Source organism: Desulfurococcus sp., from assembly GCF_038881575.1.
In the GTDB taxonomy this organism is placed as follows: Archaea; Thermoproteota; Thermoprotei_A; order Sulfolobales; family Desulfurococcaceae; genus Desulfurococcus.
Genome location: NZ_JAVZPN010000002.1, coordinates 1 through 44,670, shown reverse-complemented (window position 1 = coordinate 44,670; position 44,670 = coordinate 1). Strand labels below are relative to the sequence as shown.

41 protein-coding genes, 3 tRNA genes, 2 rRNA genes and 1 pseudogene are annotated in these 44,670 nt (G+C 47.5%); 27 read left to right on the top strand and 20 right to left on the bottom strand.

The window, feature by feature from the left end:
- The 3 genes and pseudogenes from QXV08_RS01940 to QXV08_RS01930 all read left to right on the top strand — a co-directional run.
- Positions 1–520 (top strand): annotated as a pseudogene (locus tag QXV08_RS01940) (V-type ATP synthase subunit A); the annotation flags it as partial.
- Positions 521–522: 2 nt separating this feature from the next.
- On the top strand, positions 523–1,926 hold the full coding sequence (locus tag QXV08_RS01935; RefSeq protein ID WP_342821382.1) for a V-type ATP synthase subunit B: 1,404 nt from the start codon (positions 523–525) through the stop codon (positions 1,924–1,926).
- A 94-nt stretch (positions 1,927–2,020) separates the two neighbouring features.
- A complete protein-coding gene (locus QXV08_RS01930; RefSeq protein ID WP_342786701.1) occupies positions 2,021–2,710 on the top strand; it encodes a diphthine--ammonia ligase in 690 nt (229 codons plus the stop codon).
- Here QXV08_RS01930 and QXV08_RS01925 read toward each other — a convergent pair.
- The 3 genes from QXV08_RS01925 to QXV08_RS01915 form a co-directional block, all read right to left on the bottom strand.
- Positions 2,702–2,950: a hypothetical protein gene (locus QXV08_RS01925; protein ID WP_342786702.1), complete on the bottom strand. Its 249-nt coding sequence runs from the start codon at positions 2,948–2,950 to the stop codon at positions 2,702–2,704. The genes QXV08_RS01930 and QXV08_RS01925 overlap by 9 nt on opposite strands.
- A 123-nt stretch (positions 2,951–3,073) precedes the next feature.
- Positions 3,074–4,513, bottom strand: a complete 1,440-nt coding sequence (proS, locus tag QXV08_RS01920) for a proline--tRNA ligase (protein WP_342786703.1) — start codon at positions 4,511–4,513, stop codon at positions 3,074–3,076.
- Positions 4,503–6,017, bottom strand: a complete 1,515-nt coding sequence (locus QXV08_RS01915) for an aminopeptidase (RefSeq protein ID WP_342786704.1) — start codon at positions 6,015–6,017, stop codon at positions 4,503–4,505. Before QXV08_RS01915 ends, proS begins: the two co-directional genes overlap by 11 nt.
- Positions 6,018–6,099: 82 nt before the next feature.
- On the opposite strand from QXV08_RS01915, the gene QXV08_RS01910 reads away from it, so the two are divergent.
- Positions 6,100–6,567, top strand: coding sequence for a hypothetical protein (locus tag QXV08_RS01910; RefSeq protein WP_342786705.1), 468 nt, complete (start codon positions 6,100–6,102; stop codon positions 6,565–6,567).
- Here QXV08_RS01910 and xerA read toward each other — a convergent pair.
- Positions 6,564–7,568 carry a site-specific tyrosine recombinase/integron integrase gene (xerA, locus tag QXV08_RS01905; protein WP_342786706.1) on the bottom strand — a complete coding sequence of 335 codons (1,005 nt, stop codon included), beginning with the start codon at positions 7,566–7,568 and terminating at the stop codon, positions 6,564–6,566. The two genes, QXV08_RS01910 and xerA, sit on opposite strands and share 4 nt — an antisense overlap.
- A 204-nt stretch (positions 7,569–7,772) precedes the next feature.
- On the opposite strand from xerA, the gene QXV08_RS01900 reads away from it, so the two are divergent.
- Positions 7,773–8,750, top strand: a complete 978-nt coding sequence (locus QXV08_RS01900; RefSeq protein WP_342786707.1) for a DHHA1 domain-containing protein — start codon at positions 7,773–7,775, stop codon at positions 8,748–8,750.
- On the opposite strand, the gene QXV08_RS01895 is transcribed toward QXV08_RS01900, so the two are convergent.
- Positions 8,739–9,530: a DUF2258 domain-containing protein gene (locus QXV08_RS01895; RefSeq protein WP_342786708.1), complete on the bottom strand. Its 792-nt coding sequence runs from the start codon at positions 9,528–9,530 to the stop codon at positions 8,739–8,741. The genes QXV08_RS01900 and QXV08_RS01895 overlap by 12 nt on opposite strands.
- A 105-nt stretch (positions 9,531–9,635) precedes the next feature.
- Here QXV08_RS01895 and QXV08_RS01890 point away from each other — a divergent pair, with 105 nt between their 5' ends.
- A complete protein-coding gene (locus QXV08_RS01890) occupies positions 9,636–9,875 on the top strand; it encodes a hypothetical protein (protein ID WP_342786709.1) in 240 nt (79 codons plus the stop codon).
- Positions 9,876–9,878: 3 nt separating this feature from the next.
- On the top strand, positions 9,879–10,352 hold the full coding sequence (locus QXV08_RS01885; RefSeq protein WP_342786710.1) for a hypothetical protein: 474 nt from the start codon (positions 9,879–9,881) through the stop codon (positions 10,350–10,352).
- 18 nt (positions 10,353–10,370) lie between these two features.
- Here the strand turns inward: QXV08_RS01885 and QXV08_RS01880 are convergent, their stop codons facing one another.
- A complete protein-coding gene (locus QXV08_RS01880) occupies positions 10,371–11,012 on the bottom strand; it encodes a hypothetical protein (protein WP_342786711.1) in 642 nt (213 codons plus the stop codon).
- Positions 11,013–11,097: 85 nt separating this feature from the next.
- Between QXV08_RS01880 and QXV08_RS01875 the strand changes: the two genes are divergently transcribed.
- Both QXV08_RS01875 and QXV08_RS01870 read left to right on the top strand, forming a co-directional pair.
- Positions 11,098–12,078 carry an SIS domain-containing protein gene (locus tag QXV08_RS01875; protein WP_342786713.1) on the top strand — a complete coding sequence of 327 codons (981 nt, stop codon included), beginning with the start codon at positions 11,098–11,100 and terminating at the stop codon, positions 12,076–12,078.
- 40 nt (positions 12,079–12,118) lie between these two features.
- Positions 12,119–12,193: transfer RNA gene (locus tag QXV08_RS01870), tRNA-Pro, on the top strand.
- On the opposite strand, the gene QXV08_RS01865 is transcribed toward QXV08_RS01870, so the two are convergent.
- From QXV08_RS01865 to QXV08_RS01840, 6 genes are all read right to left on the bottom strand, one after another.
- The gene (locus QXV08_RS01865; RefSeq protein WP_342786712.1) at positions 12,175–13,056 is read right to left on the bottom strand and encodes a phosphatase PAP2 family protein; all 882 of its coding nucleotides are present in this window, start codon (positions 13,054–13,056) and stop codon (positions 12,175–12,177) included. The genes QXV08_RS01870 and QXV08_RS01865 overlap by 19 nt on opposite strands.
- A gap of 103 nt (positions 13,057–13,159) precedes the next feature.
- Complete coding sequence (locus QXV08_RS01860; protein WP_342786714.1) at positions 13,160–14,083, bottom strand: geranylgeranylglycerol-phosphate geranylgeranyltransferase; 924 nt, start codon at positions 14,081–14,083, stop codon at positions 13,160–13,162.
- A gap of 70 nt (positions 14,084–14,153) precedes the next feature.
- Positions 14,154–17,250 (bottom strand): 23S ribosomal RNA (locus QXV08_RS01855).
- Positions 17,251–17,449: 199 nt separating this feature from the next.
- A 16S ribosomal RNA gene (locus QXV08_RS01850) occupies positions 17,450–19,128 on the bottom strand.
- The 16S and 23S rRNA genes sit together here, the layout of an rRNA operon.
- 347 nt (positions 19,129–19,475) lie before the next feature.
- A complete protein-coding gene (locus tag QXV08_RS01845) occupies positions 19,476–20,123 on the bottom strand; it encodes an HAD family hydrolase (RefSeq protein ID WP_342821381.1) in 648 nt (215 codons plus the stop codon).
- The gene (locus tag QXV08_RS01840) at positions 20,116–20,853 is read right to left on the bottom strand and encodes a phosphoglycolate phosphatase (protein ID WP_342786612.1); all 738 of its coding nucleotides are present in this window, start codon (positions 20,851–20,853) and stop codon (positions 20,116–20,118) included. The genes QXV08_RS01845 and QXV08_RS01840 overlap by 8 nt, the downstream gene beginning before the upstream one ends.
- 158 nt (positions 20,854–21,011) lie before the next feature.
- On the opposite strand from QXV08_RS01840, the gene QXV08_RS01835 reads away from it, so the two are divergent.
- From QXV08_RS01835 to QXV08_RS01795, 9 genes are read left to right on the top strand one after another with little or no spacing between them, the layout of a single operon-like run.
- Positions 21,012–22,103, top strand: a complete 1,092-nt coding sequence (locus QXV08_RS01835) for an FAD-dependent oxidoreductase (protein ID WP_342786613.1) — start codon at positions 21,012–21,014, stop codon at positions 22,101–22,103.
- A 5-nt stretch (positions 22,104–22,108) separates the two neighbouring features.
- Positions 22,109–22,600 carry a 4Fe-4S dicluster domain-containing protein gene (locus tag QXV08_RS01830; protein ID WP_342786614.1) on the top strand — a complete coding sequence of 164 codons (492 nt, stop codon included), beginning with the start codon at positions 22,109–22,111 and terminating at the stop codon, positions 22,598–22,600.
- A gap of 16 nt (positions 22,601–22,616) precedes the next feature.
- On the top strand, positions 22,617–24,128 hold the full coding sequence (locus QXV08_RS01825; RefSeq protein ID WP_342786635.1) for a complex I subunit 5 family protein: 1,512 nt from the start codon (positions 22,617–22,619) through the stop codon (positions 24,126–24,128).
- A 2-nt stretch (positions 24,129–24,130) separates the two neighbouring features.
- A complete protein-coding gene (locus QXV08_RS01820; RefSeq protein WP_342786636.1) occupies positions 24,131–25,639 on the top strand; it encodes a complex I subunit 5 family protein in 1,509 nt (502 codons plus the stop codon).
- Positions 25,636–25,917 carry a hypothetical protein gene (locus QXV08_RS01815; RefSeq protein WP_342786615.1) on the top strand — a complete coding sequence of 94 codons (282 nt, stop codon included), beginning with the start codon at positions 25,636–25,638 and terminating at the stop codon, positions 25,915–25,917. The genes QXV08_RS01820 and QXV08_RS01815 overlap by 4 nt, the downstream gene beginning before the upstream one ends.
- A 6-nt stretch (positions 25,918–25,923) precedes the next feature.
- Positions 25,924–26,799, top strand: coding sequence for an NADH-quinone oxidoreductase subunit H (locus tag QXV08_RS01810; protein ID WP_342786616.1), 876 nt, complete (start codon positions 25,924–25,926; stop codon positions 26,797–26,799).
- Complete coding sequence (locus QXV08_RS01805; protein WP_342786617.1) at positions 26,799–28,436, top strand: NADH-quinone oxidoreductase subunit C; 1,638 nt, start codon at positions 26,799–26,801, stop codon at positions 28,434–28,436. The genes QXV08_RS01810 and QXV08_RS01805 overlap by 1 nt, the downstream gene beginning before the upstream one ends.
- Positions 28,433–28,948 carry a 4Fe-4S dicluster domain-containing protein gene (locus tag QXV08_RS01800; protein WP_342786618.1) on the top strand — a complete coding sequence of 172 codons (516 nt, stop codon included), beginning with the start codon at positions 28,433–28,435 and terminating at the stop codon, positions 28,946–28,948. Before QXV08_RS01805 ends, QXV08_RS01800 begins: the two co-directional genes overlap by 4 nt.
- The gene (locus QXV08_RS01795) at positions 28,941–29,411 is read left to right on the top strand and encodes an NADH:ubiquinone oxidoreductase (protein WP_342786619.1); all 471 of its coding nucleotides are present in this window, start codon (positions 28,941–28,943) and stop codon (positions 29,409–29,411) included. The genes QXV08_RS01800 and QXV08_RS01795 overlap by 8 nt, the downstream gene beginning before the upstream one ends.
- Positions 29,412–29,683: 272 nt before the next feature.
- On the opposite strand, the gene QXV08_RS01790 is transcribed toward QXV08_RS01795, so the two are convergent.
- From QXV08_RS01790 to QXV08_RS01780, 3 genes are all read right to left on the bottom strand, one after another.
- Positions 29,684–29,908, bottom strand: coding sequence for a hypothetical protein (locus QXV08_RS01790; protein ID WP_342786620.1), 225 nt, complete (start codon positions 29,906–29,908; stop codon positions 29,684–29,686).
- A 31-nt stretch (positions 29,909–29,939) separates the two neighbouring features.
- Positions 29,940–30,039 (bottom strand) — tRNA-His (locus QXV08_RS01785).
- A 189-nt stretch (positions 30,040–30,228) separates the two neighbouring features.
- A tRNA-Val gene (locus tag QXV08_RS01780) sits at positions 30,229–30,303 on the bottom strand.
- Between the two features lie 74 nt (positions 30,304–30,377).
- Between QXV08_RS01780 and QXV08_RS01775 the strand changes: the two genes are divergently transcribed.
- The 5 genes from QXV08_RS01775 to QXV08_RS01755 are packed head-to-tail and all read left to right on the top strand — an operon-like array spanning position 30,378 to position 34,649.
- Positions 30,378–31,274, top strand: a complete 897-nt coding sequence (locus tag QXV08_RS01775; RefSeq protein ID WP_342786621.1) for a class II glutamine amidotransferase — start codon at positions 30,378–30,380, stop codon at positions 31,272–31,274.
- A 29-nt stretch (positions 31,275–31,303) separates the two neighbouring features.
- Positions 31,304–32,437, top strand: coding sequence for an ATP-NAD kinase family protein (locus QXV08_RS01770; RefSeq protein WP_342786622.1), 1,134 nt, complete (start codon positions 31,304–31,306; stop codon positions 32,435–32,437).
- Between the two features lie 51 nt (positions 32,438–32,488).
- Positions 32,489–33,415, top strand: a complete 927-nt coding sequence (locus QXV08_RS01765; protein ID WP_342786623.1) for a metallophosphoesterase family protein — start codon at positions 32,489–32,491, stop codon at positions 33,413–33,415.
- A 57-nt stretch (positions 33,416–33,472) separates the two neighbouring features.
- Positions 33,473–33,796 carry a hypothetical protein gene (locus tag QXV08_RS01760; RefSeq protein WP_342786624.1) on the top strand — a complete coding sequence of 108 codons (324 nt, stop codon included), beginning with the start codon at positions 33,473–33,475 and terminating at the stop codon, positions 33,794–33,796.
- Positions 33,797–33,809: 13 nt separating this feature from the next.
- Positions 33,810–34,649, top strand: coding sequence for a hypothetical protein (locus QXV08_RS01755; RefSeq protein ID WP_342786625.1), 840 nt, complete (start codon positions 33,810–33,812; stop codon positions 34,647–34,649).
- A gap of 13 nt (positions 34,650–34,662) precedes the next feature.
- Here the strand turns inward: QXV08_RS01755 and QXV08_RS01750 are convergent, their stop codons facing one another.
- On the bottom strand, positions 34,663–35,013 hold the full coding sequence (locus QXV08_RS01750) for a hypothetical protein (protein ID WP_342786626.1): 351 nt from the start codon (positions 35,011–35,013) through the stop codon (positions 34,663–34,665).
- 231 nt (positions 35,014–35,244) lie between these two features.
- Between QXV08_RS01750 and thsA the strand changes: the two genes are divergently transcribed.
- The 4 genes from thsA (at position 35,245) to QXV08_RS01730 (ending at position 40,646) form a co-directional block, all read left to right on the top strand.
- On the top strand, positions 35,245–36,894 hold the full coding sequence (gene thsA, locus QXV08_RS01745) for a thermosome subunit alpha (RefSeq protein WP_342786627.1): 1,650 nt from the start codon (positions 35,245–35,247) through the stop codon (positions 36,892–36,894).
- 310 nt (positions 36,895–37,204) lie between these two features.
- Positions 37,205–37,525: a DNA-directed RNA polymerase subunit K gene (locus tag QXV08_RS01740; protein WP_342786628.1), complete on the top strand. Its 321-nt coding sequence runs from the start codon at positions 37,205–37,207 to the stop codon at positions 37,523–37,525.
- On the top strand, positions 37,422–38,579 hold the full coding sequence (locus QXV08_RS01735; protein WP_342786629.1) for a site-2 protease family protein: 1,158 nt from the start codon (positions 37,422–37,424) through the stop codon (positions 38,577–38,579). Before QXV08_RS01740 ends, QXV08_RS01735 begins: the two co-directional genes overlap by 104 nt.
- Positions 38,580–38,609: 30 nt before the next feature.
- A complete protein-coding gene (locus tag QXV08_RS01730) occupies positions 38,610–40,646 on the top strand; it encodes a DNA topoisomerase I (protein WP_342786630.1) in 2,037 nt (678 codons plus the stop codon).
- Positions 40,647–40,746: 100 nt separating this feature from the next.
- Here the strand turns inward: QXV08_RS01730 and ppa are convergent, their stop codons facing one another.
- From ppa to sucC, 4 genes are all read right to left on the bottom strand, one after another.
- Complete coding sequence (ppa, locus tag QXV08_RS01725; RefSeq protein WP_342786631.1) at positions 40,747–41,274, bottom strand: inorganic diphosphatase; 528 nt, start codon at positions 41,272–41,274, stop codon at positions 40,747–40,749.
- Between the two features lie 80 nt (positions 41,275–41,354).
- Positions 41,355–41,768, bottom strand: a complete 414-nt coding sequence (locus tag QXV08_RS01720; RefSeq protein WP_342786632.1) for a hypothetical protein — start codon at positions 41,766–41,768, stop codon at positions 41,355–41,357.
- A gap of 396 nt (positions 41,769–42,164) precedes the next feature.
- Entirely contained in the window at positions 42,165–43,040 is an 876-nt protein-coding gene (gene sucD, locus QXV08_RS01715) for a succinate--CoA ligase subunit alpha (RefSeq protein ID WP_342786633.1), read from the bottom strand.
- 2 nt (positions 43,041–43,042) lie between these two features.
- Positions 43,043–44,182: an ADP-forming succinate--CoA ligase subunit beta gene (sucC, locus tag QXV08_RS01710; RefSeq protein ID WP_342786634.1), complete on the bottom strand. Its 1,140-nt coding sequence runs from the start codon at positions 44,180–44,182 to the stop codon at positions 43,043–43,045.
- Between the last annotated feature and the right edge of the window lie 488 nt (positions 44,183–44,670).

Sequence of the window (44,670 nt, the reverse complement as noted above, 5' to 3'; positions counted from 1 at the left end):
AGACGTTAACTTAGCGTATAGAAGACATTACCCTTCAATAAACTGGTTAACCAGCTTCAGCTTATATGTAGATAACGTAACAGAATGGTGGTCAAAAATAAGCCATGAGTACTCATATCTAAGGGAGAAATTCATGAAGATCCTGCAGAGAGAGGCCGAGCTAGAGGAATTGGTGAGGCTGGTGGGAGCCGACGCGCTACCTGTAGAGGATAGGCTCACTCTTGAAGTAGCTAGAATCATAAGAGAGGACTTTTTGCAGCAAGACGCGTTTAACCCTGTTGACGCCTTCTCTCACCCTGTTAAAACAGTTAAGATGGCTATAATAATAGATAAGTTCTACGAGAACGCTCTCGAAGCAATAAAGCTGGGAGTACCATTCGAGAAAATTCGTGGCATGAAGATAAGGGAGAGAATTGCTAGAATGAGGTATATACCTTTTGGAGATAACACCAAGGAATTTGATAGTATACTTGTAGAAATGGAGGAAGAATTCAAGAATCTTAGGGAGGGGAGTAGATAGATATGTCGGTGAAATTAACCACAAGGATCTCGAGTAAACTACTTAGAGCGCAGGGAGGACTATTATTCGCTGAGACAATACCTGGTGTAACATATGGTGAAATAGTAGAGGTGGCACTCCAAACAGGCGAGGTGAAACTGGGACAGGTAATAGATGTCAGTAAAGAGGTGACGGTAATACAGGTATTCGGTGGAGTGGCCGATGTTGATCTATTTAGGTCAAGGGTTAAGTACCGAGGGGAGACGCTTAAAATACCTGTAAGCATTGACATGCTTGGAAGAATATTTGATGGATTAGGCAGGCCGATAGATGGGGGGCCAAGGATCATCCCGGAGGATTATCTCGATATAAATGGGGCGCCATTGAATCCAGCGTCGAGGCTGCCGCCCTCAGAGTTCATTGAAACCGGGATTTCAGCTATTGATGGATTATTCAGTATTGTAAGAGGGCAGAAGCTCCCAATATTCAGCGGCTCAGGCCTACCCCATAATAGGATCGCCGCCCAGATAGTTAGGCAGGCAAGAGTCCTCGGTAAAGAGGAGAAGTTTGCCATAGTGTTTGCAGCCATAGGAGTACCATATGATGACGCGATGTTCTTCATAGATAACTTCAAGAAGACCGGTGCCCTTGAGAGAACTATTGCATTAATCAATACAGCTAGTTCACCGGTCATAGAGAGAATTGCAACACCCCGTGTAGCATTAACCATAGCCGAGCACTTAGCGTGGTCACATGACATGCATGTACTCGTAATATTAACAGACATGACCTTCTACTGTGAAGCCCTTAGAGAACTCAGTGCTGCAAGAGAAGAGGTCCCAGGTAGAAGAGGATACCCTGGCTACATGTATACTGATTTAGCAACGATATACGAGCGTGCCGGGCGTGTCCACAGTAAGAAGGGTAGTATAACACAGCTCCCAATACTCACCATGCCAGATGACGATATCACACATCCAATACCGGATCTCACAGGGTATATAACAGAGGGTCAGCTAGTTCTCTCGAGACAGCTATGGATGAAGGGTATATATCCACCATTCGATCCACTAATGAGTCTTTCAAGGTTGATGAAGGATGGAATTGGTGAAGGAAAGACACGAGAGGACCACAATAATGTATTTATGCAATTAATAAGCGCCTATGCTGAAGGCATAAGGCTGAGGGAGCTCTCCGTAATAGTTGGTACGGAAACACTAACCCAGAGGGATAGGAAGTATCTCGAGTTCGCTGACAGGTTTGAAAGAGAGTTTATCGGGCAGGGAGAATATGAGCGCAGGACTATAGAGGAGACATTGGATAAGGGATGGGAGCTTCTAGCTATTCTACCTGAAGAAGAATTAAAGAAGATTAAAGTAGAATACATAAAGAAATACCATCCCAAATATAAAGGTGGCAATCCATAGTTGAATACGTGTATACGATCCCTCCACCCAATAGTAATAATTTATAATTATGTGAACATCGTTTTCAAAAATCCCATGTTTAACGGTGGCATTAATGAAGGCCACTGTTCTTTACAGTGGTGGAAAGGATTCAACATATGCCCTGCATAAGGCAGTTGAAGCAGGGTATCAAGTAGTAGTTCTCTCAACTATTATACCATTCTACAAATACTCTATGCTCTACCATAAACCAAGCTTCAACGTTGTCCAAGCACAAGCATATTCTCTCAGCATACCACTTGAATCCATTGGTGTCTACAATGAGAAATTAGAGTTAGACGCCTTGAAAAACCTACTTAGAAGAGCCAGGGATAGATACGGTGTAAAGGTACTTGTGACCGGGGCCATAGCCAGTAACTATCAGAGAACTAGGTTTAAGGTTATCGCGGATGAGCTAGGGCTCGAATTGTATACCCCGCTATGGGGCAGAGACCCCCGCAGCTACCTAGAGGAATTACTAGATTATGGTGTCAGGTTCCTCGTCACATCTATAACGAGCATGGGGATACCCCTAGATATGCTGGGTAGAGAAATAACGATGAGTGATGTTGAGAGACTGGTTAAACTAGCGGAGAAATACGGGTTTAATCCATCTTTCGAGGGTGGCGACGCTGAAACTATCGTTGTTGATTCACCATTGTTTAGGTATAAGTTGGTTATTACTGGTGAGAAAAACATTGTTTCCGAGTTTGAGGGATACTTCGAGCCTTTGAGGATTAAACTGGTTGAAAAAAACCTACTTTAATCTCTCAATATATACTTTCACCGTGTCAGCAAGATGCTCTGGCTTGGTATACCATTTATCATACTTAAAGGAGTTACCATCGGATGTTGTTAACACGATGTAGTCTTTTTCATCCCTTATTGTTAAAACGGCTTTGCCCTCTTTTAAGATCATTACCTCTAACGCTGATTTATCCTGGAATTTTACACCAGGTACTTTACTGGCTACCTGTATTTTTAACTGCTTTATATATTCACTCATCTATACCACCTGGAAAACGCTTACTAACTAAAGGATTTAATTATGGGCTTTAAAAGTTAATGATTCCGTTTTTCTAATTCTTTCTAACGAGAATGCAGTCAACTAGTTGGAAACCCATTGAGCTTAGTATGTTACGCCTAGCAGGGCATACCGATCAGCCTTATTACCACACGCCATGTACTGAGTAGGTGAAGGGAGAGGTATCGGGGACTCGACTATCTCTCCAAGGACATTCCTGCCTGTCTCTTTCTCGAGTTCCTCAGCGCACTCCTTGCTTCCATCCCAGGGAGCGATGATTAATCCATTGAACTCCTTATTCTCCAGATGACCCGGTAAGAATAATGTTTTCTTCTTGAGATGCTCTAATCCCTTAATTCTCAGGTACTCGTTTATCTCGAACCATATCTTACGGAGGGTTTCAAGGACCTCCTCTAGCCTAACTACCTGCTTCTCCCTTTTATCCCGCCTAGCAATGGTTACTGTTGATGTCTCAACCTCCCTAGCTCCTACCTCTATCCTGGTCGGCACTCCCTTCATTTCCCAGTAATAGTATTTCCATCCAGGCGTATGCTCAAGGTCGCTGTCTATGAAGACTCTTATGCCATGCGACTCCAGCATGCCTCCTATCTTTGAAGCGTATTCAAGAATCTCTTTTTCACCAGGCTTCATTATTGGCACTATAACGACCTGTATTGGCGCGATCTCTGGCGGAAAGAATAATCCTATCTCGTCTCCATGTATTCCTATAACCGCGCCTAGAACTCTCTCGCTTACACCATAACATGTCTGATAGACGTATTTCTCTTCTCCATCAGTATCCATGAATTTTATCTCGAATGCCCTAGCGAATTTCTGCCCTAGATTTATAACGCTACCTAGCTCGAGGCCTTTTCCATCAGGCATAACCGTTATGAAGTCGTAATTATACTCTGCACCGGCAAACGTGTCCCATGGAGGTGTCTTGACTATGAAGTATGGTAGCTGAAGCCTGTTAAAGAACTCCTTATATATCCCCATGGCCTCGATTATCTGTTTCTCAGCCTCTTCTCTCGACGAGTGTGCGGTATGAGCCTCTATGAAGCCCATTATCTCTCTTACCCTTAGTATTGGATGAGTCATCTTTGTCTCATACCTGAACACGTTTACAACTTGATACATTTTCAATGGAAGATCCTTCCTCCCCTTTATCCACATGTTCCACATGTAATACATTACTGTTTCACTGGTTGGCCTAACGAATAATCTCTCATTAAACCTTCTCGTCACTGTTCCCTCGACAATAAATGTTTCTCCTCCGAACCCCTGTAGAAAATCTTTTTCACGTGAAAACACGCTTTCGGGCACCATTGTGGGGAAATATGCCTCTTGGTGCCCTGTTTTCTCGAGGAGATCCATTATTATCCTCTGAGTGAGCCTCAATGCTTTCAATCCATATGGCATCCATACATACATGCCTTTAACGGGGTATCTTATATCGATGACACCGGCCTCCTTTAATACTGCATGATACCACTCGGGGAAGTTTTCATATTTATCTATCCCAATGCTTTTCTTAGCGCTCATCGCTCGCACCCTGCATACTTCTCCTACATACCTGTAGTTCTAGTATGCTATTTAACAATTCATCAATCTTAATAAGCATGGAGGTCTCTATTCTTTTAAGGATACTGTTTATCAGGCTTGGCTCTAGTCTTACCCCTGCATCCAGTATTATGTTATCGAGGCTCCACACGATTATCCTCCCCCTCTCTCCAAGCCTATACTCAACTCTATTCATATACTCTCCGAGAAGTGAATATAGGGGCGCATGGGTTATACATGAGTGAAATTCGCCACCTATAATTACATATAGCGAGGCTAAGGTAGATGTGTAAGTAATTAGAGCTTTAACAGCATTGAAAACCCCGGTGAACCTACTGGATTCATAAATCCTTGTCACCGAGTTCCTGTACTCTAAGGGTGCTGCATCATGTTTTTTAACCAGTTCACTCCATAGCCTTTTAAGCATTGATTCAGGGTCCTCCACTATTTTGAGGAGGGCTTCAATAACGTATCCTATATCCTTATATGTATCTCTTTCCACATTACTCGGATTTAACCCTGAGATTGTTACAGAGGGAATCCCATGATTCAGGTATACTAGGCTATCTAAGCCGAAGTGTGTTTTACCTTTGTTTACAGTGTCTAGGTTAGGGAGAAGCGGTATCGGGTTATCTATTATCTCGAATACATCTCCTTTAAAATCCAGGTTTATATCTAGGAGGGTGTTATCCAGCAGGTTCTTTGACTCAAGGATCTCTAAGAGGTATCTAGAGCCCCAGGACCATGTATAGCTATTCAACTGCGGGTCGCCTATCTCTTTCGCCGTGTATGATGCAAAAACCACTTCTACACCACTATGCCTGGTTGCAATAGTTAAGACGTCTCTAAGTAATCCAATGTATTTACCCATATATCCCCTATCATCCGGGATCCCATCATGATGAGTGGATACGTGTACTTTAACTTTATCACCATTACTCATCCCTGCCAACATCGTCCTTCCAACCCCATCACGTATCCTCGCCTCTGTCTCAACACGTATTCTTTCCCCATTGAAACCACTCATTCCCCTATGATTGGACTCGAGGACCACGACAGGGATCCCCGGCGGGGTATCCGGCTTTAAGACCGGTATACTACTAGATAATACAGCGGCATCCCGTGGTCTCCCCCCTTCATGAATGAACACTATAGCCTCTGCACCGTTCTTCAACGCCTCGCCTACGATGAATCTAAGCTCGTGAATATTAGAGGGGTATTCATGGAGGAGCACCTTACCCCCCAGTTCCCTGCTCACCCCCTTAGCTGTTAAACCCCTACCCTCACCAACTCCTGTGAGCGTGTATGGCAGTGGTCTACACTTATATTCCTCACCATTTATCTCGATAACACACTTACTCCAGTCCCATCTCAGCACCGGTGTCTCGTAGATTGTTACCCAGTCAAAGTACTCATCCAGCATCTCCCTGAGGGTTTCAAGAAACTTTTTCTCAGAGGCTGAGCCCGGCTCTATTACTCCAACCACTTTCAACCCTCTCTTATAGGTTTCATCTTTAATAAGGGATATAGTATTTTACATTGAAGAATACTGTTTCAAGGGGGTATTCATGGCGACCAATATATTAGAGCTGGAAAACGTTAAGAACCTGGATGCGTTACTGGATATCCTGGCTGGTAAAGGATATAGGATAGAGCCGGGTCCCCACGCTGTCATGGAGGATCACAGTGAAATCAGTGTATTTAAGGGGTTTAAGAACAATGAGCTAGCCTTCATTATTATCGCACATTATATTACTCAATACTATAGGGTCGTAGTAAACGGTAAATACGGGAACGACCAAGAGTTCCTCGAGGAACTGCTTAGAGTCAAGTATAGTGGTGAAAAGTGGAGCATACCTGTTAACCCAGTGTTTATCGCTGTATTTAACGAGGATGTCATCAGGGATATAGAGGGCTACCAGGACACCTACCCGGTTAGCGATGGAGAAGCACTGGTTGCCAGATACCGTGAGAAAAACCCGGGTTACAAAGATATCCCCAGGGTTATTATAGCTAGGTTGATCGATGAGGCCTAAGACTCAATAGAGGCTGCCTCTCGTTGCATACTACCACAGTATGGACAATATAACGCGTCAAAGGGGAGCTCCCTACCACATCTAATGCATTGTCTTACCCTGGTTTCTAGGCGCTTATCCATTTTCTCATGATACTCTTTCTTCAAATCCTCTACTGAGAGATGAAGGTATATCTGCGTGGTCTTAATGTCCGAGTGACCCAGCAACCTCTGGAGTGCTGGAAGGCTGAGGCCTCTTCTCAGGGCACGCGTAGCAAACGTATGTCTTAATACATGTGGTCTTACTCTCTCAGGGGTTATTCCAGCCCTTGTAGCCAACCTCTTCAACTTCTTATATAATCCACTATATGTTAAATTAAAGAGTCTGTCTCCAGGCATCAACCCGTTGAGCCTTATCCAGGCATCAAGCATCTTGAAGGTTTCCTCTGTAGCTACGACGTACCTCTCCTTACCGTACTTGGCTGAAGTAACCTTTATTACTCCACTATGGAAATTAATGTCTTCAACGCGGAGGCCTAATAACTCACGACTACGGAGGCCAGTGTCAACAAGTAGTCTCAATATTAGTTTATCCAGCGGGGTCCTAGCAGCATTATAGAGTTTCTCAACCTCTTCATCGCTCAACACATTAATGCTGGCATGAGGCTTTCTTAACGGTGTCACAACTATATTTACTCCAAGCCATTCAAAAAACCTCTTGAGGAACAAGGTATAGTAATGGAGTGTAACCAGCCATTTCTCCTTATCACTTATTTTCCTGTTTGGAAACCCGTTTCTCAATCGATCATTACGCCATGCCAGTATATCCCTTAAAGTTACATCCCTTAACGGTTTATCCCCGATGAAACCAAGGAAGTCTTTGATAGCGGATAGATATGCTTTTATCGTCTCTTCTGATGCCCCTGATGCCTCAAGAGACGCCTTAAACTCCTCCACTATCTCCTTATTGCTTAAATCCAGTATACCTTGAGGTGCTTTACCAAGTTCTATTCTGCCCGGCAAAACAAATCCCTGCCAATGGATCCGCTATTATCATGTTTTAAGATAAGGGGCTGCTACTAATCCGAGATGGTTTAAACATTATTACCCGCCGTAATCAAATAATAATAATGGGATGAAGATGCGTGGCAGGTTAAACCCTTGAATGGGATGAAGACGCCGCGCGGGGCTGACCCTTATCCAGGTATTCAAGCATGAAGTGGTACCATGCCTAGGCGCGTGATACTTGTCCATGGAGACAGCGATGGTGTGGCCTCGGGGGCGTTGGCCTATAATTTCTACAAGACTAGGGAGGAACCAGTAATCTTTTTCACGCACCCGGTTGGACTACTAGGGGATCTCAAGGAGTTCACGAGGAACGGCGACAACATATTTATTGCTGACATAGCCTTAAACGAGGTGCATGCTGAGGAGGTCCTGAAACTACTCGAGGAAAGAGGGAGGTATGGTGAAGTCGTTTACATAGATCACCACCCGGAACCCCTCAATACCAGGCTTAATGGTATGGATAGGGTTAACGTATACCATAATACTTGTTGCTCCGCCTCCGAGTTGACATATATATTCCTCCATGAGAGGGGGTTGGACCCGGAGTACTCTCGGGTAGCACTATATGGAGCTATAGGCGACTATCTCGATGAAACCCAATGGGTTAAAAGAACACTGGCCGAATGGGATAAGAGATCCATATACCTCGAGGCAGGCATACTAATCCAGGCCTTAGAGGGAACTCGACGTGACTACGAGTTCAAACGGGGAATCGTAGAGTATTTATCTAGAAATAGCCTCCCAAGCAGTAATCCAGCTATCGTTGAAAGAGGGTTGGAGCAGGCTAAACGAGATGAAGAGCTACGGGTATGGGTCAAGGAGAATACCCATGTCTATGGAGCAATAGGGTATGTCGTAAACCCTCCTGGAAGCATCGGTAAAGCCGCCAACTATGCGAGGGTATATGGGGGTACACGGGTAGGTATAGCCATTGAGGAACGGGGCGATACATATGTAATGAGCCTGCGGGGAGATAACACCATTGATTTAAACAGGATTCTCAGAATCATGTCGAGGGAGCTCCCTGTCATGGGCGGTGGACACCCGTTCGCTGCAGGAGCCAGGGTTAAAAAAGAGTTTTTCAACGAGTTTCTCGCTAGGCTTGATGAAACCATTAAAGGCTTTTTACAACAGTGACTTCATTTTCTCCTCTATTAGCCTCGAAGCCTCATCCCTACCTAGCTGGGTAGGCTTGGTCTTCCTCAGCTCCTCAAGTATCTTATCGGGGGCTTCAACGTATTGATCGAGCCTCCCACGAGTTCTAGCGATATACCTATATGCTATCTCCCCGTCTCCAAGTAATACCGCGTCGAACACTACGTCTTCACCGCTGGCAACCATTGATACAAGCCCTATCGAGGCTCCTTCCCTCCCGGTTATCTTAAAGAGGTAGCCTCCCTCGATTGTTTCACCAACGAGGTCTAGTGACGTAACCCTCTCTAGGGCGTCTTCAACTGGTTTCACCGGCTTCTCCACTATGGTTTCCTCAGTCTCTCCAGCCAGGATTCTCTCTGCTTCCTCACGTGTAGGCGCTTCCTTGTATTTCTCCTGGATCTCAGCTAGTTTCTCATTAATCACCTTGTTCTTTACGCTCTCAACCTGCTCATCCGGTACTCTCCTGAATACTTCTAATTTGAGTGTATCATATAGCCAATTTATTCTCATAGCTTTCTCATCGATAATATATTTCACCCTGATTCTAACAGCGTCTCCCTTATCTACTTTTACCCCTTCAACCAATACGTGGAAGAGTAACATGTTTAGCTCTGCGGATGCTCTCGCAACCTCTCTCGCAAACTCCTTGTTTGTTTTCACGATACCTGCTAACTGAGCGTAGAGGGTTCTACGTAGTTTATCAGCGTATGCACCAGCTATCACGATACCCGTGTTTAATTCTTTGGCAGCCTCCCCACTCATAAGTGATCCCTGAAAAATAATATATTATCTCAGCTTAATTAACTTAATTAATGCCTTGGACTGATTTATTACCTGGTGAGAAACTACTTTTAATACGTGGTGTTGGTGTTGGGTGGTGGAAAGAATTTTTCAGGTATTGTTGTGGGAGTAGAGTACCTAGATGGATTTAACTCGCCGCTACTATATGTACATGGAGACGTCGAGGGCTCTGAGAGAGACTTCTACGTCCTTGTTGATGAAAAAGAACTCGACAACTATCTAAGGCTCGGGATAGGTCAGAGGATTGAGGGTGTGGGAGAGGAGATCTCGCGAAACCCGCTTGTAATAAGGAAACTGGTGGTATAGGTCTTGAAGCTCCTTGCGAGGCCCCCTAGGATCAAGGTCCTAGAGGCAGCTGGATGCATCGGGGATAACCGGGTGAAAATAGTTGATTCTAGCAGGGCTGTAGTCTCCTCGAGTACTGGTGAGAGAAAGTACAGGGTTATCCTACTAGAGGAGGAACAAGGCGTCTTCAGGGCTTACAGCGATGATAATGGAACTGTTTACAAAGGGTATGTGGGCTACCCCATTATAGCCTTCATGATTCTCAGGGGTTATCTCCCCATAGATAATGTCATCGTAAAGGCATTCACCGGTATACCCTGGAAGGAGCTTAATGAGAAGTATAAGAAGTACTCTATCGTTGAAAACATTGTTATCTCGAGGGCTGAGAAGACAGGTATCTCAAGGAATATTATAGACGACTACATCAACGTGATCCTCAAGAAGCTCGGGATTTATAAGATATATTTCGACGAGTCCCTCCCCTCTACATGGAGTTGAGGACTCCTACTGATTAAACTAGTACAAGGTTATTTTACCATGCACCACCCTGAAATACCTCTCCTTGAGGAGCTTGTAGATTATTTGCTTAGCCACTTTCTTTTCTACACCTAGCTCGAGCGATACGGCTCTTACAGCATCTTTAACAGTTATCTCGCCATACTCTATCATCAGCTTCCTCAATAAATCGTATACCTGGCCGTAAACCCCCTCTGGTTTACTAGCTATGCGTAGCCTATCCATGTCCACATGTATCCTTACCACCCCGCCCTTCCACATTCTCATGAGGTAAGTGTCCTCATCTATCTTATCAACATATATCTTGGCGAAGAACCTGGGTATCCTGGCCTTGGAGCCAGGGGTTGTAAACACTAGTATGTTCCCATAGTTTTTTACTAGGGGATCGAACTCTATTTCCTCCCCTGGCTCGAAGACTATGAGTAATCCTTTCCTAGCCTCAACCAATTGGTTTATATGGATGCCCGGTATAGATGACTCCCCTAGCCCTATGGTCCTGCTCAGTATACTGTTTTGGTCAAGTATGATGATTGAGTCTACTGGTTTATTATTCAATACCTCGAGCACTATCCTTGACTTAATGCTCATGTAGTGGCTTACAATGGCTTTATAGCCCCTTGTAAGTAGTCTTATTAAATCCACTCCGCCATCACGCTATAGTTATTTTATATCTCAACCCGTTTAAAAGAAGAATAATAGAGTTGAAGGGGTGTCATACTTGGAGGAGATGTATAGGGGCTGGGTTAACCAGATTAGAGAGGCCTTGATTGAATGGGGGAGATACAGGGTTTCCGGGGTCTTCGACAAGATCGTGGTACTCGGTATGGGTGGTAGCGGTATAGTAGGGGATTTCCTAGCTACTCTTTCGCAAACTAGTAAAGGCCTCCCCGTGTATACTTCTAAATCGCATCACGCGCCGGGCTTCATTGACTCAGATACACTGGTCTTATCGGTTAGTTACAGTGGTAATACTGTTGAAACAATAAATGCAACCATCGAGGCGTCTAAGAAGTCGGGGAATATAGTAGTGGTCTCCAGCGGTGGCCATCTAAGAGACTATGCTTTGAAGCATGGATTACCATATATTCCACTACCCACGGGTCTGGCTCCAAGGGCTTCCCTGCCATCAATGCTCTTCAAGATCCTTGGATTACTTGACTCGAGCGGGTTATCCATGGTGAGTAAGAGTGATGCTGAGGAAACCTTATCATTCATAGATAGCGTCATGAATAACGCGGTGGAAGAGGCTTACAGGCTAGCCGAGTGGATTCATGGAATCCAGGGTCTACTGGTTATTGCAACCCATACCCCTCTAGAAGCACTGGCCCTAAGGGGTAAGAACGAGTTTAATGAGAACAGTAAGATACCGGTTAAAATAGATGTTGCACCCGAATGGATGCATAACGATATAGTAGGGTATGAGGAGCCTAGTGGCATACCCTTAAAGATAATCGAGGTATTCGACCCGGTTGACGAGGCTGGATGCAGGCTCGTGGATTTCATGGATGAAATATACAAGGAGGTTAATGCCTGGAGGCATAGGTTAAGCCTTAGAGGGGAAACATTATTAGATAAGCTTATCTACGGTAGCCTAGTTCTCGGAGTGGCCAGCGTGAGGCTCGCGGTCCTCAGGGGTATAGATCCCCTTGAGACAAGGAGTATCAAGAGGTATAAGGAGTTTGTGTACAATATATTCCCCGGGCTTTAAAGGTTAAAAAGCTCTAAGCACTATTAAACCTAGTATCTGAGGGGCCGTAGTCTAGCCTGGCTAGGATGCGGGGCTTGGGCCCCCGTGACCCGGGGTTCAAATCCCCGCGGCCCCACTATTATGTCTCTTACTCCTTATCTTCTTCCCTAGAATCAGTGGTGTATTGAATATTATCAAGCCTATTATAGTGAAAAATATTATCCTTACCACTCCCCCTGTTCTAGCGGCTAGGTATAATGGCCCAGTGGCTATTAGCACGAGTATTAATGCCGTTGTTCTATGCATCATATCCATAGTATTTAACGCTTCCACTGCATCCTTTATCCTCTTGCCTGAGGCTACTAGTGCTATGCCTATTCCAGTTAACCCTAGCGCCGTGGGCTCCCATTGCCTGAGTAGTAGTGTTGCTGATGATAGAGCTATTGTCGCCGCGCCTATCGTGATGGAGGCTGACCCTGGTTCAAGCCTGCTGCCTAGATAATAAATTATCAGGGCTATAGCTAGCCCCGCAGCGATTCCGCCGGCCACGTCTACTATGTAGTGGGCTCTTAGATATATCCTGCTCAGTGATATGCCTGTAACCAATAGTGCTGAGGCTACTGCGAGATATTTATCCCTTAGTTTCACTGTAAGTGTGCCCCAGAATGATGTTGAGATCTGTGCGTGGCCGCTTGGGAACCCGGGGCCCTCTGCTTCCACTAAGGGGTTTGGCGGCCTCGGTGTGTTAAATGAGTACTTCATCACCAGGTTTAATGAGCCGGAGGCTATTACAGCGAGAACAGTATATAAGCCTGTGTAGGGGTCTACTATGTAGTATAATAATATACATGTGAACAAGTATATGTATTCCTCGCCGAGGATGCTCCACGCCCTCCATACGGCTGTGTTATTTAAGAGTATTGACGAGGCGAGGGCTACGGCTATCACTGCATCCAGGAGTATTTTAAACCTGTTGCCTAATCCATGCAATAAGATCATCCCCCGGGTAGACTAATATTATATTCCCCGGCTTAGAATAATATATTTACTCGATGATGAAATGACGGTAACCGGAGCCAGTGAAGACCGTTCTCCTAGCTGATTAAGCCTTGTAGAGCCAGAAGCCAAGTAACCCGATCAACATTTCAACCAGGGTCTCTCTTCTCGCCTCCTCAAGCTTCTCCTTAATACCCAGGAACCTATATGCCTTGATCATAGAATAGAAGTAGAGGACGCCGGCTATAGTGATAAGTATCTTGTAGAGTATGCTGGACCCTGTGAGTAAGCCCGTCAAAATCCCTGTGAGGGGCCCTGTGATCCCTGTTATCACGAGTAACTTGGAGGACGCCTCGACGCCTGTCTTCAATGGTATTGTCTCATACCCCTGTATTCTATCGCCCTCGATGTCCTGTATGGCCTTCAACACCTCCCTGCCCAGTGTAACAATGAATATTGTGAGGGAGAGCCCGGCAACTACAACTGTATCACCGGGCGGCGCGCCAGCCGCGATATAACCATATATTATGGGACCCGTTGTAGAGGCTGCTACCACGAGCTGGCTCCACCAATGCATCCTCAGGAAGCTGTAGCCGAGTCCTAGTACAGCGTATACTGCTGCAATCAACGCTACATAAATATTAATTACCAGGTTTAATAACACGCCAGCCATCACGAGAACAAGCGCCAGGGTGAGCGAGATCCTCGGGGAAGCCTTACCACTGGGCAGGGGCTTCCACGGCTTATTAACCCGGTCAACCTCCAAATCCACTACATCGTTAACCAGCATAGAGGCTGATGTAATAGTAAACCCTGTTACAAAGCCTATCAAAAGCCTTACAAAGCCCACACCAGAGAAATCATAGTATCTAAACATCAATAACATGAAGACAGCGCCGAAACCACTCATCAGGGAGTTAGGCAGCCTCATCATACGACAATAATCAACGACACCCATATCAACCACTAATATATTGGATAAAGGAGGGAAGGAAGTTAAAACCATTACGAGCGCTACAGGTACGCCCATAGGCAAGGTTTATACCCGAATCTATGAGACCCCGCCAAGCAGTAGTATAACACGCCTCGCCCCCTGGGCGAAGCCACGGCGTTCGGGCTCTTGGGAGCGGCGGGCTGAACCCCTCGGGAAACCCCTTGGGGCTTACACCCCCGCCCCATCAACCCCGTCTTCTACGGGAGCCCGTACCGCCACGGGTTACCCCGTGACGGCAGGCCGCCTCTTTTCGGGGAGGGGTTCCCGCTTAGATGCTTTCAGCGGTTACCCCTTGCGGCGTGGCTGCCCGGCGTTGCCCGCCAGGACAACCGGTAAACCAGAGGCCGCGCCGCCCCGTTCCTCTCGTACTGAGGGCAGCTTCCCCTCAGGCGGCCCGCACCCCCCGCGGGTAGAGTCCGACCTGTCTCACGACGGTCTAAACCCAGCTCACGTTCCCCTTTAATGGGCGGGCAGCCCCACCCTTGGGGGCTGCTGCACCCCCAGGATGGGAAGAGCCGACATCGATGTAGCAAACCGCGGGGTCGATGGGAGCTCTCGCCCGCGACGACTCTGTTATCCCCGGGGTAACTTTTCTGTCATGCCCGGCCCCCACCGAGGAGGGCACGAGCGTTCGCTAGGCCACGGTTTCCCGGCCGGACCCCTTGTGTTCAAGGGTCCGGTCAGGCCGGCTTTTGCCCTTGCACTCTACGGCGGAGCTCTAACCCGCCTGAGCCGACCTTTGGGCGCCCGTGTTATCTTTTCGCGGGCGTGCCGCCCCAGCCGAACCGCCCACCTGGCGTTGTCCTCCCGGCAACCCGGGAGTAAGGCACCCGGGTTGCGATGGGTGGTGTTTCATTGACGCCTCCACCATGCCCGGAAGCATGGCTTCACAGGCTCCCACCTACGCTACGCACCGCAACCCGGGTGCCAGCGCCAGGCTGCGGTGAAGCTCCACGGGGACTTATCGCCCTGCGGGGGGTTGCCGGCCTATGCACCGGCTCCGTGTATTCACGGGGCCCCAGGCCAGGACAGTGGGGACCTCGTTGATCCATTCATGCGCGCCGGAACTTACCCGGCAAGGCATTTGGCTACCTTAAGAGAGTCAGAGTTACTCCCGGCCTTCAGCGGCGCTTCGCCGGGTTGGACCCCGGTTTCACGGACCGCCAGTGGCCAGGATTCAGCCCCCGTACAAACCCTTTCGGGCTTGCGGGGACCTATGTTTTTATTAAACAGTCAGGCCCCCCTAGGCACTGCGGCCTGCGGTCCCAGGGGTGTGCCCCAAGACCGCAGGCACCCCTTCTCCCGAAGTTACGGGGCCAATTTGCCGAGTTCCCTGGCCCGGGTTAGCCCCCACACGCCTTGGGCTTCTAACCCAGGGGCACCTGTGTCGGTTCTCGGTACGGTCGCAGGGGATCGTTCCCTGCCCCCTTTTCAAGGGCCCCTGGAATCGGCGGAAGGCTCCTAACGGAGCCCCATTCCCGGCTTCGGCCCCTTCTCACCATTACGGTACTCCAGGGCCTTCACCGGTTAGCTGGATCGCACCCATACGGGTGCCTCCAGTCCGCCTATCCAGAGGCGTCGGAGGCAGGGCTTGCGTTGCCGCACCTACCCCTGCGGCACGGGAATATTAACCCGTTTCCCATTCCCCGGGTCCGTGTTACGGCCCGGGTTAGGACCGGCTAACCCTCGGCCGACGACCGTTGCCGAGGAACCCTTGCCCTTTCCGGCGGAGGGGATTCCCACCCCTCTTCGCTGTTACTGCCGCCGGGATCTTCACCCGGATCGGGTCCATCGGACCTCACGGCCCGACTTCTGCCCCGACCCGGCGCCCGCCTACCGGATCACGGCTCCAGCGGAGCCGTGCCCCGGGGTCTCGGCGGCCGGCTTGAGCCCCGACTAATCTTCGGGGCCCTACGGCTCTGCGGGTGAGCTGTTACGCACTCTTTAAAGGATGGCTGCTGTTAGGCCCACCTCCCCGCTGTCTAAGCCGTAGGACGCCCTTTCGCATTGGCACTTAGCCGGCACTTTGGGGCCTTAACCCCGGTCTGGGTTGTTCCCCTCGCGGCCCCCAGCCTTACGCCGGGGAACCCCACTCCCGCCATCTACGGTGGCCACGGGTTCGGAGTTGGACCGGGGACCGAGGCCTTTCGGCCTCCGCATCCCCGATCCGTAGCTCTACCCCGTGGCCCACCTCCGGCGGGGCTGGGCTGAGACCCACTTCGGCGGGAACCAGCTATCACCGGGCTAGATTGGTCTTTTGCCCCTAGACGGGGGTCATGGGAACGAATTGCACGTCAGAACCCTTTCGGGCCTCCACCGGGGTTTCCCCCGGCTTCGCCCTGCCCCCGCCTAGATCGCCCGGTTTCTGGTCCCACGGCAGTGACTCCGGGCCCTTTGGGACCCCGCCCCTCGCCGCCTTGAGGCGGCTGCGGGCTTGTCGGTTTCCCTACGCCTACGGGGCTTTGACCCCCTTAGGCTCGCCACTGCCGTGGACTCCCCGGCCCGTGTTTCAAGACGGACGGCACGACCCTGGTCCACCCGCCTTGTACTCCCGGGTCGCCCCGGTTTCCTTCAGCGGGCTTCACTCCTTCAGGGCCGTGCCGTATGTAGCCGCCCGGTTTCAGGCTCTTTTCACCCCCCTTGCGGGGTGCTTTTCAGCTTTCCCTCACGGTACTTAGTTCGCTATCGGTCTCGGGACGTATTTAGCCTTGGAGGTCGGTGACCCCCGACTTCCCACGGCAAAACCAAGCCGTGGTACTCTGCTCCATGGCACGGGCCCCCACTGTTTAGCCTACGGGGCTATCACCCTCTACGGCGGGCCTTTCCAGGCCACTTCGGCTACAGTGGGTCGGCCCGCTGGGGTCGAACCCCAGCCGTGGAGCCAGTAACCCCACATCTCCCCACGGTTATCCCGTGGGGATTTGGTCTGGGCTCTCCCCCTTTCGGTCGCCCCTACTCAGGGGATCCCGTTTGGTTTCTTTTCCTCCCCCTACTAAGATGTTTCCGTTCGGGGGGTTCCCACCCGGTACTCCCCTTGCGGGTTTCCCGGGTGCCGCGGGCTTAGAGCCCGCGGCGGGAGGTCCCATTCGGCGATCCCGGGTTCAACGGCTGCCTGCGCCTACCCCGGGCTTATCGCAGCTTGCCACGGCCTTCCTCGGCGCCCGAGCCGAGCCATCCACCGGGCGGCGTCCTCGCCGTGCCCAAGGGACGAGAGGCGGGGTCTCATAGATTCGATTAGTACCCCTGCCTATGGGCGTACCTGTAGCGCTCATAACCCCGTTGAGTTTAACAGGGGGTTCACGCCTTCACACGGGGGATACCCCCGTGTTGCATCTGAGTGAGAAGGCGGATGCTGTCCAACCAGGTATATTCCAGCCCCGGCCCCGCCCCGGCCTTAGTGGCAGGAGGTGATCCAGCCGCACCTTCCGGTACGGCTACCTTGTTACGACTTCTCCCCCCTCAGGGAGGGGGAGTTCGACCCGACCCAGGGGGCCGGGCCTCACTCCCCCTCCCCTCGGGTGGAGCGACGGGCGGTGTGTGCAAGGAGCAGGGACGTATTCACCGCGCGATGTTGACACGCGGTTACTAGGGATTCCTCGTTCACGAGGGCGAGTTGCAGCCCTCGATCCCAACTACGGCGGGGTTTGAGGGATTGCCTCCCCCTTTCGGGGTCGGATCCCATTGTCCCCGCCATTGTAGCCCGCGTGTAGCCCGGGGGATTCGGGGCATGCTGACCTGCCGTGGCCCCCTCCTTCCTCCGCCTTAAACGGCGGCAGTCCCCCTAGTGTGCCCCGGAGCCGTAGCCCCGGGTCGCAACTAGGGGTGGGGGTCTCACTCGTTTCCGGACTTAACCGGACACTTCACAGCACGAGCTGGCGACGGCCATGCACCTCCTCTCAGCGCGTCAGGCAAGGCCTTTAACCTGGCCGTCATCCTGCTGTCTCCCCCGGTGAGATTCCCGGCGTTGACTCCAATTGAACCGCAGGCTCCACCCCTTGTGGTGCTCCCCCGCCAATTCCTTTGAGTTTCAGCCTTGCGGCCGTACTCCCCAGGCGGCGGGCTTAACGGCTTCCCTGCGGCACTGGGTGGGCTCTAAGCCCACCCAACACCTAGCCCGCATCGTTTACAGCCGGGACTACCCGGGTATCTAATCCGGTTCGCTCCCCCGGCTTTCGCCCCTCACCGTCGGGCGTGTTCCAGCCGAGCGCCTTCGCCACTGGTGGTCCTCCCGGGATTATAGGATTTCGCCCCTACCCCGGGAGTACCCTCGGCCTCTCCCACCCCCTAGCTCGGCAGTATCTCCTCCAATCCTCGGGTTGAGCCCGGGGATTTAGGAGGAGACTTGCCGAGCCGGCTACGGGCGCTTTAGGCCCAATAATCGTCCCGACCATCCGCGCCGGGGATCCCGGCTAGATAAGTATAAGCATAGTTTTCCCACTTGGGATGCCTAAGATCGAGCTCTAAGATATTATTTTGTAACCAGCTATGTAGTTTTCATCTGCCTCGCTCACTATAAGTAAACCACCCAAGTAATTATGAATATATACCCCAAATATAGCCGGGATACCCCGGTCTCGCGGGGCTGGTATTACCGCGGCGGCTGACACCAGACTTGCCCCCCGCTTATTCCCCCGCCTTCCTACAGCGGGGAAAAGCCCCCGTAAGGGGGCACTCGGGGTGGCCCCGTCACGGTTTCCCGCATTGCGGAGGTTTCGCGCCTGGTGCGCCCCGTAGGGCCTGGGCCCTTGTCTCAGTGCCCATCTGGGGGCTCCCGCTCTCACGGCCCCTACCCATTATCGGCTTGGCGGGCCGTTACCCCGCCAACTACCTAATGGGCCGTAGCCCCATCCTCGGGCGGTGTGGCAGCGTTAACCCCTGCCACACCTTTTCGAGGAGGGACCCTTCCAGGCCCCCTCCTCTATGGGGGATTAGCACCAGTTTCCCGGTGTTATCCCCCTCCCGAGGGTAGGTTAGCCACGTGTTACTCAGCCGTCTGCCACGCCCCGCAGCGGCGGAGCGTACGACTCCCATGGCTTAGCCCCACCCCGATAGCGGTCGGGACCGGCAGGATCAACCGGAGTTACGGCCGCTTGGGGCGGGGCCGAGGTTTCTGGATTACCTGGTTGGACAGCATCCGCCTTCTCGTCGGATTCAAGCTTCCGGAGGGTAAGCGCCCCCCGGATTGCTTGAATCCCCATTGGGTTTTCTTGTAAGCGTCCGGAATCTTATTCTTGTTGATAAGGGTTTATATATTTTATGTCTCATGATCATTTACATGGCTATTGACTGGTTCCAGACCCACTATGGTGTGCCCGCGGCAGGAGACCGGCTTATCATTCACCGGGCTATGCTCGGCGTCAAAGCGATGCCGCCGCCGGGCAGTGCCGCGGGCTATATATTTCTATGTTTCATAAGGGTATTAATTGTTTTATTCGATGAGCTCCATGAGGCTCTGAACCACTGCATCCGGGCTGCATCCACTAGCGGGTAGCCCTGTTCCCCTCCTGTTAACAATCACTATCCTGACCCCGGCCCGCCTGGCAGCTATGCAGTCGACTACTCTATCACCAATGTATAGTGTTTCACCGGGATGCATACCAGTCATCCTCAACGCGTTTAATATCACGTCTGGCTCGGGCTTCCCTCTAACACCCGGTGTCACTCCCGAAACCACGTTGAAGTACCTTGATACACCGAGGTGGTTGAGGAAAGCATTTATTCTCTCCACTATGCTTGAGGAAGCTACTCCAAGCATGTAACCCTTTGAAGACAGGTATTCTAGTGTCGGCACCACATCCGGGAATAATTTAACGTGTTTACTCCAGTTCTCCCAGACAAGCCTCCTCCTAACCTCGATGAACTCCCTCGCCTTCTCCCCGCTGACCCCACCCAGTATCTCGTTGAGGAGGTATTCGAGGGGGTAGCCTATCAACTCCCTGATGATGGATGGATCGACGCGTAGACCAGTGAGACGTGCTGCCTCGGTAAAGCTCCAGACAATGAAGTCCTCGCTATCTACAAGCGTGCCATCCAGGTCGAAGAGGATTAGTCTGACACCGTTTAAAAGACTACTCACTAGAATCTTCATCACCCATCCCGTTTAAAACACGTGAAATAATCTCGGCTAAACCAAAGCCGCTTGGAGACCCTGCAACAATGTTACAGTACCTGAGTAACTCTTCATCAGAGCCGCCGACCGCAGCCCTATAGCCGAGGTACTTGATGAAGTCTGCATCCATCACACTATCACCTATACCCAGGGCTTCACTACTGCTGATGCCAAGCTTATCCAAGATATACCTGACCGCAACCCCTTTCCCAACACCCTTGGCGTGCACGTGTATAGCGTACCCACTGTACTCGAGAGTGTAGCCTTCATGACTCGACTCAACATACCTCCTCATCTCATCAACTATCTCGCCAGCCCTATCCAGGTATTTCTCACGCATCTTCAAAGCATACTCGTAGAGCCTGAACCTGTTCTGCCAGGAATCCTCAACATACTCACTATACTTCTCAAGCAGGTCGAGGTAGACGCCCCGGGCACTCATATTAGTCAGCTCCACAATACCCCATTCATCACTGTAGACTAGTGCACCTGACTCACCCACGACAGGGCCATTTAACCCAATATATCTAGAGAGCCCCACTACGATCGGTAATGCATTACTTGAGACAAGGGACACGATCACGCCCTTGTCAACGAGTAAGCGTAGGGCCTCCACAGCCTTCAAGACCAGCCTATAGCTCCTCCTATTAATGGTTAAAGTACCATCGATATCCGTGAATACTATTCTCACCCTCACCCTGATCCCCCCGCTACCATGTATCACTAGATCATGATAAATTTATCAAGCACGGTTTTAAGCACGGTAAGAATATTGTGGGAAATAAGTATCTATATATATGTTCCGAATAAATTTTAAAGACTCTACATACCTAAGAACACCGTAGAGGTGTAGATATGATTGATTACATAAACTTTGCCTTCATGTGCAGGGAGAAGCAGAGCGATACAGGAATAAAGATAGCCATAGTAGGTGCTGGACCAGCCGGGCTAGCAGCAGCCGGGTACCTGGCATGCCGGGGACACAGCGTCGATGTATATGATAAACAACCCTACCCAGGCGGATTAATGGTATTCGCTATACCACCCTGGAGAATACCGAAGAACAGGGTCCTAGAGGGCGTGAAAGACCTAGAGAAGAGGCTGGGGGTTAGATTCATCACTAGAACCAAAGTATACGCCTCAGTAGAGATGCCCCACGAAGAGGGAGACGAGCTAGTTGAGAAGAAGACCAGCTTAGAGGAGTTGATAAGCAATTACGACCTGGTACTATTATCAACAGGGACGTGGAGATCGAAGATACCGAGGATCCAGGGGGCTAACGCTAAAGGCGTTGAAAGCGCTCTAGAATACGTGTATAGATTCAGGCTCTACGAGCTGGGGCTAGTTAACTCGAAGCCTTCGACAGGTAGGAGAGTAGTAGTTATAGGAGGCGGATACAGTGCAATAGACGCGGCAGAGCAGGCAGTGAAAGAAGGTGCCGAAGCCTACCTTGTATATAGGAGGACAATAAAGGAAGCACCCGCAGGCATATTCGAGATAGAGAGGGTGAAGAGACTGGGAGTAGAATTCATGGAGCTGGTTTCACCAGTAGAGATAATTAGTGAGGGCAACGCTGTGAAAGCCGTAAAGTTACAGAGAATGCAGCTGGGACCCCCGGATGAAACAGGGCGTCCCCAACCAATCCCCGTGCCAGGCTCGGAGATTATCATTGAGGCAGATAGAGTAATATTCGCCACAGGCGAGTCACCAACACCCCCATTACCCCAGTCAGAGGACTACATGAATAAGTTAGGGATAAGGCTAAATAAGGATGGAACAATAATAGTAAATAATATAATGCAGACAGGCAACCCCAAGGTATTCGCCGCCGGAGACGTGGTAACAGGCCCCTCAAAGATAGGCCCAGCGATAAAGAGCGGCCTATACACAGCCAAATACATGCACAACTGGATAGAGGCTAAACTAGTTGCTTCAATAACGAGGTGACCCATATGAGCTCGAACCCGGGTAAATACTACAGGATAATAGACCTAGGGACATGCATAGGATGCGGTGCATGCGAGGCAGTATGTGATTTCATACATAATGGACACCCATATATAAAGGTATATAGGACAGAGCTAGGCCTTGAAATACCTGTTTCATGCATGCACTGCGCTAAAGCCCCCTGTATAGATGTCTGCCCCACGGGGGCAATGACCAGGGATAGTGAGGGAGCCGTGTACGTTGTGGCAAGCAAGTGCATCGGGTGCATGGCATGCCTCTACGCATGCCCATTCGGTATCCCAGAGCTCGATAGATCACTAAGGATATCGACCAAGTGCGACCTCTGCATGGATCAAAGGAGGAACGGGTTGGAACCGGGCTGTAGCTCTATATGTCCAGCCGGGGCAATAATATACGGGGAGGAGGCATTGGTATTCGATAAGGCGAAGAAGAAGACAGCTGAAGCAATGGCGAGGGCAAGATTCGAGACACTATAGGTGAAGCAATGTGGACATGCTCACAGCTAGTATACTACTCTATCTTTTTTCACTTGTAATACTCATATTCACGGGTAGACCATATTTAAATCCTTTACCCAGGTTTCTCCTAAAACCGATCCCGTATGGTTTAACCGGTTTAGCCGTATACCTCGAGTATAGTAGTGGTTTAATAGATGATTTCCCAACACTACTAGCCTACACAACACTGGCTCTAGGATATATCATAGGCATATATTCAACATATTATTTCAAGCTAGAGAAATACCATGGGAGATTCGATACCGTAATAGACTTATTCGTAATCCTTGTAGCTGCAACCTATGGCTCACCAAACCTCATATCACTGGCAGTAATGTGGTCAGCTGCAGAGATTATTGGATGGTACCTCATCGTTGAAGGAGAGGCTCACTCCATAGAGGGCTCACTGAGATCCTCGAGAGGATACCTGCTTACATCAACACTTACATTCGAGATCTCTGTTTTCACAGTGATACTGGTCTCAATACTATCGGTAATGGCGACCATGGCCTCCGTGGACATAGGGTTCCTGATTAAGCCATTTAAAACTATACCGTCTCACAGCGAGGCAAGCATATACTTTATTCCACTATTAATCGTTGGATTCATAGCTAAAACAGCAAATATCCCGCTACACTTCTGGCTACCCGGGGCACACTCAGCAGCACCTTCACCGGCCTCAGCGATACTAAGTGGTTTAATGACTCCACTGGGCTTCTACGGGTTATACAGGGTGCTTAAACTAGTCGACTTATCGAGCTATAGCATGGAGCTAGCCATGGTCTTAGCCATTCTAGGATTCATATCGGTTATCTATGGATGGATACAGGTATCTGCCCAGAGAGATGGTAAGAAAATACTTGCATACGCAACCATAGCGACAAACGGCTATATAAGCATGGTTTTCGCACTATATATTCTCAACCCCTCCAACGGCATGGAGAACCTGCTCGGGCTCTCGATACTGATGCATGCAGCATATAAGGTGACGCTCTTCAGTGAAATAGGGTTGGTCGAGGCATCTTATGGGACCAGGTATATACATGGTATAAGAGGGCTCTCGAAAACACTGCCCCTCTCATCGATAGGAGGACTCCTGGCCGTGCTCACATTAATGGGTGCTCCAGGCACGATAGGTTTCACGGTTAAAGCGCTCTCAGTATACTATATCATATCCCGGGCATTAGACCCGGCTAGATTACTGATACTAGCGGGATTCATAACATATATAGCGGTATCAGCATACCTAGCCGTGAAATACATGACGATATACTTTAGCACGCCACACTCACCCTTCCCAGAGAAACCCAGGGAGATACCTAGAGCAACCCAAATACCCGTACTCGTGCTCGGCTTATCAAATGTCTACCTACCAATAGTATCGATACCATTACTTAAAGAATTAGCAGACGTAATCCTCCTGTTTTCAATGGTGTCACCCCTCATGCTTCTCGCTACAGCACTCATGTACCTCACAGTGACCGGAGAGAGAGGTGTTAAGCATTGAGTATGATCCACGGAATAATCACCTCGGCATCATACATACTCGTGTTAACAGGATCAGCGATAAGCGATAACCTAGCCAGGCTTAGCAGAGTACTCAGAGTAATGGGTTTCGCCATCCCATTAATCGATGCATTATTCAACCCAGCTGGGTTACTTGACTTTCAGAAATACTTCGTAGTGCTTGCAACACTCGTATCAGTGGCTGTAACCCTGCACTCGGAGGGGTACTATAGGGTAATTTATGGAAAAGTATCATATCAGCAATCACTATTAAATACCGTGCTTGTAACAGTGCTCACCGTGTTCAACGCCAGATTACTCGGGGAGTTTGTCATCGGGCTACTACTACTAGACCTGCTACTGGTACTAGTGATTCTAATGGATAAGGGGGCTGAAAACTATGGGATAGCAATATACTATATAGTGTTAAGCACTATACCAGCTGACATAGCTGTTCTAACGATGTGGGCAATAATAGCACAGAACTATGGTTTAGAGGCGTCGCTGACAACGGGTTTTTCAATGCTAGCACTACACAAGACCAGTATACACCCATTGGTGGCAACGTTGATATTGATCGGGTACACTATAAAACTAGGGTTATTCCCACTACACATATGGCTACCCATAGTACATCCAGAGGCACCTAAACACGGCTCAGCAATACTGAGCGGACTAATAATAAAGATAGGCGTCTTCGGGCTACTTCTAGCCTCAACGATATTCACATACCCCGTGTACATGAATTACATCATACTAGCACAGGGAGCGATAACGGCTTTATATGGGAGCTTCGCTGCAACACTTCAGAAGGATATTAGAAGACTACTGGCATATAGCTCGCTAGGGCATGCCGGAGTAATAGCCATACTATACTCGTTTTCAATACTCTACGGAGACCCCCTCATATCGTATCTTTTATACTTCTATATAATATACCATGGAGTAGTCAAGGCCCATGCATTCATGAATGCTGCATTAATGGATCAATTAGCGAACACCTATGACATTTATAAACTAGGATACCTTGGACAGTTATATCCATCTTTAATCATTCCAGCCTTTAATATATTCATGAACTTCGCCGGGATACCACCCTCCTACGGCTTCATAATGAAGCTAATGCTTCTAATAACAATTATACTGCTCATTCCGTCACTAGGGATTATACCATTACTTACAAGCATAATTATCATTGTAGTAGCCGTGTTCTCGATACTCTACAGTATTAAGATAATTGGATGCTATATAGGGGGCTACAGAAAAGTTGTAAAACCCCCTGTAAAAGTCATGAAGGAGGAGTTATTCTCTGAGTACTATATCGCGTTCATCACGCTTATCCTCCCCATCATATACATGGCGTTATCCATGGAGTACATGCCCGGCTACCTAGCTATTACACTGCTGTTACTAGAAGCAATCTCCCTACTCATGTACGCATGGATGCTGTTTAGAAAGCCCATATATAGGATGGGCGAACCAAAATACTGGCTCTCAGGTGTTGAGCAATGAGCTACATAAGGGCCAGCATAGTAAAATGGTTTGAAGAAATAGCTGAGAAGACCATGGAGAAGCTTAAATCAACACGCAAGGGCACACTCCTCACGTTGATGTCGAGTCTCACGAATATTGGCGACGTGGTTTTCCCATACATCTCTCACTTCACCGACGCCTTATCTAGGAGGCTCAACAAGCTCCAGTTCACCATGATAGAGTCTATGTTACTAGCATCACTATGGTTCGGCGTCATAGCAATACTCCTGGTTATTGTGACTATATTACTTGGGTGATGAGCCGTGGAGCAATTACTTGCCTTAATAGCTCTCGCTCTCGCAATCCTATTACCGGTATTATATGATGGCGTCGAGCGGAAAACAAAGGCTATACTGCAGAGTAGGGTGGGCCCACCACTACATCAATCACTGCTGGACCTAGGTAAACTATTATCTAAGGAGCCAGTAGAGTTCCCATCATATCCACTAGTATTCTACACCACAGTACTCTCAATAATCCTAGAGCTCGCAGTGATACTGGTATTAAATATAGTAGTACTAGGGATAAACACCGCACTCTTGATGCCAGTGGCCATAGCATTGGTAACTGTAGCGCAGACCGTAAACATATCCATGCCGCTCCTAATTTCGAATCCTTATTCACAGATCGGAGGTATGAGGGAAGTCATGTTAGCGCTTGTGAACGAGTTCTCCCTAGTGGCTGGGCTCGCCTTATTCTACTACTATACTGTCTCCCTACACCCATCCGGCATTATGAGCTGGGTGATCGCTATACCACTCATAATATTGGTTATCACAGCAACATATGTTCTATCTGGTAGGGTACCATTTGACATCGCTGAGGCCGAGGTAGAGCTCGCATCCGGTATACTTGTAGAGTTAAGTGGTAGAGCCCTCGCTTTATACCTGTATTCAATATACTTGAAGCGATATATTTCATCCATGCTTACAGCAGTAGTAGTGTTCACGTTGATGCCGTTGAACCCCTTGGTAAGATTCATCCTGGTGAACGCATCCATCCCCTTTATATGGATACTGTACTCTATAACCAGTGTGATGCTTGGGAGGAGCCGTATAGATCTCGCCCCAGGCACCTTATTCAAGGTATATATAGTCCTGTTAACAATATCTATAACAGGGTTATTGGTGATTAAGTAATGGATTCCAAGACGCTTCTAGATAGATACATCCAGTTAGCTGGGAAACTAGGCGGCAAGTATCTTGTGGAAGGGGACATGGTACACTTATACATACCCCGTGAAAACCTGGTTAAGGCGGCCTCCACATTGTTCAATGAATACAGGCTAACACATAGGACGTGCGTTGCAATAGATGAGAGGCCATTAAACGGCTTCTTCACGCTGACACATATATTCACGGATGACTCATCAAGGCTATATGTATTAGTGAAAACATACCTTGAGGGAGATAACCCGGTTGCACCCAGCATAGTTGGCGAGGTACCAGCAGCGGACTGGTGTGAGCTGGAAGCAATGGATTTACTCGGGATACAATTCGAGGGGAGGAGAAGAGAGAGACTTGTTCTACCACCATACTGGCCCGATGGAGTATACCCATTAAGAAAGGAATTCTCATACGATCAAAGGCTAAACCTCCATGTAGTATCGGAGAAAATAGAGCAGGCTGAGGAAACCGGGGTGCCAGTGCCTATAGGACCCTATCACCCGGCTCTCCACGAGCCAGAGTACTTCGAGCTATATGTTGAAGGAGAACGGATCGTAGACGTTAAATACAGAGGATTCCATGTACACCGTGGAATAGAGAAACTAGCTGAAACCAGAATGACGTATCAACAGGTAAACTTTCTAGCAGAGAGGATATGCGGTATATGCGGCTTCGAGCACAGTACATGTTACGCCTTAGCAGTTGAAAAAGCTGCTAAACTAGATGTACCAGAGAGAGCGCAATTTATTAGAAGCATAGTCCTTGAAGTTGAAAGGCTACACAGCCACCTACTATGGCTCGGCGTCGCATTCCATACCCTTGGATACGACGCCGGCTTCATGCATATGTGGCGTATAAGGGAAAAGGTAATGGAGCTGGCTGAAGCATTAACCGGGAGTAGGAAAACCTACGGTATAAACATGGTTGGCGGGGTACGGAGAGACATAAACGAGGAGAAGAGGAAGAAGACCATTGAAGTACTCAACGAGTTAGAGAGGGAGTTCAGTAAGATAATAGATGTCGCAATAAGCGTTCCACAAGTCAAGAAGAGGCTGACAGGTACAGGAGTACTGCCAAAGGAGTGGGCCGTAAAGCTAGGAGTCGAAGGCCCTGTTGCAAGGGCGTCAGGTATAGACAGGGATGCCAGGAGGGATTTACCATACGCAGCCTACAAGTATGCGTCGTTCAAGGTCCCGGTTTACACCGAGGGAGACAACATGGCTAGGGCACTAGTTAGAGTCGACGAGGTGAAGGAGTCGATGTCGATAATAATACAACTACTAGACGCCATACCTAGGGGCCCCATAATGCTTGACAAGTACGAGATACCCGAGGGGAGGATAGGGGTCCAGGTGGTTGAGGCCCCTAGGGGAGGGGATGTACACTACGTGTTAACAGGTAATGGGAAACCATATAGATGGAGGGTCCGGGCTCCAACATATAATAACATACCAGCACTGAGGATAATGCTGAGGGATCAATCCCTAGCTGATGCACCACTCACAATAGCCAGTATAGACCCATGCTTCTCATGCACTGATAGAATCCTGGTTATAAGAGAGAATGAAAGAGTGGAGAGAATAAGTTTCAACAGGGGTGTTCCACTATGAGTAAACTCCTTAAACCAGTTAAACTAGTAGTAATAGCTGGTGAAGCAGGGAGAGCAACAAGAAAGTACCCGTTTGAAGAACCACTTGTAACACCGGATTTCAGGGGTAAAATAGAGATAGATGCCTCCAAATGCATAGGATGCGGTGCATGCGTTAATGCATGCCCACCAAACGCGTTACAGTTAATAGAGGATAAGGAGAAACTCGTGCTAAGATATTTCATCGGGAGATGTATATTCTGCTGGAGATGCATAGACGTATGTCCTGCAGGCGCAATCAAGGGGACCAGGGAGTTCGAGCTGGCTACAGATGATATTTTAGACCTCTACACGCATGTAGTACACTCAAGGAAGGCATGTGCATCATGTGGCAACACCTATGCAACAGAGAAAATGATACACTATGTAGCGGAGCAAGCGTCCTTAAGTGAGGAATACCTAGATAAATGCCCTGATTGCAGGAAAAGAAACTTCATTAAGGCACTATCAAGGAGGAGGGGTGACTTTGAATAGTCTCTTAAAAAAGAGTATATGGGTATTCCATTTAAACACAGGTAGCTGTAATGCCTGCGATATAGAAATACTCGACGCCTTGACCCCGTTCCATGATGCAGAGAGATTCGGTGTTAAACTAGTAGGGTCCCCGAGGCATGCCGACGTGATATTGTTAACGGGGCCGATAACTATTGAAGCACTCCCCAAAGTAATAAACGCTATAGAGGCTGTACCGCGTCCAAGAATAATAGTGGCACTAGGATCCTGCGGTGTTGGAGGCGGTATATGGCATGACACGTATTCAACCATCGGAGGCGTGAGGAGCCTGAAAAAGATCCTGGATGAGAAAGGTATACAGGTCGACGGGATATACTATGTGCCAGGATGCCCTATAAGGCCTGAAGCCCTCCTATACGCTATCGCGTTGATAAAGGGACTCGTATCAAAGAAGGCGAAGGGGGAGATAAAGTACGCCGAGTAAGCTTACCGCATATATATGTAAATACATACATCATGAAACATTATTCCCCCGGCACTTCACAGGGGATGTATCATCATGCAGGAGAATCAAGGAACTGAGCATCGAGGAGGCAGCGGGCATTCTCCCCGGGGAAATCCTCAACAAGCTAATGAAGGGTGCGGAGGTAATACTCACGGATCCCGAAATAGTTAAGAGAATAGCCGGAATAGACGTTGTAAACGAGTACGTAATCTTAAAACCCCTATCCACCTAGAAGTTGTAATCCTTTATTCCTAAAGGTTCATCCTAGCGAAAGGACAGGATCTCCACAGGGTCTCACATTTCCTAACAGTAGACCTAGTTAGATATCTCTCAAGTATTTTACAGTAAGCCACACAGTATTTCTCTCCATCCTTTTCAAAACTAGTTAACTCTATATTAGGGCATGGATCCGTTAAACTACACGTTGACAATGCATGGATCGGTATGTATATCTCCCTTGGTTTACCTGACTCCATGAGGGACACCTATTTTAAGGTTATTGGAAAGGGCCCGGGCCGGGATTTGAACCCGGGACCTCCGGGTTTCCACCCTCCTCATCTCGAGGGGTCCACAGCCCGGCGCTCTATCCAGGCTGAGCTACCCGGGCCACGTTCAAGTAGTGGCCCGAGTTCATCATGGCCTACCAGGCTCTATGCTCGGGCCCTCAAGTAGATTGATAAAGCTGATACTAGGTTTTTAATGTTTACTCAGAAAGCCCGGCCTTGTGGGCAGGGAGGAGTATGTTGGGCAACGATTACATCCTTCTTTAAACAGGGAGATTAGTGGAATAGGTTAGTGGGCCCGCGGGGACTTGAACCCCGGGCCTCCGCCGTGTGAGGGCGGCGTCCTAACCAGGCTAGACGACGGGCCCTCTATACTGGATAATAATTATGCCGGGTTTTATAAATGGTTTAGCCGCCTCAATCAACGTCAACTCTATAGTGGTTGAGACAATATATTTTATACTTCTACATGCTATTGAATATAAATGGTGGCTTCAAGATGTGTAGACTCCTAGTAGCCAGGTTCACTAGTGAAAAAATAGAGTTGACTGGTGAAGTCTTAAACGCATTTGTTGAGAGCAGTAAGCGTGACCCGTATCTAGAAAGAGTAAGCGGTAACAGGTACAGTGCCCACGATGATGGATGGGGTATAGCCGTAGTTGGCTACGGGGATAACCCCAGTGTAATCTATCATAGAATGCTTGAGCCAATATATTTCGAGAATAGCCTGCGAGTCCTGGATTTAATCAATAAGAGGATACAAAGGTATAAAGAAGTATATCTACTAATACACTCACGTAAGTCCTCTAGAAACGAGCCCTACGGGCTTGAGTACACTCATCCATTCATAAGGCTCATGGAGAATGGCGCCTTATGGTTCGCACATAATGGTGGAGCTAAGAAGGAGGAGCTCGCCAGAGAACTAGGGGTTTACCCCTGGATAAGAGTCGACTCCGAGTTACTGGGCTACTACATCATGGATAATATAGGGGACTGCTTAAGCATCAATGAGAATCTTGATGAATGCGTTAGAGACGCGTATGTTAAGGGGTTAAAGTATATACCAGAAAACTCAGGGTATAACACCGGCTTACTCGCATTAATCTCGAGGAATCCATCCCTCTATATATCCCACAAAGTTGCCGGGAACCCGTCACAGACTCTCCTGGATTACTATAAGATAGTGGCATATACGTCTGATGAAGCAGTTATAGCGGGCTCTATAACCATCAAAGAATATCTACCAAGCAAAGTGTCCGAGCAATTTAAAACATGGTTCCTTGAGCCCGGCTTATACAGTATAAGAGGGAAGGAGATATCGTTGATCACGAAGCTTTAAGCTAGTGAAGACTCTATGCGTGATTATTGATGACATGTAGCAAGATAGTGAAAATGGGTTTCATAGTTAACCCTATCGCGGGAATGGGTGGCAGAGTAGGGTTAAAGGGAACTGATGGAGAAGCATACAAGATAGCACTGGAGAGAGGTGCACAACCCGTTTCACCCCAGAGAGCCATAGAGTTCCTTAACGCATTACGTAATGAATGCTTCGAGATATACACGGCTCCAGGCCTTATGGGTGAGGAAGAGGTCTCCAAGAGCATCCATACAGGTAAACTGGCTAGGGTTATTAATGGAGTGGGCAACAGGGAGACCACGAGGGAGGATACTATTCGAATAGCCAGGGAAATGAAGGGACTCGTTGATATACTTGTATTTGTAGGCGGTGATGGAACAGCGAGAGATATCTATACCGCCGTAGGTATGGAGCTACCTGTTATAGCTGTACCGAGCGGCGTGAAGATGTATAGCAGCATATTTGCCTTAAACCCGTATGCTGCAGCCGACCTCCTCACTAAATTCATCAATGGGGAAACAGTCATCGTTGAACGCGAGGTTCTCGATATAGATGAAGAGGCTTTCAGACAGGACAAAATAGCTATCCGGGTCTACGGGTACTTGAAGACACCTGTATATCCAGGGCTTATACAGGCTGGTAAAAGCATTTATAGTGGGATTGATGAGGAGTTGAATAAGGAATCAATAGCTGAATACATAGTAGAAACCATGAATCCCTATACCCCGTATATCCTGGGACCTGGCTCCACTGTTAAGGCTATATGCGTAAAACTGGGCTTAACCTGTACACTGCTAGGCGTGGATATTGTCCTAGACGGACAGATACTCGTGAAGGATGCCTGGGAGGATCAATTACTAGGCATCTTGAAGAATTATAGCAGTGTTAAACTAGTAGTCACCCCTATAGGGGGGCAGGGCTTTATTTTCGGGAGGGGTAATCAGCAATTATCTCCTAGAGTGCTCTCGTTGATAGGTAGGGATAATATAATTATTGTCGCCACAGAGTCCAAGATACGGGAGCTCAGAGAGCTATATGTGGATACAGGTGATCCAGCCGTAGATAAAATGCTCGAGGGTTACTACAGGGTTCTCATCGATTATGGGAGATACCGCGTAGTGAGGGTTGTATCCTACACTCATTGATCCAGATAATTAAATTAATCTTTATAGCTAATATTCATAATAGTGGTTGAAATGCCTGGTCTAAGGGACTTAATTGAAGAGGCCTTATCGATTTCCCGTGACCTAGGGAGGCTGGCTGATCTAATTAATACTTCCACAACCATCCTAGAAATAGATGGAAACGTGTTTAAAGTACATAGACCTGGTGTAGTAGAGTTCTTAGAAGCCCCCAGTATATCCTTCATTGGTGATATACACGGCGATTTCTACTCTCTCATCGCGGTGTTGGAGAACGTGTTTCCAAGAATAATCAATAACGGTGTCGCGGTCTTTCTAGGTGACTATATTGATAGAGGATACTTACAGGTAGAATCTATAACGCTCCTCCTATTACTGAAGAAGCTCTACCCGGATAAAGTAGTGTTGCTAAGGGGTAATCACGAGCCACCCGAGTTCCTGAAGCCCTATCCCCATGATTTCCCAGATATCCTCAACAAATACTTTGGTGATGAGGGGCATGCACTATACAGGTTATTCCTTAAATTATTCTCAAAGCTACCACTCATAGCTTTCAGGAGAAGGGGCTTTATCGCTGTACATGGGGGTCCACCATTAAGGTGTATCAGAAGCACTGTAATCGAGGACGCGTTCGAGATAGGCTCACAGGCTTTCTCAGCTGAAACAATTGAATCAGTCCTCTGGAGTGATCCAGTGGAGCTAGGAATAGACGTGATTCCATCGCCTCGTGGTGCTGGATACCTCTATGGTTCAAGGTTCACGGAGAAAGCGCTCAGCTTAATTGGAGACGGAGTTATAATCCGGAGCCATGAATATGTTGACGGCTATAGGGAGGCACATAATGGCCGTGTCATCACAGTGTTCTCCGCACCACTTGTCTACGAGCTCAGATATGCTGGTGTACTAGTCTACTCTGAGACAGAGGGGAGGAGCCGTCTCGAGAGGATCCTTGTAGAACCTGTGCAACCAGGGCGTTATTAAAAAGTATTTAATACACGTTAATTAATTAGTCTCTCGTGATAATGCGGGTGAAAAATAGTGGCTAGAAGGAACAGTAGCGATGAAATGGCTGAGATAATTGAGAGAGTAGTTGGCGACATCATTGATGAACTCATCGAGAAATACTACAGTGATAAAGTAGATCAATACGTGGAGTACGAGGAATTACTAGTGAGGATAGCAAACGAGATCTCACGCATAGTCTTCAAGGGGAAGGCTACTCCAGCGGAGATCGAAAGCTACCTCTATAAACTACGCGAGAAGAAGGGATATGCTAAATTAATACTAAGCTACCTAATAGGTAAGACACTTGAATTAAGGGAGGAAATAGAAGGCTACACAGCGATATCTGACAAAGCATAGTTTACCCGGAGGTGTGTTTGATATACCTAGAGGCAAAGGTGGTCAGCGTAAAAACAGCAGGGGAAAAGATAAAGAGGAATCAACTCCTGCGAAAACAGTCGTTAACAGTGGAACTCGTCCTAGACCCAAGAAGGCTAAAAGCTCCTTTGACACCGGTAAAATAGTTGACGAAGTACTTGATCAAGCATATATCTACCTGGGCTTAAGTGAGCTGGATATCGATGAAAAAATAGCTAAGTCCGTGGTGAGGGAGGTAGTTGAGGCAGTTGTCTCCGGTTACTCGAGCAGACCCAGTCCTGATTCAGTATTGAAGAAGATCCAGCGTAACAGGGAACTAGTTAACGAGTATATAGCTGGGAAAATCCTTGAGTCAATCGAAAAACCTGGACCACTTACACTTGAATTCCTTATAGCTAATGGTGGTAGAGCGTTGATTAAGGATGTATCTAGGCTCTACAAGTTAGCGGTGGAATATAATAAACCAGAGTTGATCACAATGCTTCAGAGCCTATGGAATAAATATGGCCCTAAAGAAATGTTGAAGTGCCCGAGGTGTGGTTTTAATGGTATCTCGCCAGAGTATTCTTGCGTAGTCTGCGGAGCCACCGTCTCGGAAAAGTATATTAGAGATAGTATGGGCTTCAGTGATAAATTCAACACGTACTTAAAGACAGCCAGTGTGGCGGAGCTACGTGAAGTATTACAGTTAGGCTTCATCCTTGTTGACTCACTGAGAGTATATACCCCGAAGAGCCCTGAGGCTAGAGGCAGGGTTCTCTACCCTATTAGATTAACCCGTGCCGAGATTAACTTGATTATTGAGGAAATAAACAGCAGGGATGTAAGAATATAGGTTGAATACCCGGCTAGATACGTAGGCTAATGTTTAATTCTCTAAACACTTGCCTCAATCCTCTTCTAAGAACCTGTAGATTCAGGTCCACCGTGCTTAGACTCCCATAGTGTTCAAAGACTCTTTTACCCATGTAATAGACTTCAACGTAGGGAATCCTCCTAGGTGTCTCCACGAGCTCCGGATACTCGGTCATGTTTATTCTGCAAAAGAGTATCCTTGAATCGCCCTCTTCCTCCAGGCTTTTTACGGCTGCCGTCAGGTTTTCTGAATCCTTATTGTTTGGGATGTAATACTCTATGAGTACGACTTCATTCCCAATTATGGCACGGATAAGCTCTTCCCTTGAACGTAGTTCATACATCCTGGCTTACCGCCTCCGATTCATCTGGCCTCCTCCCAGCCCTGAAGTATAAGGCTTTCAGCTGTAATCTCATTACTCTCAAATTATTTGTATTGTTTCCCACGGGTATTATATTTATTATGTTGCAACAGGATTCAATGGGATCGATTAAAATATTTATGATAGAAAAGTTTATATAGAAGTCCTTTCATGAAATACCACTGGATTCTACCATGGTGTAGGTGGAGAGTTATGGCGCTATATGGCGTACCTGTATTGGTATTGAAGGAGGGAACACGTAGAACCGTTGGTAGAGATGCTCTAAGAGCAAACATAGCTGCTGCAAGGGCTCTTGCAGAAGTGCTGAGAACCAGTCTAGGCCCCAGAGGACTCGATAAAATGCTTGTAGACAGCTTCGGGGATGTCACTGTTACAAACGATGGCGCCACGATAGTTAAGGAGATGGAGGTCCAGCATCCAGCCGCAAAACTACTCGTGGAAGTCGCTAAGGCCCAGGATGCCGAAGTAGGTGATGGTACAACAAGTGCCGTAGTGCTTGCTGGGACACTCCTAGCCAAGGCCGAGGAGCTTCTCGACCAAAACATCCATCCAAGCATAATAATAGAGGGCTACACCAAGGCCATGAAGGAGGCTTTAAGGCTACTGGACGAGATCAGCGTTAAAATAAACCCGAGAGACAGGGATATGCTTAGGAGAATAGTTAACACTACTATCTCAAGCAAGTACATTGGTGGAGACATTATATCGAAGAAGATAACCGAGATAGCTATAGATGCAGCCCTAGCAGTAGCCGAGCCTAAGCCTGATGGAACATATGATTTCAGAATCGATGATGTAAAGATAGAGAAAAAGAAGGGTGGAAACGTCCTGGATACTCAGCTGGTTTACGGCATCGTGTTGGATAAGGAGGTTGTCCACCCAGGCATGCCTAGAAGAGTTGAGAACGCTAAGATAGCCCTGCTCGATGCAGCATTAGAGATAGAGAAACCAGAAATAACGGCTAAAATCAATATCACCAGTCCCGAGCTAATAAAAGCCTTCCTCGATAAAGAGGCGGAGATGCTGAAGGAGATGGTTGACAAGATAGCTAGTGTCGGCGCCAATGTTGTTGTATGTCAGAAAGGCATCGATGAGGTTGCCCAGCACTTCTTAGCTAAGAAGGGGATACTGGCTGTAAGGAGGGCTAAGAGGAGCGACCTCGAGAAACTCGAGAGGGCTACAGGCGGCAGAATAGTAAGTAGCGTGAGAGACCTGAAGCCCGAGGACCTCGGATACGCTGCACTAGTAGAGGAGAGAAGGATAGGTAACGATAAAATGGTATTCATAGAGGGATGCAAGAACCCCAAGGCTGTAACAATACTAGTACGCGGGGCAAGCGACATGGTAATGGATGAGATAGAGAGGAGCCTCAAGGATGCTTTAAACGTGTTGAGAAACGTCATGAGGACACCGAAAATAGTGCCAGGTGGCGGTGCTGTAGAGATAGAGCTGGCCATGAAGCTCAGGGAATACGCTAGCAAAATAGGTGGTAAGGAGCAATTAGCTATAGAAGCATTTGCTTCAGCACTCGAGGAGATACCATTAATACTTGCTGAAACAAGCGGCAAGGAGCCACTCGACATATTGATGAAGCTAAGACAATTACATAGCGAGGGTAAGAAGTATGCAGGTATAAATGCTATAACTGGTGAAATCATTGAAGACATGATTACCAACAACGTCATCGAGCCTCTACTAGTTAAGGAATCCATGATAAAGACTGCTGCTGAGGCTGCCGTGACGATAATGAAGATAGATGATGTCATCGCCGCTAGCCCTGTAAAGAAAGAAAAAGAGGGCAAGAAGGAAGGCGAAGAATCCAAGATGCCGAGCTTTGATTAGGTAACTTAAAAATTTATTTTGTACACTTCCTTAACCATAAGAAATAACCATGTTTAAATCAACCTAATTTAATTATTGATTAAATATTACCCAGTAATGTAAGCAACACCTCGGCATCACATTAACTAGGAAACCATTACGACTGAAAGCTTCGCACTTCAGGGCTGGGAGAAGGATGGATATATCTAGCCGGAAAGTATCTCTAGGCTGGGAGAGTATCCCTAATGTATCGATACTGATAATTTTATTAGTCCTATCCTACCTACATAATATTTCTGGCTTAGTTAGTTGTTTAACGAGAGGTGGTTGGATGAGCTCCGAGGTGACCAGGATTTACGAGGAGGTTTTCTCAAAGAGGCTCACAAGGTTTGAGATAGCTAGAGTGGTTGGGGCTAGAGCCTTACAGCTCTCAATGGGGGCACCTCCAATAATAGACGTCTCTAATCTACCGGTTAAAGACCCGGTTTACATCGCTGTGAACGAGTTATTAACTGGCTTGTTACCAATGTCTATAAGGAGGATAAATAATGGACGGGAAGAACTGGTTCCAGTCGGAAAACTACTCACTCCAAGTATTAGAAGAAGCCTTGAGACGGTTCTCGAGAGCTGGAGTATCAGTCGTAGAGTATAGGGAGTACACTGTACATGGAAAGCAAATATTGGATATAGTGCTTGATAAGCCCCTGAGTAGAGAGGTATTTGCTGATTTATATAAGTATCTCTCCGATAATAACATCCAGCTAATACAGATAAGGGCAATACAGCCAGTGGTTAGGCTGATAATGGTTGAAACCGGTTCCACCAGGTATAGACTGGCTTTAACTATTCTCTCGATCATAATGATCGGGTTAACCGGCTACGGGTTATCCGAGTCCTTTCTAAGCCTGGGGGGACATATTGTTACTTTACCTGAATTATTATTCAACACTATAATATACACTTCCTTATTCATCATGGTATTATTGATCCATGAATTTGGACACATATATGTCAGTAGGAAATCCGGTTTCAAAATAGAGGGCCCTATACTTATTCCAGCCCCTCCGATACAGCTAGGATTCCTTGGAACGTTTGGGGCAGTGATATTTATGAAGATGCTTCCACCATCTAGAAGAGACCTCGCTAAACTAGGTATCTCAGGGCCCTTAATGGGGTTCATCGCGGCAACAATAGTTGGCCTCATAGGGCTATACTTATCACCAGTTATCCCAGTCAGCAAAGCTATTGAAATGGTTGAGAGTGGCGAGCTATCTTACACGCCTGTCTCATGCATGCTTCTCCAAGTATTACTCATGATACGGGGCAGCGGTGATATGGTTGTAATCATGCATCCATTACTCTTTATAGCATACGTAATGTATCTTATCACATTCCTGAATCTACTTCCAATAGGACAGTTAGATGGCGGGCATGTTGTAAGATCCTTTACCAGTGGAGAGCATCATGCAAGGATTGGATTGGTAACCATATTATCGATATTCATGCTCGGTGTATTACTGTTCCTCCAAGGCATCGAGGCCTCTATGTTCTACCTAGGCCTCGGGATCGTAATGGTATTACTATACATATTTGTAGCTAGGGGACAGCATCCAGGCTGGGCCAACCAGTATGATGACTCAAAGTGCCCTCTATGCCTGATATTATATATAATGCTACTGATCCTAACCATGCCTCTACCGGCCTAGCAACACCTGTACAAGGATAGGGGGCAAGCAGTGAGCAAGAGTATAAGGATATGGGATTTAAAGGGTAGGATACTCGTTATAGCTGAGAAACCTAAGGCAGCCAAGAAAATAGCCAGTGCCCTCTCCCCTACTCATACCGTGAAAAGAATCGGCTCCATTACCATCTACGAGGTCGGCTCGTATAGTTCAAGCATAGTTATTGCTAGCTCGGTGGGATACCTCTACCAGTTGCATACGAGTCTAAGAGGGTACCCTGTATACAGTTATGAATGGATCCCGCTGTATCTGGCCGATCCAAGTAAGAAGTATATAAGGGAGTACCTTGAAGTACTCGGGAAGCTTTGCCGTGGAGTAGACTACTATGTAAATGCATGCGACTACGATATAGAGGGAAGTGTCATAGGATATCTAATAATAAAGTTCAACGGCGATGAAAGAAAAGCCTTCAGAGCCAGGTTTTCTAGTTTAACAATAGAGGAGCTGAGGAAAGCCTTCAACAATTTAACCAGGCTAGACTACGAGATGATAGAGGCTGGCCTATGTAGGCATGAGTTGGACTGGATATGGGGTATCAATGTAAGCCGTGCCCTCATGAAGGCTGTCGAGGACGCTGTAGGCGAGAGGATAATCCTCAGCGCCGGCAGAGTACAAACCCCTACGCTAAAATACGTCGTAGATAAAGTAGTTGAGAGAAACCTATTCATACCACTACCCCAGTACAATATAAATATCACAGTGGAGAAGAACGGTGAAAAAATAAGGCTAGAGTATACTGGTAACCCGGTTGAAAAGGAAAGAGATGCAAGAAACATAGTGGAGAAAATAAGAGGATACAAGTATTTGATTGTAAGTAAAGTCGAGAAAAAACACCATGTACTCCATCCACCACCCCCATTTAACCTCGGGGATCTACAGAAGGAGGCGGCTAGACTATACGGGTTTAGCCCAGCTGAAACCCAGTCCATAGCTGAGCAACTATACCTAGATGCTTTAATAAGCTACCCTAGGACGAATAGTCAGAAGCTTCCTCCAACACTAGACTACAGGAGGATACTGGAAAATATTTCATCGATAAAGAGTTATAGGAATCTTGTGGAAAGCCTTATATCTGAGACAAAAGGCGTGTTAAAGCCCGTTGAAGGAGAGAAAGAGGATCCAGCTCATCCAGCAATCTACCCCACTGGGATTGTCCCAGAAAGACTCACAAAGAAGCAATGGGCTATATATGATCTAATAGTAAAAAGGTTTCTAGCAGTGTTTGCCCCACCAACTAGAATAGTTTACTACGTAGTGAAGACTACCACACCGTCACACGAATATGTATTCGAGACGAGGGGACAGGTTATAGAGGAGTATGGCTGGTTGAAGTATTATAATTTCCACAACTACCATGTAGGCAAGATACCTGTATTAAAGGAAGGGGAGTTATTAAACATTGTAAAGGTCACGGCCAGCGAGTCATACACGAAGCCTCCTAAAAGGCTCACAAAAACAGATCTATTAAGATGGATGGAGAGCGTTGAGATAGGTACGGAAGCTACAAGGGCGCAGATAATTGAGAAACTCTTCGAAAGAAAATACCTGTACCAACACCAAAAATCCAGTGGTATAGATGTATCCGAGATAGGCTTTGGAGTTGTAGAGATTCTTGAAAAGTTCTTCCCAGATCTCCTCAGCGTCGAGTTAACACGTAAGTTCGAGAAGGAGATGGAGAGCATAAGGAGCGGGGTTAAGAAGAGGGACGAGGTACTGGAGGAGGCGAGAAGAGTTCTCACCGAGCTACTCGGTAAATTCGATAGAAACAGAATTGAAGCAGGGAGACAACTGGCTTTAAGGTTGAAAATAATCCAGAACACAAGAAAGTGTCGTGTCAGCTCATGCTATCGTGAAGGAGTCATTAATGGACTCTGCAGCTACCACGCTAACGCAGTTAAACTAGTACGTGAATATTATAGCGAGTGGAGTAGGAGGAAAGACGTTACTTTCAACGAGTATATTGATAAGTTAAGGAAGTCTAGGTTGACTGGTAAATGGGTTAAGGAGGTTATAGAGTCTGAGCTAACTTAGCTTCCATGAGGATAGCATCCACATATCTACCTGTTCTGACCCGGAAACCATAGGCGGGAAACGGAAACGAGTATGGTTTCTAATCGTGAAAAACGCTGTGTTAGCCTTTAGACCTATTAATCGCGTCATTAATTCTCTTTAAAGCTTCATCTCTTCCCTTCCACCCTATTACTTTAACCCATTTACCGGGTTCTAGCTCCTTATAGTGCTCGAAGAAGTGCTTTATCCTCTGCTTAACCGCCTCAGGTAGGTCTTTTACATCTCTTATATTACTGTACCTCGGGTCTACTTTATCAACTGGGACAGCCAAAATCTTTGCATCCCTTCCTTTTTCATCCTCTGTTTCCAAGACTCCTATAGGCCTTACCTTTATAACTGAGCCAGGTATTAGAGGTTCGCTTGATACAACCAGGACATCTACTGGGTCCCCATCCTCTTCCAGCGTACCGGGTATGAAGCCGTAGTTGAATGGATAGACCATTGAAGTATACAGTATTCTATCAACCATTAAAACCCCTGTCTCCTTATCCAGTTCATACTTGACTCCACTGTTAACCGGGATCTCTATAACCACATATACCTCCTCAGGGGCTTTAGAACCGGGGCCGAGCTTACTGTATTGACTCATGACTCATACACCCAAATTGCAGGCACTATTCTAGAGATTAAATACCATGGAGAATAAAAAGTATTCCATCATAGTTAAGCTCATAGTTTCAGCAGTATCGTTACAGGAATACCCTCCTTGATAACCACAGTTATCCTGCTAGGTACTTCAACACTGGTCCATGGCTCAAGCGATTTCCTGAGGTTTTGAAGTGCTAGGATAGTCGTGTTTATCTTCTCGATAGCCTCCTCTATTGCCTTGAGCTCTGTAAGTGGATCAGGGTTTATAAGTATCTTTGCATCCTTCAAATCTATTTCCTTACCGCTTACCAAGACCTCCTCTCCTAAGAGGTTCTTGAATGTCTCCCTCAACTTCTTAACTTGCTCAGCCCTCACACGTGCATCTTCAAGCTTCTTCAGGTTTTCTGCCAGTTGTTGTTTTAGTGATGCTATTGTATCATCTATCATCTTTAATATATCCTTGAATGAAGAAACCTCCTTTATCACAACACTCAATTTACTCCACCTGATATATTTATTTGGGATCAAAGCAAATAAATAAATTTTTCCTAACCAGCTAACCACGAAATTCCTTACGTTTCCATAGCATTAGATAATACTTAGGGATTCAGCCTAGAACAGGGCTTTCACCATATATGTCTCACCGCTTCCCGCCTACGGTTTTCCAGGTCTCCGTAGATTTATTCACCACTGTTTCCCCCCTGGCCCATCCCCACGGCCAGCCATGGACCTCGAAAACCAGGGTCACCACTGGGCTTACAAGGAGTCAGTACTTTATAGATTTTGCTTTGAAAGCGGGGAGAACATTAAGCAACCTACAAAACCTATAAAACGAAAACAGTATGACTCCCCATGTGTTCCAAGGAGGTCTTCCTTAAAAATACCTAAACCCTATACAAGGATCTTGCTTAATAACTGGTGTATCTGTGACGGGGTATCCGCTACAGGTATTCCGGCTTCTTCAAGGCTACTCCTCTTGGAGGCATAGTCACCTATACCCATCGATATTATTGCACCAGCATGACCCATCCTCTTCCCCGGTGGGGCACTTCTACCAGCTATATATGCAACAACTGGTTTCCTCCCATCATACTGACTGTAGAATCTGGCAAACCTCTCCTCAGCATCGCCGCCTATCTCCCCGATTAACACGACTGCATCTGTTGAATCATCTCTGGAGAACATCTTGAATACATCTATGAAGTCTAACCCTGTAACCGGGTCTCCGCCTAATCCCAGAACCGTTGAAACCCCGTAACCATGTTTGACAAGCTCCCTGGCCACCTCGTATGTTAACGTACCGCTTCTTGAGACGATGCCTATTCTACCAGGTTTAAATACATGCGATGGCATTATACCGAGCTTTGCCTCGCCAACCGTCATTATTCCAGGCGTATTAGGCCCGATAAGTGTGACAGACTGGCTTCTAGCGTAGTTCACAAACCTGAGTTCATCGTGTAGAGGTATGCCCTCTGTGATAACCACTATGGTTTTAACACCATTGTCAACGGCCTCGTAGACAGCGTCACTGGCGAACCTGGCTGGAACAAATATTATGCTTGCATCAATAGCCCCCTGCTCCCTGATGGCTTCATTTATAGAGTTATACACTGGAACTCCATGGACGTATGTTCCTCCTTTACCGGGTGAGGTGCCTGCAACTATCTTGGTACCATACTCCAGCATGAGCTTTGTGTGGAACCCGCCCTCCCTACCTGTTATCCCTTGAACAAGTACCCTGGTCCTTGAGTCAACTATTATACCCATCTTCAGCTCACCTCCCTGACTAATTGGATAACCCTTAATACTGCTTCATCCATCTCCGTGTAAACAGTTATACCATGCTCGATAAGTATTCTCCTGCCCTCCTCCTCATTGGTGCCAAGCATCCTAACCACGATGGGTTTAACCACCCTGGTTTCACTTAGGGCTTCAATGATTCCAGAGGCAACTTCATCGCACCTGGTTATACCGCCAAATATATTGACTAACACTGCCTTGACCCTCGGATGGGTGACCACTATTTTAACCGCTTCCCTCACCCTCTCACGCGTAGCACCCCCACCAATATCGAGGAAGTTGGCTGGTCTCCCACCATAATGTAGAATCGAGTCCATGGTGGCCATCGTTAACCCGGCTCCATTACTTATCACCCCTATGTCTCCATCGAGCTCAACATAGTTGAAGTCGAGTTGCTTAGCTATTTTCTCATAAGAGGTGGCATCCCTCCCGTATAAAGGCTGAAGGTCGGGATGCCTGTATAAGCTGTTATCATCTATGATTATCTTCGCATCCAGCGCCGTAAGCTTCCCATCACACGTGTAGGCTAAGGGATTGAACTCCACTAGTTCCGCGTCATAGTCCATCATTATTTTATACATAGCCCTCATGATGCTGTCGAGCTGTCCCAGCTTATCCCATTGAAGACCAAGGAACCCAAGTGCCTGCCTAGCCATATAGCCACTATATCCTATGAAAGGGTCTACGGGTATCCTGAGTATTTTATCAGGGTGTTTTCTAGCCAGCTCCTCTATTTCAACACCACCCATACCTGAGGCAAGGTAGACTAGTTTTCTAGTAGCCCTATCAACAGTGAGAGACATGTAAAGCTCTCTACTGATACACACAGCCTCCTCCACCAGTATCTTTTCAACCCTCTCACCCTTAATGCTCATCGAGAAGAGCTCCCTTGCCTTCGCAAGGGCCTCCTCTAGGTTACTAGCCTTCTTTACTCCACCGGCCAGGCCTCTACCGCCCACGAGTACCTGGGATTTTAATACTACTGTCCCCGTATTCAACTCTCTATATGCCTTAGCCACATCCTCGACGCTGGTTGCAAGGATGCCTCTAGGGGTCTCAATACCATACTTCCTAGCAATCTCCTTACCTTCATACTCATACAGTTTCATACAGGACCCCATAGTTTAAGATACCTGGCCAAGGATTTAAAGCACGCATGCGTGATCCAATCTTTTACCAGCCATAATACCATTCTTAGAGGACTCAATATTGTTCAAAATACACCATGTGTCAACCAGGTGCTGGAAATAACCAAGTATTTCAAGCAACCACTAAATACCTGCCTATAGTAATTGATACCCATACTTGGAGATCGCGATACGATGTTTTGTCAGGCAGGAATATAGGATCACACTTAGTAGGATGAAGAGTATCATGTTTCACCATAGCATACTCATAGTAAGGCATATAATTGTCAACATGACACTAAACCTAGCAGTAATGAGAACCCAAAGGAAGCTAACAGGTATCATTACAACTGAAAGCCTCGCCCTTCTGTGGCGGGGATGAGAGGAGAGTTTATTAAGTTTTGGCGGTAGCGTTATGATTAGATGATGATGTGGCGGTGAGTGTGAATAGTCAAGCCCTCGGATGATGA

Excerpts from the sequence above, each read along its gene's own strand:
- sucC (WP_342786634.1), bottom strand. The coding sequence starts at position 44,182 with ATGAAACTGTATGAGTATGAAGGTAAGGAGATTGCTAGGAAGTATGGT.
- QXV08_RS01875 (WP_342786713.1), top strand. The coding sequence starts at position 11,098 with ATGTATAGGGGCTGGGTTAACCAGATTAGAGAGGCCTTGATTGAATGG.
- QXV08_RS01830 (WP_342786614.1), top strand. The coding sequence starts at position 22,109 with ATGAGCTCGAACCCGGGTAAATACTACAGGATAATAGACCTAGGGACA.
- QXV08_RS01925 (WP_342786702.1), bottom strand. The coding sequence starts at position 2,950 with ATGAGTGAATATATAAAGCAGTTAAAAATACAGGTAGCCAGTAAAGTA.
- QXV08_RS01860 (WP_342786714.1), bottom strand. The coding sequence starts at position 14,083 with ATGGGCGTACCTGTAGCGCTCGTAATGGTTTTAACTTCCTTCCCTCCT.
- thsA (WP_342786627.1), top strand. The coding sequence starts at position 35,245 with ATGGCGCTATATGGCGTACCTGTATTGGTATTGAAGGAGGGAACACGT.
- QXV08_RS01770 (WP_342786622.1), top strand. The coding sequence starts at position 31,304 with ATGACATGTAGCAAGATAGTGAAAATGGGTTTCATAGTTAACCCTATC.
- QXV08_RS01735 (WP_342786629.1), top strand. The coding sequence starts at position 37,422 with ATGGACGGGAAGAACTGGTTCCAGTCGGAAAACTACTCACTCCAAGTA.
- QXV08_RS01765 (WP_342786623.1), top strand. The coding sequence starts at position 32,489 with ATGCCTGGTCTAAGGGACTTAATTGAAGAGGCCTTATCGATTTCCCGT.
- QXV08_RS01935 (WP_342821382.1), top strand. The coding sequence starts at position 523 with ATGTCGGTGAAATTAACCACAAGGATCTCGAGTAAACTACTTAGAGCG.
- QXV08_RS01930 (WP_342786701.1), top strand. The coding sequence starts at position 2,021 with ATGAAGGCCACTGTTCTTTACAGTGGTGGAAAGGATTCAACATATGCC.
- QXV08_RS01790 (WP_342786620.1), bottom strand. The coding sequence starts at position 29,908 with ATGGAGTCAGGTAAACCAAGGGAGATATACATACCGATCCATGCATTG.
- QXV08_RS01895 (WP_342786708.1), bottom strand. The coding sequence starts at position 9,530 with ATGAGTGGGGAGGCTGCCAAAGAATTAAACACGGGTATCGTGATAGCT.
- QXV08_RS01900 (WP_342786707.1), top strand. The coding sequence starts at position 7,773 with ATGCCTAGGCGCGTGATACTTGTCCATGGAGACAGCGATGGTGTGGCC.
- QXV08_RS01865 (WP_342786712.1), bottom strand. The coding sequence starts at position 13,056 with ATGATCTTATTGCATGGATTAGGCAACAGGTTTAAAATACTCCTGGAT.
- QXV08_RS01800 (WP_342786618.1), top strand. The coding sequence starts at position 28,433 with ATGAGTAAACTCCTTAAACCAGTTAAACTAGTAGTAATAGCTGGTGAA.
- proS (WP_342786703.1), bottom strand. The coding sequence starts at position 4,513 with ATGAGCGCTAAGAAAAGCATTGGGATAGATAAATATGAAAACTTCCCC.
- QXV08_RS01835 (WP_342786613.1), top strand. The coding sequence starts at position 21,012 with ATGATTGATTACATAAACTTTGCCTTCATGTGCAGGGAGAAGCAGAGC.
- QXV08_RS01825 (WP_342786635.1), top strand. The coding sequence starts at position 22,617 with ATGCTCACAGCTAGTATACTACTCTATCTTTTTTCACTTGTAATACTC.
- QXV08_RS01910 (WP_342786705.1), top strand. The coding sequence starts at position 6,100 with ATGGCGACCAATATATTAGAGCTGGAAAACGTTAAGAACCTGGATGCG.
- ppa (WP_342786631.1), bottom strand. The coding sequence starts at position 41,274 with ATGAGTCAATACAGTAAGCTCGGCCCCGGTTCTAAAGCCCCTGAGGAG.
- QXV08_RS01820 (WP_342786636.1), top strand. The coding sequence starts at position 24,131 with ATGATCCACGGAATAATCACCTCGGCATCATACATACTCGTGTTAACA.
- QXV08_RS01740 (WP_342786628.1), top strand. The coding sequence starts at position 37,205 with ATGAGCTCCGAGGTGACCAGGATTTACGAGGAGGTTTTCTCAAAGAGG.
- QXV08_RS01805 (WP_342786617.1), top strand. The coding sequence starts at position 26,799 with ATGGATTCCAAGACGCTTCTAGATAGATACATCCAGTTAGCTGGGAAA.
- QXV08_RS01815 (WP_342786615.1), top strand. The coding sequence starts at position 25,636 with ATGAGCTACATAAGGGCCAGCATAGTAAAATGGTTTGAAGAAATAGCT.
- sucD (WP_342786633.1), bottom strand. The coding sequence starts at position 43,040 with ATGGGTATAATAGTTGACTCAAGGACCAGGGTACTTGTTCAAGGGATA.
- QXV08_RS01750 (WP_342786626.1), bottom strand. The coding sequence starts at position 35,013 with ATGTATGAACTACGTTCAAGGGAAGAGCTTATCCGTGCCATAATTGGG.